We start from the raw sequence: 57,671 nt of genomic DNA, 5'->3' as shown, positions 1-57,671 counted from the left end.
ATCCGGCACCAAATCATCTCCCAAACCGTCGCGTTCGTTGATTGTCGCGTAGAGTTGATTGGTTTTTGGGTGAAAATCCAATCCCACCGGATTTCGCAAACCGGAAGCAAAAATTTGCGGGTTCTTGCCGTCCAAATTCATCACTTGAACAGACGCCCTCGGCAGCGGTTCGACATTTGCATTAGACTGCGATCCAACTGATACGAAAAGCTTGCTATTATCTGGGGAAACGACAACATTCCGCGTCCAGTGTTGGTTATAGCCGCCGCCCGGTAAATCGGCAATTTTTTGACCGCTACCTGTCAATTGTTCCTGCCCTTTTGTGTAGGGAAATCGGCGGACTTCATCGGTATTTCCGAGGAAAAAATAGCGATCGGCAAAAGCCATGCCAAAGGGAATATTTAACCCGTTTTGGGTACTTGCAAAAGTTTTGCGAACCTCAGCAACGCCGTCGCCGTTGCCATCCCGCAGCAGCGTAATCCGATTCTGCCGGGTTTCTGTTACCAAAACATCGCCTGTGGGCGTCAAAGCCAGCCATCGGGGAGCGTCTACATTCTCAGCAAAAACGTTGACGACAAAGCCAGGAGGCACTCGCAGCACTGGCGATGCGGGAATCGGTACTACTTGAGGGGATTTCGAGGCGCTTTCGCTGGCGAAAGGCTGCGGCAAAGAAGTTGCAACAATGCGGATTGGCTGTGGCGAAAGCGGTTTGGTCGGTACAATTTGACTTGTCCCAACCTTTGTCAGCGGTGCAGGGGAGGGAATTTGCGACAGGGGGCCGTTGCCGCTAACAGCAGGGGCGATCGCATCTGTAGCCCGATCGCACGCAATCAGCGGCAGCAGCAGAATTAGCAGCAAGAAACGCAGGTAATACATAGCAGCTATTTCTCAACAATTGCTGGACAATTCTATTATTCTAACTGTTATTAAACAGCGAAGCCACCGCGCACGCGGTGGCTTAATTTTGCGTACTCATACCAGTTGCAAAAAAGAATGCAACTGTAGGCCCGCGATCCAAACCTTGAGCTTCATCAGTCAATAGATTTTAGATTTTAGATTTTAGATTTTAGATTGAAGAAAGCGACCCCACTGATAAATCCGGTGGCTTGCGAATTGCTTTTGATCGTTCGCAATTCTCTAATCGAAAATCTAAAATGGTATAACCTAGCTCTACCAAAGTCCTCTCACAGGAGCCGGAGCCGGAGCCGGAATCGGACGGGGAGCCGGAATCGGAGCCGGAGCCGGACGCGGAATCGGAGCCGGACGCGGTACCGGTGCTGGGGCCGGACGCGGTGCCGGTGCTGGGGTTGGGGGACGAACAACCGTTGTGGCTACCACGTCATAATCGGGGATCACCGCGATATTTTGTATCTGAGATCCGGCGACGGTGGCTCTGACTTTCATTCCCGGTACGAGGCCAATAATTCTCAGGACGCATCTTTGAATCCTGAGAGTCCTGTACGGCGCGTTTTCTTCGCGAATTGTTACTACGTCGCCGACAATACTTTTGACAAAACCGATAATGGTTCGAGTGTTTGCTGTTGTGGTGGTCTGCGTTTGGGCTATTTCAGTTGCAGGGTTAGCCATCGCAGGATGCACGGAAACGGCCGAAATTAGCACGGACAGGGTTGCACCTGTCAATAATTTGATTTTCTGAAGACGCATTGAAACCTCACATTAACTGCTATTGAGGGTCGGGTTTGCTTCCGCTGCGCGAAAGTCCCAACCTCTAGACCTTATCTAGTTTAATCCCCAGAGTAGGAAATTTATGACAATCTCAAAAAAAGATTATCGAACAAGTATTAAAAGACTAAATTATACATTATAAGTTCCCGGTTTACAACAAGTTCAGCGGTTCGCAACTCTAGAGTGTTGGCGTGATATATTGAGTTTGTTCGATCGAGCGTTGCAGTTGTTTTAAGCCAACCTAACTGTTACTGCTGGGCGGGCAAATCTCCCAAAAGACAGATTGTGCTTCCTGGATGCAGCAGCCCCATAGTTTCAATTCTCGATCGCCAGCCGGCCATTGCTAAAAAATCAAATTAGTCGGAGGTAAAATTTGATCGTTTTCTTGCATAATTTACGCATAAACCGGGTTTTTTCACGAAAATCTCTCACAGATCTCCACTGATCCCCTTATATAAACCCAGTTTTTTTGGTATTATTGTCTAAGCTTTGTATTGAGTTACAAGTTATCAGTTGTGGAATATAAGCTAAAAAATGCGTAGCATTGGCAGTGAAAAAGCCATCTCAAAACTTTAGTGAGCGGGTGCAGTTTGCGGATAATTACATAGGAACTTTGTAGGAACTGCTGGTGAGGAGTGTAGCGAACAAAAAAATGGTGAACAGGAAATTTTTATTTAACCAGCTAATTGTGCTGAGCTTGAGTGCAGCGGCGCTGTCGGTCGCCCTACAGCAGCAGGCGACTGCCGAACTGATGCCTAATTCAAGTTATAGTGCGATCGCAGCGGAGTCGGTCAAGTCCGATCGCAAATTGCCGAATCTCGGAGCACCAGAATTGCCGCCATTGGGAGAACCATTTCGGCATATTCCACAGGAACCCAAACCTCCGGTAACTCCAATTGAAGAAGTGCGTTTAGTGCTGAAATTGCGAGAACGCCGCGTCTATCTTTACCGACAAGATAAGGTGCAAGCCAGTTTTCCGGTTGCTGTCGGAAAAGGCGGCTGGGAAACTCCTACAGGCAATTTTAAAGTTATCCAAATGATCAAAGATCCAGTTTGGCAAAATCCTTGGACAGGAGAACTTATTCCTGCTGGGCCGGACAATCCATTAGGGAGTAGGTGGATGGGGTTTTGGACGGATGGCAAGAATGTGATTGGTTTTCACGGTACTCCGAATCCAGAGTCGATCGGCGGGGCGGCTTCTCACGGCTGCGTCAGAATGTTTGATAAAGACGCACAGGCTTTATTTGAGAAAGTCGCAGTTGGAACGCCGGTGATAGTTGAGCATTAATTATTAGGAGGTTGGGGTGCATAAAAACATCATCTCACCATAAAAACACTAATTCCCGGGGATTGAAACCGCCGAGCGATTTTGATATTAGATAGATTGCTGGTATTTTTCCAGCAACTCCGGGATGTAATCGTAGCCGTCAACACCGATCGCCGGAATGATGTTTGCTCGACTTCTAGCCAAAGATTCTTTAAAAGATTCTGCCCCCATTTGACCCCGCAAAATCATCAGCAAACCAGCCGATTGGCGCCACTCCGCCGCCCCAATTTGCTCCAAAGTATACATCGCCAAACTCCCAGCGAATATCGCTTGTTCTAGTGCGTTGATTCTGTAATAAGCTTGAGCCAAGTAAGCCAAATTCAGACCTTGCAAATACAAGTCGCCCGAAAACTGGGCAGCTTGCCAACCTTTTAGCAAATATTCGATCGCACCTTCAGCATTTTCCAGGGCAATTTTAGCGATACCGAGACTGCTGGAACAAAAAGCTTGACTTTGCCTGTCTCCCAATTTTTCCGATAGCAACAAACCTTGTTCCAAATAACCGATCGCACTCTCATAAACCTCCGGTTCCACCTCCTCCAACTGCCGCGCTTGAAACACTTCGCTGTAACCCAAATTAGCCAGGGCATTTGCCTCGCCTTGTCGTTCTCCCGTTTGTCGTGCCATAATTAAAGCCCGCTGGCTGTAATTAATCGCTTCTTGATAATTTTTTTGAGCAACATAGTTGCGGCTGATGTGATTGAGATTGGCAACTTCGCAAGCTTTGTCTCCTTCCATGCGGGCAATTTCCAGCGCTTGCTTGTGCAGCAAGATCGATCGCTCGTAGGCCCCAGCCGCCTGCATCGAATAACCCAGAAGCGTCAGAATCCGAGCTTTCGCTTGAGTGCCTTCAACTCGCCGCAGCGGTTCGTCTAAATAATCCAAAGTATGGCGCAGAGCTTTACCATCAAAGGAAGCAAAAATTCCGCCGTAAAGCGGAAAATATTCTCGCTGAGAAAAAGCGCGCAAAATTTGCAAAGTTACTTGAAAACAAGCATTTGCCAACTGTTCCCCGCTCTTGGTAGAATTATTAAACCCACTAGCTAGCTGACTCCAAATTACAGCAAAAGTAATGTAAGTAGAAATTGAAGCTTTTGTTGACACTTTGGAATCGTAAACTTGCTTGTCAAACCATATCGCTAACGCCCGCTGCAAGCACTGCAATATAATCGCTAATTCCACCAATCCGCCTAACTCTAAATTCGATTGCTTGGCTGCGAATTGAACAACCGATTCACCCAGCGCAATAGTATTCAAAAGATCCTGGGGAAAGGGACTATTAACTTTTTTTGCCCAAAAAGCCCAAGGCCCATTTTGTTCGGGACTACCGGCAAATCCTAGCTGCTGCGGCTGATAAATCCAGCCGACGAGTTCCGGTTCCAACCGCTGCCAAGATTCTAAACCTTTGGCAATACCGGCGGTGATTTGCTGCAAATCTCGCTCGGTTTCGGGATTGGCAGTTTGCAGCATTTGTTGGTGCAGAGATTTTGCCAATTGCTGCAATTGAGCCAGAGTTAACGGATGTTCTTTATTGGGATCGATTACTTGCAACAATGCCAGGAGGCGGCCGCTAGATTCGGCGGTAAGGATTTGTTGGATTGAGGATGCAATTTCGCGATCTACCCGGTTATCTTTCTGCCAGCGTTCCCATTCTCCTTGGATGGTTTTGAGAGCTCGGAGGGTACGATTTGCCTTTGCTTGTTTGATTTCGTCTTTCTCATTTCTGAGTTGATTTTCTGCGGCATCAAGGCGTTCGCCGAAACAGCGTTCAAAGATTTCGCCGGTACCGGTGCCAATGTCTTGCACCAGCATTTGATAGACTTGTTCTTTAGAGCGAATTTGACCTTTGAGGGTCATTTCGACAATTTTGTCGATTAGGGCTAAGTAGCGATCGCGCAATGAGGTAGATTCTGGCATAATTTATTTTTAGTTAATAACTTTTTATGGACAGCGCTTGCAGCTTGCACCATTTCATGCTGCTATTTAATTTTACAGCTCCTCTGGATTAATGCCCATTGCTCTGAGGCGATCGGCTAATCGATTTGCTCGCTGACTTTCTAATTCTGCTCGCTGACTTTCTAATTCTGCTCGCTGCCTTTCAAACTCCTCTGGAGTCAGAACCCAATCGCCACTGACATCGTACCAACGCAGCCACAACCTCGAACAACCTTGATAACAACCTTCCCACAAACCTATACCTAATTCTAATTCCGGTATCCAGAAGCGCGGCTCGGTTAAAACTTGTTCGCGGTAACGATTGCCAATCAAACGAAATACTCTCAGTTGATTGTTGTACCGACTGAAAACAAAGTAGTAAGGAATCTGCAAAATCTCTTCGTAAACTCGCCACTTAGTAGGCGGTTTATTTGGTGTTTCTTCTGTGATTCCTAAATCCTCATCTTCAGTCCCAGGTGACACCAGTTCCACTACTACCAGAGGACTGACATTTTCTTGCCACATCACGTAGCTGAGGCGCAATTCGTCACCTCGATAAAATCTCGGAGCCCCCAATACGACAAACCAATCAGGTCTTTTGTACCAATTGAAATGGTTAGAATCGTAGTAGAGATTGAGGTCTGTCGCTATAAATATTTGTTCTGGCGGATGGTTGGCGGGGCGGCAGGTTAGACGCAGCAGTTCGGGTTGAAATTCGTGAAATTCGTCAGGCAAACCGGGTTCCTCCGGGTCTTCACTGGGTAAATCATACATCGTAGGGAGGACTTTTGTTTGCGAAGGCTGCGAATCCGGTACGTACATCGTCATAAGATTACCCGGGCTAGACGGCTTGAGGAGATTGAAGCGGTACGGCAATTGAAATATTATAGCGGTTTTCCGTTGAATCAGCTAGATGCCTGGTAATTAATAAGCGGTAATTGGTAATGAGTAATTGATTTGAGAGCGCGATGCTATTTATTTAAATCCCAATCTGAGGCATAATTAGATTGCCGATATTCTCTAGTTTTTTGTGATTTTAAACAGCAATCCCCTCTCAAAAAGCAATCCCATCTTAGAAGCACAAGGATTAACTCGTAGCTTTGGCGGTTTAATTGCTGTAAACGATGTATCTTTTACAGTTCAAAAACACGAAATTTTTGGATTAATCGGCCCTAACGGCGCTGGCAAGACCACTCTATTTAATGTAATGACTGGACTGATACCTGCCTCTAGTGGCACTCTGGTTTATCAAAATGAAAATATTTCCCAATTGAAGCCTTATCAAATTGCTAATAAAGGTATTGCCAGAACTTTTCAAAATATCCGGTTATTTGGGGAACTTTCTGCTGTGGAAAATGTGGCGATCGCCCGACACATCCACAGTCGATCGGGCAATCCAGTTTTGTCGGTGCTGGCGGGGATTTTCGGCTTGCCAGCCTCAAACGCAATGGAACGCAAAACCCAGCGGAAAGCCTTAGAATTGTTGGATTTAGTCGGATTGGGCGATCGCGCGGGCGAACAAGCCAAAAACTTACCCTACGGCGACCAGAGGCGCTTAGAAATTGCCCGCGCTTTAGCCCTAGAACCGCAAATACTCTTGTTAGATGAACCTGCTGCGGGGATGAATCCCAATGAAAAGCACAAATTAAGCGAATTTATCCGAGAAGTGCGCCAACAATTCAATTTAACTGTAATATTGATCGAGCATCATGTACCGCTAGTTATGGGATTGTGCGATCGCATTGCCGTCTTGCATTTCGGTCAGCTTATTGCCTTGGGCGAGCCTGCTGTTGTGAGAAATGACCCGGCGGTGATTGAGGCTTATTTGGGAGATGAAACTTAGATAAATTGAAATTATGTCATCTTGAGTCACCGCATAATTGGAAATCGTGTCTGCACACACAAAGTCCGGAGGGTGCGCGGACTAAGAATAATAGTTAGTCCTAAATGTATCTGCCCGCCTTCATAGGACTTCAGCTATGAACCTGGGGTTGAAACCCCTGGCGGAATCGCGGACTGACTGACTCACGAACTACTGGAAAAAAGACATTTTTTTATCAAGAATTAAGTCACACAAAATGCAACATACCCCACCCGAAGCAGCGCAAAATATCCTCTTGGAACTAAAGAATATTTGTGTAAATTACGGAGGGATTCAAGCCCTGCGAAATATTAATTTAACCGTGAATGCGGGGGAGGTTGTCAGTCTCATCGGCGCTAATGGTGCGGGAAAAAGTACCACACTCAGGGCTATTTCCAAAATAGTTAATATAAACCAAGGACAAATTATTTATACCGGGCGCGATATTACCCGCCGTCAAGCTCACGAAGTTGTGAAATTGGGAATCGCTCACAGTCCAGAAGGGAGGCGCGTTTTGGCGCAGCAAACGGTGTTGACTAACTTAGAATTAGGGGCATATATTCGATCGGACTCGGCGGCCGTAAAAGCCGATTTAGAGCGCCAATTTGAGATATTTCCGCGCTTAGCAGAAAGACGCCGCCAGCTAGCAGGAACCCTCAGCGGTGGGGAACAGCAAATGCTGGCGATCGCCCGTGCGCTGATGAGCCGCCCGAAACTGCTATTATTAGACGAGCCTAGTTTAGGCTTAGCACCCGCGATCGTCAAAGAGATTTTCGCAATCATTCAAAACCTCCGTTCCACAGGCGTTACAATCCTCTTAGTCGAACAAAACGCCAGTTTAGCACTGCAAATTGCCGATCGGGGTTACGTACTAGAAGCTGGTAATATTACCCTCACAGGTATTGGAACGGATTTGCTAAACGACGAGCGAGTCAGGAGCGCATATTTAGGTTGACTTGGTTAATTTTTGGAATCTTGACCGCTTTCTTTGAAGCCGTCAAAGACGTTTTTGGCAAACAAAACCTCAAAAAAAGTGACGAATATGTTGTAGCTTGGTCTCTCTCATTTTTTTCAGTCATCTTTTTGATTCCCTGGGTATTATATACAGGAATTCCGCCATTAAACTCTCAATTTTGGCTCGCCCTATTAATCGGAGGTAGTATCAACGCTGTCACAGCACTCCTCTACATCAAAGCCCTCAAATTATCAGATTTATCCCTGACAGTACCGCTGCTGGCTTTAACACCATTATTCATGTTGGTAACTTCACCGTTAATTGTCGGTGAATATCCCAAGTTTTTTGATTATATTGGAATTTTGCTAATCGTAGCAGGCTCTTATTTATTAAATATCAAAGAGAAATCTAAAGGATATTTAGCCCCATTCAAAGCACTGCTGGATGAACCAGGACCAAAATTGATGTTAATCGTCGCATTTCTCTGGAGTATTGCCGGAAATTTTGACAAAATAGGAGTTACAAATTCCTACCCTATTTTTTGGGTATTCTCTTTGTTTGGTACCATGAGTGTTTTGCTACTGCCAGTTTTATTGCACAAAACGCCAAATCCAGGGCACAAAATTCTCAAACAACTACCAATGCTAGCTGCTATGGGGTTTATCAATGCTACTGGAGTAATTTTCCAAATGCAAGCTTTGACATTAACTTTCGTAGTGCGAGTGATCGCGATTAAGCGTACTAGCGTGTTAATGGGTGTATTGTTAGGTCATTTCATTTTTAAGGAGAAAGATATTAAAGAAAGATTATTAGGGGCCGGAATCATGATTTTGGGAGTTTTATTTATCAGTTTATAGATTGAGATTTCCGGGACTTTGACGCTCGTTCTCTCCCCGAATGTAGGGGCGGTGCCCCCGTGCCCGCCCTCTCTCGGTTGGGCGGGAAGGTCGGGGTTGGGAAACACGCCCTAGCCTCTATTTATGTATAAGTCATGTTATAGTAAAGGCGATCGCATTTTCTCTCACTATTTATTAACATAAAAAAATTAATGCACAAAATCGCCGCCACACCCGGAGGTTGGAACCCTCAAGCAGAAGGAGTAATTTTTATTCAGCAAACTCCAGCACCAATAGTATTTATTAGTGCTGCTGACACCGACATTCAAACTCTCGCAGCCGCCGCATCCAAAATGCCGGCAAAATTTCCCAAAGTGCGCGCAGTAAACCTGCTTCAGTTGCAGCAACAACTAACAATTGACACCTATGCCGAGGAAGTTTTAGAACGCGCAGAGGTCATAATCTTAAGACTGTTAGGAGGGCGTTCTTATTGGTCTTACGGGTTAGAAATTCTGCGGGAAACTGTGCAGAAAACTAACGCATCACTGATTGTAATGCCGGGAGAAGACAGTCCCGACCCAGATTTAATCAGCCATTCAAATGTATCGCTATCAGCAGTCAATCAACTGTGGCGCTATTTCACAGAAGGCGGAGTCCAAAACTTTGTTAACGCACTAAAATTTGCCGCCGATACTTGCTTGAAAACTGCTTATAATCCGCCCGTCCCTCAAACAGTTTCCCGCGTCGGAATTTATGATTGGACAAATCTTGTGGGGCAGGCATCTTGCCTGCCCTTACAAGAAGATAGCAGGCAAGATGCCTGCTCCACAATACAAAATAAGTTACCCAATAATTTATTAAATTTACCAACTATAGCTAAGGTGGGAATTTTATTTTATCGCGCTCATTATTTATCAGGAAATTTAGCACCCATTGATGCACTTTGTCAAGCTCTATTAGAGCGAAACTTAGTACCAGTTCCCGTCTTTGTGTCTTCTCTGCGGGAACCCAATTTGCAAATAGAATTGCTGGAATATTTTCAACCAAAAGAATCAGAACCAATTCAATTATTGCTCAACACCACAAGTTTTGCAATCTCCGGTTTCAGCAGTCAAGAACCGGAACAAAATAGCTTAAAATCCTTAGACGTTCCCGTATTGCAAGCAATCTTCAGCGGCGGCGGTTTGCAACAGTGGGAAACGGAACTTCAGGGACTTTCGCCCCGCGATGTGGCGATGAATGTAGCATTGCCGGAAGTAGACGGAAAAATCATTACTAGGGCTGTTTCTTTTAAAGCCGTACAGACTTGGAACAGCGGATTAGAAACAGATGTAGTAGGCTATGTAGCAGCGGGCGATCGCATTCAATTTGTAGCAGATTTAACCGCTAATTGGGTGAAAATGAAACAAACCCCAGCCGCTAACAGACGCATCGCCATAATTCTAGCAAATTACCCCACTCGCAACGCCCGCTTAGCCAACGGCGTCGGCTTAGATACGCCCGCTAGCTGTGTCGAAATCCTCAAAGCTATGCAGCAAGCTGGCTATCAAATTGAAAGCATCCCTGCTAGCGGCAACGAGTTAATTGAACTGTTAACTTCTGGCGTAACAAATGACCCGGAAGGACGCGAATTGCGGCCTGTTCATCAATCTTTGGATTTGGCCGAATATGAAGAATATTTTGCTAGTTTGCCGCAGGAAGTACAGGATGGAATTTGTCAAAGATGGGGATCGGCGGAAGGTCATACACAAGGTAGGGACACGGCAATGCCGTGTCCCTACTTTCCGATTCCAGGGATTCAGTTCGGTAATGTATTTGTAGGAATTCAACCATCGCGCGGATATGAACTTGACCCCGCGTTAAATTATCACGCCCCAGACTTAGAACCAACTCATAATTATCTAGCTTACTATTACTGGCTGCGAGAAAAATTGGGAATTGACGCTATAATTCATGCTGGAAAACACGGCAATTTAGAATGGCTTCCCGGTAAAAGTATAGCATTGTCTAACAAATGTTATCCAGAAGTAGCATTAGGCGCGATGCCGAATTTTTATCCGTTCATTGTCAACGATCCGGGGGAAGGTTCCCAAGCAAAAAGACGATCGCAAGCTGTGATTATCGACCACTTGACACCGCCGATGACTCGCGCCGAACTCTACGGGCCTTTGCAGCAGTTGGAAACCTTAATCGACGAATATTGCGAAGCCCAAAGTTTAGATCCGTCCAGATTACCGATGATTCGCGATCGCATTCTCGCCCTCACCAACAAAGAAAACTTAGACAAAGACTTAGGAATACAACTAAATAAATCGGAATTTACCGAATTTATTACCCGCACAGACGGCTATCTTTGCGAACTCAAAGAATCCCAAATCCGCGACGGATTGCACATTTTCGGGCAGTGTCCCGAAGGTAGACAGTTGAGAGATTTGATAATTGCGATCGCCCGCCATCCCACCAACGGGCGATCGGGCATAACCCGCGCCCTAGCTAAGGATTTAGACCTAGACTTCGACCCGTTAACGGCCGATCCGACATCGATTATTCAGCACCGCACAGCGGGCGATTTAACAGCAGAACTCGAAGAAAAAGCCGCTGAATTAGTAGATAATTTAATCGAAAACATCCGCGTTTATCCGCGTTCATCTGGGGTTAAAACTAGCCAAATCGGAGAAGCAACAAAACAAGAATTAGACTGGATAAAGAACTATCTTTTACCTTCCCTCCTCCAAACCAACCAAGAAATTACCAACCTTTTGCGCGGACTAGATGGGCGGCACATACCAAGCGGTGCATCCGGCGCACCCACTCGCGGCAGACCAGATGTATTGCCCACAGGTCGCAATTTTTACTCAGTAGATATCCGCGCCATTCCCACAGAAACCGCCTGGAGAGTTGGCAGAGTTGCTGCTGAAACTTTAATCGAAAGATACACCCAAGAAAACGGCGAATATCCGAAAACTTTGGGTTTGTCAGTTTGGGGAACATCCACCATGCGAACGGGGGGAGACGATATCGCCGAAGCCTTGGCACTGATAGGAGTTCAACCAGTTTGGGATGGCCCTTCGCGCCGGGTTGTAGATTTTGAAATCTTGCCAGTTTCTGTTTTGGGACGGCCGCGCGTGGATGTTACTTTGCGAATTTCTGGCTTTTTCCGCGATGCTTTTTTTAATTTAATTGATTTGTTTGACAGTGCGGTAAAAGCGGTGGCAGATTTAGACGAATCGGCAGAAAACAACCCTTTAGCAGCACAAGTTAAAACAGAGATTCAGTATTGGGAATCTACAGGTTTGAGTCAGGAAGATGCGCAAGGGCGATCGCAATTTCGAGTGTTTGGCTCAAAACCCGGTGCTTACGGCGCAGGACTTCAAGGTATAATTGAAGCTCAAAACTGGACAGACGACAGCGATTTAGCAAAAGCTTACATTAATTGGAGCAGTTACGCCTATACCTCCTCTAGTTCCTCAAATTTGCCGGGAGATGTAGCAGGAGTTAAACAGAGTGAATGGGGATGTTCTGCACCCGAAGCATTTGAAAAACGCCTCGGCCAAATGCAAATAGTTCTGCAAAACCAAGACAACCGCGAACACGACATCCTCGATTCCGATGATTATTATCAATTCCAAGGCGGAATGGCTGCCGCAATTCGCAATTTGCAAGGCAAAAATCCTGAAACCTATTTCGGAGATAATTCAATTCCTGAAAATCCGAAAGTGCGGCAATTGAGAGAAGAAATTGCGCGGGTTTATCGCAGCAGGGCTGTGAATCCGAAATGGATAGAAGGTGCGATGCGCCACGGTTATAAAGGTGCTTTTGAAATTGCAGCAACTGTTGATTTTTTGTTTGCTTACGATGCTACGGCAAATTGTGTAGAGGATTTTATGTATGAAGGAATCGCAGAGGCTTACATTTTTGATGAGAAAGTACAGACATTTATTCAAGAAAACAATCCTTGGGCACTGCGAGATATGGCGGAAAGATTGCTAGAAGCTCGTCAGCGGGGGTTATGGCAGAGTGCGAACCAGGATACATTGGATAAATTGAGATCGATCGCCCTGCAAGCCGAAGCCGTCATCGAATCCCATACTGGTTTCTAGTCTGAACCGAGAAATGATAGAATATAGTTAATATGCGAGGAATCCATGTTGCGCGATCTCACCATCCAAAATTATCGCTGTTTTAAAGATTTTCATATCAACGATCAAGCTAGGGTTAATCTGATAGTGGGTCAGAACAATAGCGGTAAAACTACTTTTTTGGAAGCCATTTATTTATTAGTCCAACAACAGAATATTCAAGCTGTGTTTGATGTACTAAATAGTCGCGGCGAAATGAGCAACATAAAAACTAAACTTGCATCGGGTCAAGCAGTAAACCGGAGCAAGTATCAATTTGAACATATTTTTTACGGACATCAACTAACCCCAGATAGAAGTATTTATATTCAATCCCAGAAAGAAGAACAACTCTCACTCAAAATCCAAGCAACCCCTACAAACCAACAAGTGGTAATTCCGGTAGCTGAAGAACTAGAAACAAGCTTTTTAGCATGGGAATTAATTGCTTACTACAATCAAAATTCCCAAGTCAAAATTTCACTGCTGCGCGATGCGACTATTGCTAATATTAGTAGTTTACTTTCTGTTCAATCAACAGAGATAAATGATAACTCTTTGTCGCTTGTTGGAGCCAGCAAAGATAATTATAATTTAATCAAAACTACGGCAATAACTTTTAACAAAATGGCTGGGCTTTGGGATGCTATTACACTGACACCAAAAGAAGAAAGCGTAGTAGCAGCAATGCAACTCTTAGAACCAGATGTAGAACGTATTAGTTTTACCAGTAATCCCACTAATAACAGTGGTATTTTGATTAAAATTAGAGGACAGAATCACCCAATTCCTCTAGGCAGTATGGGAGATGGTATGCAACGAATTCTTAGTATAGCAATGGTAGCCGTCTCATCAGAGAATGGGTTTTTGTTGGTTGATGAAATTGATACAGGTCTTTACTATCAAACGCAAACTGATATGTGGCGATTGATATTTGAAACCGCACAGCGATTGAACGTTCAAGTCTTTGCAACTACCCACAGTTGGGATTGTATAGCCGCATTTCAAGAAGCCTTAGAACAGTCAGAAGATAGTTCTGTTGGCAAATTATTTCGCTTGAGTCGGCGCGGTGAGGATATTCGTGCAGTTGAATACACTCCCGATGAATTGTCCGTTGCAGTGCGCCAAAGTATCGAGGTGCGCTGATGCCAAAAGCACGAAAACCTCCTCAATCAAAACCTCAACAGTTATTGGTAGAAGGTAAGAATGACCGACACGTAATCTGGGCTTTGTGCCAGCAATATCAACTGCCAGAAACATTTTCCGTCGAAGTACCGCAAGAAGAAGGTAGAGAAGGAGGTACAGAAGGAGTTGAAGCGCTGCTAAAAGGCTTACCAGAAAGATTGAAAGCAGAGGATTTACGCACGTTGGGAATTGTGGTTGATGCCGATCGCAATTTAAGTGGGCGGTGGCAATCTATTAAAGATAAACTGAGTTCGATCGGCTATCGAGACATCCCGCAATCTTCCCCTCCCGAAGGCTGGGTTTGCGCGCCTTCAGATCCATACTTGCCTCGCGTCGGAGTTTGGTTGATGCCAAACAATCAACTTCCTGGAATGTTAGAAGATTTTGTCGCCTATCTCATCCCTCCTGGCGACACCCTGCATCCGAAAGCAGAAGCAATTTTACAAGAGATCGAACAAGCCGGACTTAACCGCTACACTTTAACTCATCATCCCAAAGCGCTAATCCACACTTGGCTGGCATGGCAGAAAACGCCTGCAATGCCGATGGGACAAGCAATAACAGCGCAGGTGCTCAGGTGCGATTGCCCGATCGCCTTAATTTTTATTGAATGGTTAAAACATCTGTTTTAGCTAATTGCTCGATCCGCCGGATCATTAGTAATATCTAGTAATGTTTCGCGATCGCTGAAAGCTTTATGATTCGCCGCTACATTGCTAGCATCCTCAAACGTACCTGCGCCGCAACCGCCTTGCTAGCCTTAACTTTGGGATGTTCGTCAACGAAGCCGCCCAACACCGCAGCGACATCGGGTTCGATCGAATCCCCAGTCCTAGCGCAGTCGCCAACGTCTCTGTTAGCTAAAAACGCCAATCTAACCCAAAAATCCCTCAGCGCTGCTTCATGCCCTCAAAACGATGCCTTCACGGAGTCAGTTAACTTCGCCACCCAAGCTTCTAATTTAGCTCAATCAGCCAATTCAAAACAAGACTGGGACGAAGTAGCCACCCTGTGGGTGCAAGCCGTTGCCTGGATGCAAGCGGTTCCCCCAGGCAGTCCCAAACGCGCGTTTGCGGAGAAAAAAGTAATCGAGTACATGAAAAACCTCGTTTATTCCCAACAGCAAGCGGGCGCAAACGGATCGCAAGCCAGTACAGTCAGCTTCAGCAGCGATTTGCTCGACGAAAAGCTAGAACTGTACTTATCCTACGTTGCTGCCGTCGGGCCGCCTGACGTTTTGATCGTCGGCAGTTCCCGCGCATTGCAGGGCGTCGATCCCAAACAGCTAAAACAATCTTTGGCCCAAAATGGCCGTCCGGGCTTAAAAGTATTTAACTTTTCAGTCAACGGCGCAACTGCACAAGTAGTTGACTTTCAACTGCGGCGGCTTTTGAAGCCGGATCATTTGCCTCAAATGATTGTCTGGGCGGATGGTGTGCGGGGGTTTAACAGCGGCCGGGACGATCGCACTTTTAATTCGATCGTCGATTCTGAAGGCAGCCAACTTTTAGCCGCAGGCGTTCGCCCCGAACTGGAGTTCGATGAACCGAATGTGATTCCCCAGTGTTACAGATTCCCGCAGCCCTGCCCTAACAACACTTTCCGCAGAGCACGGGCATCTGTCGATCGACCTTTCAGGGGCGGGCAAGATGCCCACCCCGCAATCAAATTCATGTCTCGTGGGGTGGGCATCTTGCCCGTTGCTGAGAATGCTGCAAGATATCAGTTAAAACCGATCGCAGCGAATGCAGCAACTCAAAAAGCAGAATTGATTCCAGTCTGGCAGCCGACAACAGTAGCAATGAGGCAAGTCAGCGAATTGGCAGATTCGATCGACTCCAACGGATTCATGCCTATATCTAGCCGTTACAATCCCAACACTTATTATCGAGAACGCGCTTACGTTTCAGGCCAGTACGATCGCGACTACGAAAACTTCAACCTCGGAGGCAAACAAGCAACAGCCTTTAATTCAGTTGTAGCATTTACCAAAGCTCGCAAAATTCCCCTGATTTTCGTCAATTTGCCCCTCACCGACGACTACTTAGATGGAACTCGTCTGCGGGCAGAACAGCAGTTCCGGCAGCGAATGAACCAACTCTCGCGGCAAAAAGGCTTCGCTTTCCGCGACTTATCGCAGCGGTGGCCTGGCCGCAACGACTATTTTTTTGACCCCAGCCACCTCAACCGCTTTGGGGCGATCGCAGTTTCTCGCCTACTCGCGGCAGATTCCAGCATTATCTGGCCGCGGCCCAAATCCAGGCGCAGCGACGGATGAAGGAAGTTCGGCAACGGATTATGTAACGGATGTAACTGATGTCAGGAACAAGGAAGAAGGAAGATGTGGAAATGCAGTCATAATAATATTTCTTATTCCCGGCTTTCTTTTTACCAGGCAAATCCTGGTAACGCAGATCCGCAGCCTCTGCCTCGCAATGCTCAAAAATAGTTTAAAATCTAACCTGATGTCCAAAACCAATTTGTGCGATCGAACATTTTAAGATCTTTCACTGAGCCTAAAATCTAAGAATCAAAAATCCAAAATCGATAGATTGTGAACTCACTCTAAAATCTAACAATCGAAAATCCAAAATCTAAAATCTAAAATCGATAGATTGTGAACTCACTCTAAAATCTAACAATCGAAAATCCAAAATCTAAAATCTAAAATCGATAGGTTGTGCAACTAAAACAAGTAATTATTGCCCACAAAGCCAGAGATACCCTCAGCCAGCGGTGGGCAGAACAGTGTGCCCGCCAATTAGAAAGTCGCGGGTGTGACGTTTTAATGGGCCCGAGCGGCCCGAAAGATAACCCGTATCCGGTGTTTTTAGCTTCTAGTAACAGCCCAATTGATTTAGCTGTGGTGCTGGGCGGCGACGGTACGGCCCTAGCTGCGGCCCGGAATTTAGCTGCTGACGGCATCCCGATTTTGGCAGCGAATGTGGGGGGACATCTGGGTTTTTTAACCGAGTCTTTTGAGGATTTCCAAAATACTGAGGAGATTTGGGACAGACTTTCGGAAGACAAGTATGCCGTGCAGAAGCGGATGATGTTGCAGGCGGCAGTTTTTGAAGGAAACAGAACTAATCTCGAACCGGAAAGCGAGCGATTTTTGGCACTCAATGAAATGTGTATCAAACCTGCTTCAGCCGATCGAATGCCGAGCTGTATTCTAGAAATGGAAGTTGACGGCGAAGTAGTCGATCAATATCAAGGCGACGGTTTAATTGTGGCAACTCCCACCGGTTCGACTTGCTACACCGCATCTGCCAACGGGCCGATTATGCACTCGGGAATGGACGCGATCGCAGTTACTCCGATTTGCCCTTTGAGTTTATCCAGTCGGGCGATCGTACTCCCGCCCGGTTCAGTCGTCAGCATTTGGCCTTTAGCAGATTACGAACTCAGTACCAAACTCTGGACAGACGGCGTTTTGGGGACTGCAATTTGGCCGGGACAGCGCGTAGACGTGCGCAGGGCAGACTGCGAAGCCAAGTTTATTATTTTGCGGGAAAACTATTCTTATTACGGCACTTTGAGGGAAAAACTTCACTGGGCAGGAGCCAGAATTCGGTACAGCAACAATCACCGCAATTAATCCGCATCATCCACCGTGAAACTGCATTAATCCGTGGGGCCCGCAAGCGTCAAAAAACCTCTGACATCACCAACAATCTAGATACAAAAACCGCACTCAGCCAACGCACAATTTCTGTACTCTGTTAAGATCGCTCAATATCTTGACAAACAGCCTGATCTATGCTGACTTTCAAAAAATCAACCCGACCTTTCAACCCTCAAGATACATATCCCTGTCCCGTGTGCCGCACCGGTCAAATTTCCACCATGCCGATGATGGACGCCCTAGCTTGCAACTTCTGCCAGCACATTTATACCGCAAGCGTTGAAAGACAATCGCTCCAAATGGCCGATCGCCAACCGCCCGTAACATGGCACTGGAACGGCAAACGGTGGATAGGAGCCCACCTCGAAGGCGTAGAATTCGGATGGCCCTATTTTGCAGCAGCGATCGGTCTAATTTTCCTTCCCACTACCTTGCTGGGACTTTCAAGTTACTATTTTCCCCCGGTTCCCGGCAGCCGGTTGTCGTGGCTGCCCGCAGCTTGGACAGGCTTAGCTTTTTTGTCCCATTTAGGCATTGTGCTGTGGTTGATCGGTGAATTTTATCAATTCCCGGTGGCAACTTACTTCAGAGCTTGGGGGCGCAGGATTGGCCGGCGCTAGCTTGATGCTCTCAAACAGCCGATCGGCCCAGGGTGGCGCACGGGGATCGATCCAGGTAAAATTAGAGGCGATCGGAAAACTCAATTCCCAATCAGCACTTAAGCAGCTATAATCGATAGCTATTCTAAATAGTCAGATACAAACGCATTGCGATTTGTGAGGAGACGAATGAACATACTTGGAATCTCGGCGTACTATCACGACAGCGCCGCAGCCTTAATTCGCGACGGAGAAATTATAGCCGCAGCGCAGGAAGAAAGATTTTCCCGCAAAAAGCACGACGCCAGATTTCCCAAGAATGCGATCGCTTATTGCTTGAAAGAAGCGAACATAGATTTGCGGGAACTCGATCGCATAGTCTTTTACGACAAACCTTTAGTCAAATTCGAGCGCCTTCTCGAAACTTATTTAGCCTACGCACCCCAAGGTTTTCGCTCTTTCGTAACCGCCATGCCGATATGGCTCAAAGAAAAGCTTTACCTCAAAACCATGCTCAAAAGAGATCTGGCAGCAATAGCAAACTGCAAAACGAATAAACTGCCATCTCTGCTATTTACCGAACACCACCAATCGCACGCAGCATCGGCATTTTTTCCCAGCCCGTTTCAAAAAGCAGCCGTTTTGTGCCTCGACGGCGTGGGCGAGTGGGCAACAACCTCGGTTTGGTTGGGAGACGGCAACGAACTTACACCTCAGTGGGAAATCGATTTTCCTCACTCCTTGGGTTTGCTTTATTCAGCTTTCACCTATTACACAGGCTTCAAAGTCAACTCTGGCGAATACAAACTCATGGGTTTAGCTCCTTACGGCGAACCCAAGTATGTAGACAAAATTCTCAACTATTTAATCGACCTCAAAGATGACGGAACTTTCCGTTTGAACATGGATTATTTCAACTATACAGTTGGCTTAACCATGACAAACAAGAAGTTTGACGAACTGTTTGAAGGGCCGCCGCGTCAAGCTGAAGGAAAATTGACTCAGCGAGAAATGGACATTGCAGCTTCCATTCAAGTTGTTACCGAAGAAGTTGTTTTGCGGCTTTGCAGAACAGTTAAAAAAGAATTGAATGTCGATTATCTTTGTCTTGCCGGCGGCGTTGCTCTCAACTGCGTTGCTAACGGCAGACTCTTGCGGGAAGGTATTTTCAAAGATATTTGGATTCAGCCGGCGGCGGGAGATGCTGGCGGTGCTTTGGGCGCGGCTTTGGCGATTTGGTACCAGTATTGCGAACAAACTCGCACTGTGAGCGCGAACTCGACAGCAAATAGTATAGAATCCCTCAAAACTGAACTTGTCACTACAAACGCAGCGGTTGAGGAGAGGACTGAAGTTCTCACTGCAAACCAAGCGGTGGCAACTGTGGCGAAGTCTGTTGCTCATTTAACTTGTCACGACCAAATGCGCGGCTCTTATTTGGGCCCGAGGTTTACAGACGCAGAAATTCTTGAATATTTGGATGCTGTCAAAGCCAGCTATCACCGATTGGACGATGCCGAATTAATGCCGCAGTTGGCTGAGATTTTGGAACAGGGAAATGTGGTGGGATGGTTCCAGGGGCGGATGGAATTTGGGCCGCGGGCTCTGGGCGGTCGATCGATCGTTGGCGATCCCCGCAGTGCTAAAATGCAGTCCGTGATGAACCTGAAAATTAAATATCGGGAATCATTTCGACCTTTTGCGCCGTCAATCTTAGCCGAACGAGTTGCGGATTATTTCGAGATTGACCATTCTAGCCCTTATATGCTATTGGTAGCACCTGTCAAGTCCAGTCTCCGCATTCCGATGACTCCGGAACAAGAGCAGTTGTTTGGCATTGAAAAGCTCAACATTCCGCGATCGGAAATTCCGGCTGTCACCCACGTCGATTACTCGGCTCGCATCCAAACTGTTCACAAAGAAACCAATCCTCGGTACTATGACTTAATCAGCCATTTTGAAGAGCGATCGGGCTGTTCAATTGTGGTAAATACGTCTTTCAACGTCCGAGGCGAACCCATTGTTTGCACTCCAGAAGATGCTTACCGCTGTTTCATGCGAACCGAAATGGACTATCTGGTTTTGGAAAATTACTTGCTTCCCAAGTCCGAACAAATTCCTTGGAAACAAGATGATGCTTGGAAAAATGAATTTGAACTAGATTAGTTATTAGTTAGTTGTTATTGGTTATTAGAAGAGTGCGAATAACCAATAACAACTAACTAATAACAAATAACGAATAACCCATTCCCCATTCCCCATTTCTAATGAGCGACGAAATTAAAAAACTCGATAAAAAAGGCCTGCGCGATTTCGGGCTGCTAATTGGCGGGCTGATTGCAGTGCTGTTTGGGTTAATACCTTTACTGAGGAGACATTCTATACCTTGGTTGCCCTTTTGGCTGCCCTGGGCAATCGGCGCAGTCCTAATCGTGCTAGCATTGGTTGCGCCGAAATCGCTGAATCCCATTTATCACGGGTGGATGCGGTTTGGACTTATCCTCCACAAAATCCAAACGCCGATCGTCCTAGGGATAGTTTTTTACCTGATAATTTGGCCGATGGGAGTGATCAAAAACATTTTCGGCGAAGATGCAATGCGGCGAAAACTCAATCCGAAAATGGATACTTACCGCATCCCAAGTAAAGCAAGAACAAAAGTTAGTATGGAGCGTCCTTTCTAAGTGTTTGAATCAACATTAGACTTTATCAAAGATTTGTGGGCGTTTATGAGAGAACGCCAAAAGTATTGGCTGTTGCCGTTAATTGTGACTTTAGTCTTTTTGGGAGCTTTGATTGTATTGAGTCACGGTTCTGTGATTGCTCCGTTTATTTACACCCTGTTTTGAAAGAATGAGCAAGTTGAAGAATTTGGGTGTCAATATAGGTTTGACACTCGGCGGTTTATTGATGGGGGTGATAATTGGTGAAGTTGGATTGCGAGTTGCGGGGATTGAAGGCTATCCAAAAATAGGAGATTTCGTAGACTCGGCGCCAACTCGTTTTCACACTTCCGATCCGAATTTGGGCTGGAAGCTGAAACCGGGTGCGTCGGGGGAATGGAATGGGGAAGGTGCGAGTTTTGTGCAGGTGAATAGCGAGGGCTTGCGCGATAGGGAACACACAAAAGCAAAGCCTCCAAATACTTTGCGTGTGGCGGTTTTGGGCGATTCTTTCACCGAGGCAATTCACGTACCTGTCGAACAAACTTTCTGGTCGAAACTGGAACGAAAGTTAGGCAACTGCCAGGCCGTTAAGGGACGCAAAAATGTTGAGGTAATCAATTTTGGCGTGCAGGGTTATGGTACTGCTCAAGAATTGATAATGCTGCGAAAAAAAGTGTGGGATTACAATCCTGATATTGTAATTCTTGCTTTTTTTATTGGCAATGATGTGATAAATAATTCTCCCAAACTGGAATACGATCGCTACCGACCATTTTTTGCTTATGATGCTAGCGGCAAGTTAGTAGCAGATATGTCTTTTCGCAATCTGGCGCCGATCGACCGCAACGAAAGAGCAGTTTCCTTTGTAGACCGAATGCCCAGTTTTATCGTCAACAATTCGCGAATTTTGCAAGTCATTAAAAAGGTAGACTTAGATAGGAAAAAACGGGAGTTATCCGGGGATTTTACCACATTAAGTACCCTGAACCTCAAGGAACCTCAGGATGCAGCTTGGCAAGAGGCTTGGAGGGTGACAGAGGGTTTGATTGTGACGATGCGGAATGAAGTCGTGCAGAAAAAGGCTGATTTCTTGGTTGTGACGATCGGCGATCCGATGCAAGTTAGACCGGAGGCGCAGAGGCGAAAAAATTTTATGAGAAAGAACAACATTCAGGATTTGTTTTATCCCGATAGGCGGCTGGAAAAATTGGGCGCGCGCGAGGGTTTTCGGGTACTGAATTTATCCGAACAGATCCAAGGCTACACTGAAAAATATCAAGTCTGCGCCCACGGTTTTGAGAATTCTGTACCCTGTGGGGGTCACTGGAATGAACTAGGACACCGGCTGGCTAGTATCTTGATTAACCGAAATTTGTGCCAAAATTTGAAGCAGTCTCAAGTCCCCAAAAAACAACCGTAATCAGTCAAATTTCATGAAAGATTCAACGCCACTCGAAAAAGGCAAAAATATATTAATTATAATCGCGGTTAATTTGGCGATCGCCTTTATCTGTCTGGAAGCTTTGTCGCTTGCTTTTTATTTTATTAACCAAAAGCAGTTTTTTTATACCAGAAATAAAACCAAAGAAAAAGTAGTAGAAGATATTGAAAGGATCGGAATTAGACTTGATGAATCTATCGTAGAAAGACTGCACCCGTTTTTTGGCTACGTGCTAAAACAAGGTGCTTTCACTAATGAAAAACTAAAGTTAAAAGTCAACAAACACGGCTTTTTTTCCCTGTACGAATATCCCTTTATTAAAACCAATAAGAATCAATTTATTATCGGAGTTTTTGGCGGTTCAGTTGCCAACAACTTTGCAGTAGATGAATATGTCAGTCAAAGATTGTCTAAAAAATTGCAGAGTTATCCAGAATTTGCCGATCGCGAAATTGTGGTTTTAAATTTTGGCAACGGCGGCTACAAACAGCCCCAACAGTTATTAATTTTAAATTATTTTCTGGCTTTGGGTCAAGAGTTAGATTTAGTCATCAATATTGACGGTTTTAACGAAGTAGCACTGTCAAATTTAAACAATAAAGCCCAAGTTGAAGTAGGAATGCCCAGCGTTCAACACATACAGCCTTTGACGGGTTTAGCCAACAACAACTTATCGCCGGAAGCGATGAGTTCGATCGTGCAAATTAACGAAAACAAAAAACAATTGAAAGCAGGTATTGACAAATTGCAAACTTGTCAGCTTGCTTTGTGTCACGCTGTTACCTCGCTACAGGTGAAACAATTAGTCAACAATTACCAGCAAGCAGTTGTCAAGTACGATCGGCAAGTCACACAATCCAACCTAAATACGGCAAATAGCGGTATAGTATACATTCCCAAAGCTGACTTTGTTTTGCAGGATGCCGCTGCTTTTGACAAAATGGCATCGATGTGGTACGAATCGTCGATCGGGATGAATCAAATTTTATCAAGTAGAAAGATTAAGTATTTTCACTTTATCCAGCCCAACCAGTATTATCCAACTAAGCGAGCATTTACCGCCAAGGAAAACGAAATCGCGATTGACAAGAAAAGTCCTTACATTGAAGGGGTGAAAAAAGGTTATCCGGTGCTGTTGTCCAAAGTCGATGATTTGCAAAAAGCTGGGGTTAATGTTTTTAACGCCGTGAATATTTTAGACAATACAAAAGAAACTGTTTACAAAGATGCCTGCTGCCACTATAATTCAGTTGGAGAGGACGTATTAGCCAACTATGTTTCCAGTTCCATTATTAAAGTAGTAAGAAAGTCGAAATAGATATTTATGAAAAATTTTAACTTTATTAACAAAAACCAAGAAATCCTAAAAATTGCTTTAATTAACTTAGCGCTTTTACTTTTTTTCGTGGAACTCGGTTCCTTGGGATGGTATTTTGTCAAGCACAAGCAATTTTTCTATACTAGACAAAAGACGCAAGATAAGTCGGCTTTAGGAATTAATTTAGAAGGAGTGCGGCTCAACGAGTCGATTGTCGAAAGGTTTCATCCTTTTTTTGGATTTATTCAAAAACCCAGCGCTGATTTTCGACCGGGTTTTAAGGTTAACAACTACGGATTTATCTCTCCTTATGATTACCCTTTAAAAAAGACAAATAAAAATCAATTTATTATCGGAGTATTTGGCGGCTCCGTGGCTTCAAATTATGGGATATTTGAAGTTCAAAATAAAATTTTACCTCGATATATAAAGCAGATTCCGGCTTTCAAAGATCGAGAATTTGTAATTTTGTCATTTGCTACCGGAGGCTACAAACAACCGCAGCAATTATTAATTTTAAACTACTTTTTGGCTTTAGGTCAAGAATTAGATATGGTCGTCAATATAGATGGCTTTAATGAAGTAGCACTTTCTAATTTAAACAATAAAACTCAAATCGATCTGGCGATGCCAAGCATTCAGCATATTTTGCCGCTGACTAACTTGGCGAATAATAGCCTTTCTACAAAAGCCATGAAAGCAACGATCGCAATTAAAGAAAATAAAGCTAGGATTAATCAGGGTTTGGAAAGTTTGCAACACTGTTCTTTAGCTGCGTGCGATGCTTTGACTTCTGTTTACGTTCAAAATTTAGTAAATAATTATAAAAGAGATGTCATTAAGTTTGAAAAAGCACGGACGAAACAACAAAAAGATGATAGTGGCAGCGTTATTTATATCAATACTAACAAGTCAGTTTTACAGGATTCAGTAGCTTTTCAAGAAATGGCGTTGAATTGGGCAAAAAGTTCAATTTTTATGCACAAAGTTCTCTCTGCTAGTAATGTGCCTTATTTTCATGTTCTTCAGCCTAATCAATATTATCAGACGAAAAGGGTGTTTGGTGAAGCTGAAAAGCAGATTGCTCTTAACAAGGATACTCCTTATGCTAGAGCTGTGCAAATTGGATATCCGGCTCTTTTCAAAAAGTTTCCTAATTTGGAAAAAAATAATATCAATATAGTGAATGCTGTCAATGTTTTTGACAAGACTAAAGAGGCTGTTTATGTAGATAGCTGCTGCCACTACAATCAAGCTGGAGAGGTGGTTTTCAGCAATTATGTGGGCCGTTCTATTTTGGAAGCTTTGCGGAAGGATGAAATACAAAAGAAGAAGTAGGGGTGGCTTCCACTAACCATCAACGACTCAAACAAACAGTCTCAAAAACCCGCCCCCGCCATGCTAAATTTGAATGTACATTTCGATTTACCGTGGGGTGGGGGCGGGTTTATTTATATTTTGAATTCTTGCTGAGATTGTTTGTCAAACCCGCCCATACAAAGGAAATGTACTTTTTATCTGGGCTGATGAGAACAATTGACTGTAGTGAATGGTTTTTAGGTTTTTGGTTCGGTTTTAGGTCGATCGCCCGCTGAGTCGATCGGCATTACCAATATCTTATCAACTCGGTTGCCGTCCATATCGACTACTTCCACGCGCAAACCGTTCCACTCAAAATGCTCGGCTGCTGTGGGAATTTTGCCCAAATGTGTAATCACAAAACCGCCCATTGTGTGGTAACTTCCTTTGTTTTCTGCTGATATTTCTTCGAGGCCAAACAGCTCAAAAAAATCTTCGACTGGTAGCATTCCGTCTAACAGCCAAGAACCGTCTTCGCGCTGCACGGCTTCCGGCTCGTCAGCATCTTCAATCGAGGGAAAGTCGCCAACGAGTTCGACTAAAATGTCGTTGACTGTAACCAATCCTTGAATCACGCCGTATTCGTCTACCACCAAGGCAATTTGATTGCTAGATTGCTTGAAAAGCTCTAATACTTTTAACCCCCGCGTGCTTTCAGGTACAAATAAAGGCCGCCGTAAAGAAGCGCTTAAATCGAGGGGTTGACCTGTTAAAGTCCTCGACAGCATATCTGTAACGTGTACTAAACCGAGCACGTTGTCGAGGCCTCCCTGACACACGGGAAACCGAGAATGACCGCTGCCGAGCATTTTTTGGCGGTTTTCTTCTACTGAGTCGTCGAGGTCGAGCCAAGTAAGATCGGGACGCGGGGTCATTAAGGCGCTGACTCGCCGATCGCCCAAACGAAACACTCTTTCTACCATGTCTTGTTCGGCTTCTTCAAAGGTTCCGGCTTCGGTTCCTTGCTCGATTAAAACTTTAATTTCCTCTTCTGTAACTTGCGGTTCTGTCGAGGGCGATATCCTCAGCAGTCGCATCACTAAGTCAGTGGAATAACTTAACAGATAAACCGCAGGAGCGCCAATTTTTGAGAGCATTCGCATGGGAATTGCTACGCTTGAGGCGATCGGCTCCGGGTTGTTGAGCGCTAGCCGCTTCGGCACGAGTTCGCCGATAATTAAGGTCAGATAAGTGATGGTTAAAACTGCTACTACTGAGGCGATCGTCTTAGAGTAGGGCGCGAGGCCAGGAATCAGGTTCAACAAAGGCTCTACTCTTCTAGAAATCGTCGTTTCTCCGAAAGCGCCCGACAGAATGGCCAGCATCGTAATCCCGATTTGAACTGTCGGTAAGAACTGATTGGGGGCATTAGCCAGATCCAAAGCTACGCGGGCATTGGTGGAACCTTGGTTGGCCATCTGTTGCAGTCTCACCTTCCGTACAGAGATGATGGCCATCTCTGACATCACAAACAAGCCATTGAGGAAAATTAGCAGGAGAACAATCAGAATATCGGTACTTGGGGACATTTCTAAAATTTTCGGTAGTAACGGCGAAGCGCTCTGCCCGGTTAGTCGATTTTAGATTTTAGATTTTAGATTTTAGATTGACTCCGCAGCCAGTATCTGGGGGATTTCCCTAATGTCTAAAATTTTTCGATCTTCACAACTTGAGTCGGGGGCTTGTATCCGTCTTTGGGTGCAGTCACAGGAGAGGTCTGGAAGCTGCGAATCTCGATCGCAAAATCGAAATTTTTTCTAAACCTGGCCCTATATTAACGGAACTGGCTCGATCGCGATCGCAGGATCGAGATATTAGAGCAAAAATCTATCGCCAGTTAAGTTCCAAGGCATCAACAGCACATCGGCACAATCACTGATGTTTGTCGTACAATCTCCTTAACAGGCAAAGGGAAAGAGCCTTCGCCGATCGGGGATTAAAATTAAAAGCGCATGACTTTCTCTTCAATAATTCGTACCCTCGGGCGATCGCCCCTAGCAACAGAACTCCTCAACAAGCTCAAGCGCCATCGCTACGTGCAACTCAACGGCTTAGCCCGCTTGCCCAAAGGTTTGGTAGCTTCCGCCCTCGCACAGCAAGAAGGGCGGAGTTTACTGGTAGTGACGGCAACTCTAGAAGAAGCGGGCCGCTGGGTGGCCGGGCTGGAGGCTATGGGGTGGCAGACTGTGCATTTTTACCCGACTTCGGAGGCTTCACCCTACGAGCTATCTTACTCGGATGAAAGCGAAATGACTTGGGGGCAAATGCAGGTGCTGGCGGATTTGGTCGAGAAACGAGAAACAAACGCTAATTCTAAGCCGATCGCGATTGTATCCACCGAAAGAGCTCTCCAGTCTCACTTGCCGCCGCCTGCTGCTTTTGAACCCTACTGTCTGACGCTGAAGCGAGGTATGGTTCAAGACTCGAAGATTTTAGACCGCCAACTTGCTTCAATGGGGTACGATCGGGTGGCTCTGGTGGAAATGGAGGGCCAGTGGAGCCGTCGGGGAGATATTGTCGATGTATTCCCGGTGGCGGCTGAGTTGCCGGTGCGGCTGGAGTGGTTTGGGGATGATTTGGAGCAAATTCGGGAGTTTGACCCGTCTTCGCAGCGATCGCTTGATAAGGTCGAGCGGTTGGTGTTAACTCCTACTAATTTCAACGCAATTATTAAAGCAGTTTTAGCTGAAAAAAAGGTTGACGAAATCAACCACCTAGGCTCTGTTGACACTGAAAATGAAACAGAAAAATTTGTCCGCCGGCTGTTGGGTTTAGCGTTTGAAAAACCCGCATCTTTGTTGGATTATTTGCCAGAAAATACTTTAGTTGTTGTTGACGAACCGCAAGGCTGCGAAGCTCACAGCGACCGCTGGTTTGAGAATGCAGAGCAACAGTGGAAAAATTGCGAGCGGGAATCTGTGGTTGCGGATGCGGGAACAGAAAAGTTGCCAATTTCTCATTTGAAAGTTCCGAAAATTCACCGCACTTTTGCTGAATCTATGGCAGATGTCGCAGGTTTCGACAGGCTAGAACTTTCAGAATTGGCAGAAGATTCTACGACTAAAAAATTTCAAAGCTCTGCGGAGGGCGACCAGCTACCGTCGGCGATTAATTTGGCTTCTCGGCCTGTGCCGGTGATGCCTCACCAATTTGCAAAGCTGTCTCAAATGCTCCGGGAAGATCGCGATCGGGGTTTTACTATTTTCCTGGTTTCTGCTCAACCGAGTCGATCGGTTTCTTTGCTCTCGGAGCACGACTGTCCGGCTCAGTTTGTGGTGAATCCGCGCGATTATTTGGCGATCGACAAGTTGCAATTGCAGCACGTTCCGGTTGCTTTGAAGTACAGCGGGTTGGCAGAATTGGAAGGTTTTATTCTGCCGACTTTTCGGATTGTTTTAATTACGGATCGGGAATTTTACGGTCAGCATTCTCTCGCTACTTTTAGCTACGTCCGCAAGCGCCGCCGCGCTGCTTCTAAGCAAGTAGACCCGAATAAATTAAGCCCGGGTGATTATGTGGTTCACCGCCAGCACGGAGTGGGCAAATTTATCAAGTTGGAACGCTTGACGATCGATCGCGAAACTCGCGAATATTTGCTGATTCAATACGCTGACGGTACCCTGAGAGTTGCTGCCGATCAATTGGGCGCTTTGTCGAGATTTCGGACTGTAGGCGAGAAAGTACCGGATCTAAACAAGCTGACAGGTCAAACTTGGGAAAAAACTAAAACAAAGGTTCGCAAAGCTGTTAAAAAATTGGCAGTGGATTTGCTGAATCTTTATGCTAAAAGAGCTAAACAAACAGGTTACGCTTTTCCTCCCGATATGCCTTGGCAACAAGAATTAGAGGATTCTTTTCCTTACCAACCAACCCCGGATCAGTTGAAGGCAACTCAAGATGTGAAACGCGACATGGAGGGCGATCGACCGATGGATCGCTTGGTCTGCGGCGATGTCGGTTTTGGCAAGACAGAAGTTGCTCTGAGAGCCATTTTTAAGGCGGTTACGGCGGGCAAGCAGGTGGCTTTGCTCGCGCCGACGACGATTTTGACCCAACAGCACTATCACACGCTCTCGGAGCGTTTTTCCCCTTATCCGATCGAAGTTGGTTTGCTCAATCGCTTTCGCACCGAAACCGAGCGCCGGGAGATTCACAAGCGTTTGGCGACTGGGGAATTAGATGTGATTGTCGGTACTCAAGCTGTTTTGAGCAAAGCCATTAAGTTTCGGGATTTGGGCTTGTTGGTGGTGGATGAAGAACAGCGGTTTGGTGTTAAGCAAAAGGAAGCGATTAAAGCTCTCAAAACAGAGGTAGATGTTCTGACTCTGACAGCAACGCCGATTCCCCGGACTTTGTATATGTCGCTTTCGGGGATTCGCGAGATGAGTTTGATTGCGACTCCGCCTCCCAGCAGGCGTCCGATTCAGACGCATTTGGCTCCCTATAACCCGGAAGTGGTGCGATCGGCAATTCGTCAAGAATTGGACAGGGGCGGTCAGGTTTTTTACGTGGTGCCGCGGATTGAGGGGATTGATGAGTTGGCCGCTCAGTTGCAGGAGATGGTACCGTCTGCCAGAATTGCGATCGCCCACGGTCAAATGGAGGCTTCGGAATTAGAATCGATTATGCTGACTTTCAGTGCGGCAGATTTCGATATTTTGGTGTGCACGACGATTATTGAGTCGGGTTTGGATATTCCGCGTGTCAATACCATTTTAATTGAAGACTCGCAGCGCTTTGGTTTGGGTCAGCTTTACCAGTTGCGGGGACGGGTGGGACGCGCGGGGATTCAAGCTCACGCTTGGCTGTTTTATCCGAAGCAGAACAAGCTGTCTGATGCTGCAAGGCAGAGGTTGCGGGCCATTCAAGAGTTCGCGCAGTTGGGTTCGGGCTATCAGTTGGCCGTCCGAGATATGGAAATTCGCGGTTCGGGTGATGTTTTGGGTACTGAACAGTCGGGTCAAATGGAGGCGATCGGTTTTGATTTGTATGCTGAAATGTTAGAGGAGGCTATTCGGGAAATTAAGGGTCAGGAAATTCCGAAAGTGGAGGACGCGCAAATCGACCTGACTTTGACGGCGTTTATTCCTGCTGATTACATCGCAGATTTGGATCAAAAGATGAGCGCTTACCGGTCTGTGGCGAATGCTAATACCTCAGAAGAGTTACAGCAGATTCAGGCTGATTGGTGCGATCGTTACGGGCCAATTCCTCTTCCAGCCCAGCAACTTATCCGTGTTGTCGAGCTCAAACAAATCGCTAAAAAAATCGGTTTTTCTCGGATCAAACCGGAGAATAAGCAGCACATAGTTTTAGAAACGGCTATGGAGGAGCCTGCTTGGAATTTGCTCAAGGCTAATTTGCCGGAACATTTGCGCTCTCGTTTTGTCTACAGCAAGGGGAAGGTTACTATTCGAGGTATGGCGGTTTTGACGGCCCAAAAGCAATTGGATAATTTGATTGATTGGCTGGGTAAAATGCAGGGCGCTTTGCCGGAAGCAAATCTTTAATTTTAATATATAATCCCCAAATCTCGCGCACCGCCTAAACCACAGAATAATTCCGATGGAACCAGAAAAAATATTACTGCTGTTTTCATGATTGTTTTAGCGACAGAAAGGATTAAAATCGTGAAAAAGTTAGTGAGTATTTTTTTGGCGATCGCGCTAGTGCAAGGAGTCCCAATGGCGGTTCAATCTCAACAAATAATTGACCCGATCGATCGGGTTGTGAATGCAGGATTGATGAATAAAGATGCCAGCGGCAATTTTAATGCTGAGGGCCTTGTCAGTCGCGCTGACTTGGCGGTGATTTTAGTGAAAACTTTTGGTTTGGAACGCCGGAAAACCGCTCAAAAACCGGATATTGAATTGCCGGACGTACCGAAGAGTTACTGGGCTTACAGTGCGATTCAAACTGCTTTGAAAACGGGAACGATGAGTGGATATCGCGACGGAATGTTTTTCCCAAATCAAAGGGTGAGTCGCGCGGAAGCTTTGGCGATTTTTGCTCAAGCTTACGGGGTTTTTCAGTTTCCCGATGCCAGCATTTCGGAGATTTTAGCTAAGTATCCAGATGCAGGGGAAATCCCTAATTGGGCTAGAAAGTCTATGGCTACTGCACTTTATGAAGGGTTTGTTAATGTTGAACTCGGAACTAATAAGATTAATCCTTTGAAGCCGATGAATCGCGGAGATATCGCTTACGCTTTGAGCAAGTATTTGGAGCGGCAAGTAAGGCCAACTTCTTTGCCTGTCCGAGACGAGGAGCCTCCTAATCGCGGCATGGGAAGGTGATAGTTGTTCTGCATTTAAATTAAATTTTTGGGGCGGGCAGGATGCCCACCCCACAAGAGTTTCAATAAACAGAATTGTGAAAATTAAATGCACACCAGCTTAGTTGTAAGTTGTGGGAACCGTCTTGACAGTTACGACGTTCTTAATTCCATCTTCCTTCTTCCATCTTCCTTCTTCCATCTTCCTTCTTCCATCTTCCTTCTTCCATCTTCCTTCTTCCATCTTCCCTCTTCCTTCTTCCCTCTTCCCTCTTCCTTCTTCCTTCTTCTAGAAAAAGTCGATCGCCCGCCATGCAAAATCCCGGAGATTTGGTGACTGTAAAAGCAGCCATCAAACCCCCAGGATTTAAATTTTTCCTCTTAAACGAGGCTCAAATTATTGCCAATGGGTGTTGGCTCAATCAGCAGTAGCCAATTCGGTACTGCCGCCGCCGCGCTTCCGCGTCAGGGTATTGAAAAGCATCTGACCGACTGCTTTAATCAAATTGCCTTCTAACTCCATGAACATCTTCATGTTCATGCCAAAAGCTGCATTAGCTTCGTCAACAATTCGCTCTGCTGTTGCTTCGTCAATCGGCAGTTCGTTCATTGCTTGACGGTAGTTAGCCTTGAATTCTTTTTCATCAGGAATATCCTGGAATTCATAGAACGCAGTGCCTTCTCCCTCGGTAAGATTCATCCCCCGCTGGGCAATTCCCTTCAGGATTTGTCCGCCGGATAAATCGCCAAGGTAGCGAGTGTAAGAGTGAGCTACTAACAGTTCCGGTGCGGTCGCCGAGATTTCGTGAATGCGCTGCACATAAGCTTTAGCTGCCGCTGACGGAGCTACTTGTTCGCGCCAATTCGCACCGTAGTAGTAAAATAAATCTTGCTCTAAGCTTTGTTTGCGATTCAACTCAGAAAAGTAAATTTTTGAAACAACCGGGTGCTGCTTTTGGCGTTCCATTTCCTCTTCCATTGCCGAGTAGACAAAGTAGAGGTTTCCTACTAACTTCCGGTAAGAAGTTTTTTCTACAACGCCTTTTAAAAAACACTTGACAAAACCGACGTTTTCTGCCATTGTGTGGGACTTTTTCGTTCCCTCACGCAATTTGGTAGCTAAATTGATGCTCATGCTATATTGTCCAACCTTCTATTTTTGTGGTAGTTGATGGATGCGCCAAAAATCTAAAATTTACCTAAGCATTTACCTTAGATCGATTTGATGAGAGATTGTATTAATTTTTATAACAAAACCTAGAGAGATTAAACGGCCCTAATGCCCGATCGCCCGAAAGGGCAGAAGGCATCAGGGCCGCAAAAGTTTAGTCATTAGCCCTCAGCCATTAGCTGTTAGCTAATGACAAATGACTAATGATTAATTTAGATGTCCAAGTCGAGGAGGTTGAGTTTGGGGCCGTAGGTTTCGATGAATTCGCGGCGGGGGGCGACACGATCGCCCATTAAGATCGTAAAGATGCGATCGGCCTCAGCAGCGTCTTCAATCTCCACCCGTTTCAGCGTCCGAGTTTCTGGGTTCATTGTCGTATCCCACAACTGTGTCGGCATCATTTCGCCCAAACCTTTGAACCGCTGGACGGTATAGTTAGCATTCGCCGGAAATTCATTGCGGATGAGAGCATTCCTTTCGCGTTCGCTGTAACAGTAGTAATGATTGCGTCCCCGTTCCACTTTATAGAGAGGAGGACAAGCAATATAGATGTAACCTTGTTCTACAAGTGCGCGCTGATAGCGGTAGAAGAAAGTCAGCAACAGCGTGCGGATGTGAGCACCATCTACGTCAGCGTCAGTCATAATTACGATGTGGTGATACCGCAATTGACCCGGATCGAATTCTTCGCCTTTGATGCCCAAACCCAGCGCTGTAATTAACGATTGAATTTCATTATTTTTGTAGATTTTGGCATCGTCTGTTTTCTCAATGTTGAGAATTTTACCGCGCAAAGGCAGGATTGCTTGGAATTGGCGATCGCGCCCTTGTTTTGCCGATCCGCCTGCCGAATCCCCCTCCACCAGGTATATCTCAGACAGGGCTGGGTCTCTGGAACTACAGTCCGCTAATTTTCCAGGCAAAGGAGACGATTCTAAGACGGATTTTCGGCGCACTAAATCGCGGGCACGGCGGGCGGCTTCAGCGGCCTTAAATGCCTGAATTGCTTTTTCCAAAATAGCGTCAGCTACCTGGGGGCGAAACTCCAAATATTCTGTCAATACTTCGCCTACCAAGGAATCAACAATTCCCCGAACTTCTGTATTTCCCAACTTAGTTTTAGTTTGGCCTTCAAATTCCGGGTCTGGGACTTTGACCGAAATCACTGCTGTCAAACCTTCGCGAACGTTTTCGCCGGCGAGGTTGGGTTCGTGTTCTTTGATTTTGTTGCGCTTGCGGGCGATCGAATTCATCGTCCGCGTCAAAACAGCTTTCAAACCTTCTAAGTGCGTGCCTCCGTCGATCGTCCGAATGTTGTTAGCAAAACCTAGAACGTTGTCGCTAAAAGCATCGACGCACCACTGCAAAGCCACTTCTATCTGCACGTTGTTGCGTTCTCCTTGCACGTAGATCACTTCTTCGTGCAGAGGCTGCTTTTCGCGGTTCATGTAGGCGATATATTCCTTGATTCCGCCCTCGTAACAGTATGTTTCGATGCGAGGTTCGCTACTTTTGAGCAGTTCCAAACGGTGGTCGCTAAACGTAATTCTCACGCCCGCATTCAAGTAACCCAATTCTCGCAAGCGCCCGGCGAGTGTAGTGTAATCAAATTCAATGCCAGTGGTAAATATTTGAGTATCTGGCAAGAAAGAAACTGAAGTGCCGGTGCGAGTGCCTTTGTGGGGCTTGACCTTAAGTTCAGTAACTGGATTGCCTCTTTCGTAGCGCTGTAAATGTTCTTTTTGGTCGAGCCAAACTGTCACTTCTACCCACTCAGACAGCGCGTTAACAACAGAAATACCTACACCGTGCAATCCTCCAGAAACCTTGTAGCCACCACCGCCAAATTTACCGCCGGCGTGAAGTACAGTCATTACTGTTTCTATTCCCGATTTGCCAGTCTTGGCAACGATGCCGGTCGGAATACCCCGGCCGTCGTCTGTCACGGTAACGGAACCGTCGGCGTTGATGTCAATCTCGATGTGAGTGCAGTGGCCAGCCAGCGCCTCATCTATGGAATTGTCCACAACCTCGTAAACTAGATGGTGGAGTCCTCGCGGGCCGGTGGTACCGATGTACATCCCCGGTCGTTTACGGACTGCTTCGAGACCTTCGAGAACTTGAATCTGGTCGGCGCTGTAGCTGCTGGTCATACAAAAATAGCTCCAATAATGAGGCCTAAAGCCCCGAAAGCTTATAAAATAGGAAAACTCCTAAAATTATAGCACAAAACCGTTAAAGGCGATGCTAGGGCATTCTGAAGGGAAATTTATCGGGGGGAGGGAGGGGAATAGTTTTGAGATTGCTTGAGGACTGCCCAGCCCGATCGCGGTGAATCAGTGTAGGAGAGAGGGGAAACCATTGATAGGAGAGGATTTGAGAGTTTTTATAGGGAAATGTGCGACAGCTTATGCCTAGATTAATTACGATTTGCGGGGCGACGGCGACTGGGAAGTCGGGAGTGGCTGTGGCTGTGGCTTCGCGACTGCAATCCTCGATCCTGAGTGCGGACTCCCGTCAAGTGTACCGCGAATTTGACATCGGAACCGCAAAACCGACGGCGGTCGATCGCACTTGTGTACCGCATCACTTAATTGACATCTGCGATCCGACAGAAACTCTGACATTAGCAGATTACCAACAGCAAGCTCAAAAATTAATTGCTGATGTCGATTTTGCTGTTTCTCCCCCGCTGTTGTTGGTGGGAGGGACGGGTTTGTATATTAAATCGATCGTGCGCGGTTTGAAAATTCCGAGGGTAGCACCGATGCCCGAATTGCGATCGCAACTAGCCGAACTCGGACAATCTCAATGTTACGCGATGTTGCAGCAAGTCGATCGCTGTGCCGCTGAGAAAATTCACCTCAATGATTCCGTCAGAACTTTAAGAGCACTGGAAGTATTTTATGTCACCGGTCGCTCTATTTCCGAGCAGCAGGGCGAAAATCCTCCCAATTATCCTATTTTACAAATTGGGTTGGATTGCGCGATCGATGTTTTGGTCGATCGTATCAAACAGCGCACCGAACAAATGCTAGAACGCGGTTGGATCGCTGAAGTAGAATATTTGTGTAAAAAATACGGCTGCGACTTGCCCTTGTTGAACACGCTGGGCTATCAGGAAATCAAACAATATTTGGCGGGCGACATTACCCTAAACGAAGCTAAAGAATTAACAATTTTGCACACGAGGCAATTTGCGAAGAGACAGCGCACCTGGTTTCGAGCTTATCCTGAAATTGAATGGTTTGATGTTAGCAGGCCAGATTTGCTAGAAAGTCTTTGGCAGAGAGTGCAGGAGTTTATCCATTAATTTTATATTAAAATTAAAGCTTTTTGAACCGCAGATGAACGCTGATTAACGCTAATGTATTTTAAATTGATTTGGTAGTTTTTAAACTACAGTAAGTCGGATTTTTCTGTTAACTTTGACTCGGCAAAATTTCTCTAATTCTTTCGCGAAACAAACGCACAGCCGCACGCTGTCCGACTGTTCTGCTTTGTTCGATGAAACCGGGAATTTCTGCAACAGGTAAAAAGGGAAAAGCTAAACTGCGATCGCACACTTCATATTTCCCTTCTACCAGTTGATAAACTTGCAGAGATTCCCGCCGATACCTCCAGATTTCGGGCACGCCAATTGCAGCATAAATTGTAAACTTATTCATAGAAGAATTCGTGTAATCTGACTCTATTGCTAAATCAGGCGGCGGGTCATTTGGTAAATTGATATTTCTGCCTCTAACTAAAGATTCATTTTGAATGTAGAAACAGGAATCAGGTTCTACAGCACGAGTTAAATCTTCTCGTTCAAGAGTCAGCGAACCGAGACTCCTAAGTTCAATTTCCAGCTCATCTACAATAGCTTCCACAAAGCTTTCTATCAGTCGTTTGGGTTCTTCGTGTTCTTCCAGCGGCATCCTGATTTCTAATACTCCTCCCTCGTAAGCAATTCTCCAAGCTCTATCGTCCCCAACATCTGCCAGCAATGCTTTAAAAGTTGACCAACTGACACCTTTTAAAATAACTCGGTTTTCTGGGGTAGTTTGCTGCTCGACGGGAGTTGATGTTGTTGTTACCATTTAACAATTCCTTGGTAGCTTCATCAATTTTTATTATAAAGGGTAATAGGATGTTTTTTCTCCTTCCCAGGCTCTGCCTTTTCTCGTTTCTAGGCTCTGCCTATAAATGCCTGAATCGGAGGCTCTGCCTCGCGGGAATAAGGAGGCAGAGCCTCCGGATATGCGTTCCTAGGCAGAGCCTAGAAACGAGGGGAAATCCGTCAATTAACTGTACAAACTCGCCACATATTCGCCGTAACCGTTATAGGGCAAAGTCGGGCGAGTTTCCCACGACCAACTGTTACCGGGGCCGACTATCCGTTCGCTGGCCTGCGACCATCTGGGGTGCGGCTTGTCGGGTTCGACATTTGCTTCAAAAGCGTATTCGTTGGGACCGATTGTATTCCAAAAAGTGGCGGGCTGTTTTTCGACAAATTCAATTTTGACGATCGACTTTGCGCCCTTAAAACCGTACTTCCAAGGAATCACTTGCCGCAGCGGCGCACCATTTTGCTTGGGTAGTTTTCTGCCGTACAAGCCTGTGGCAAAAAATGCTAAATCGTTGGCCATTTCTTCAATTCGCATTCCCTCGGTATAAGGCCAAGGATAAAATTGCGAAAATACGCTGGCACCTTTGGTAATTTTGGGGTCGTAAAATGATGTGAAACGAACAAATTTGGCATTTGATGTCGGTTCGACATCAGCCATCAGCAATTTCATGGGAAACCCGACCCAAGGAACTACCATCGCCCAGGCTTCTACGCAGCGAAATCGATAAACTCGTTCTTCGATGGGAAATTTTTTGTAGAGGTCGTCAATATCATAAGTGCGGGGATTTTTTACTAAACCGCCTACTTCTACTTTCCAGTTTTCTGTTGGCAAAGCTTGAGCGGCTTGCCAAATAGATTTTGTGCCGCCGTATTCGTAAAAATTGTTGTATTTTGTAGCTAAGGCTTCGTCGGTAATCGCTCGATCGACTTTGGCAAAGGCAGGATTCCGGCTCAATCCCGAATATGCTTGGGTTGAGCTTTGCTCCAAAGCAGTTTTTGAGCTAGCATTGCTTTGGCAGCCTGTCAGCGGTAGCAGCGAAGCAGTCACGCCGGCGCCAATTAAATTGGTCATGAAGCGGCGGCGGTTGAGAAAGGCTGTTTCTGGGGTAATTTGGGGATCGAGAATTTCCCAAGATTTGGGGACGCGAATTAACGGCATAAGTAATAGTTAAAAGTTAGTAGTTAGTTTGGCAAATTTTGCCTGAGTTTTAATCAGTCAATCAATCGATTTTAGATTTTAGATTGACTCGATAGAACAAAGGAGCAATGATATTTGGCAATGCCTGGCGATCGCAATGAAAGTATTCGCAATGACAGTATAACGTAATTCGGTCACAGCGAATCCCGCCGATCGCTCGATCGACCTATTAAACCTCGCTCGCAGGAAAGTCAGCAATTATTTACGCGCGATCGACCGAAGCAATTGTGGCGAAAATCTGGGAAACAATTATGATCAAGCAAAGATTCCAATTATTTAATTTGTCCACAGGAAGCGGCACGCACCGCCCCGCTTTCCTCCCCCACCAGCAATAATGTCGGACGGGGGGTCTCCAGCGGAAAGACAAATGAGTTACTGCACCAATCCCAATTGCCAGAATCCCCAAAATCTCGATCGCGCGACAGTCTGCAAAAGTTGCGAGTCGAATTTGCTGCTAAAAGGCCGCTACCGAGTCTTTCACACCCTCGGTCAAAGTCTCACTTGCCGCACCTTCTTAGCAGTCGATGAAGACCAACCTTCGCAACCCCGCTGCGTCATTCAACAGTTCTGCGCATCAGCAGCCGCGGACGGTCAAAACCAGCTAAACCGGACATTTCTCGGCTCAGCCTCAGTTCTCGACGAGTTGGGCAAACATCCCCAAATACCGAAACTACTGGCATCTTTTGAACTCGAAGGCTGCCAGTATTTAGTGCAAGAATACATCGAAGGCCGCAATTTAGCCGATCGGCTTTCAGAAAAAGGTGTTGTTAAAGAAATTCACATTTGGTATCTGCTGAGCGAATTGTTGCCAGTCCTGCAATTTGTTCACGAAAATCAACTGATTCACCGAGATATCAAACCGTCCAATATTATTCACCGCAAATCTCCCCAAGCATCCCCAGCTTTGGTAGGGAAAGAGCATCTGCATTCCCTGTCCGGGGAAGGTGGTTCAGGGCTAGTTTTAGTCGATTTCGGTGCGGCAATTCCGGCAAACAGCGGGCCGCTCAAAACAGAAACTGTGATAGGTTCTGCCGAATACGCGGCCCCGGAACAAATTAAAGGTCAAGCGATTAAGAGCAGCGACATCTACAGTTTGGGCGTCACTTGCGTTCACTTGTTAACGGGAATGTCGCCCTTTGATTTGTTTGACATCAAAGCGGACAGTTGGGCTTGGAGGCATTATTTGAAAGTACCAGTTTCGGCGCGACTCGGCCGCATTCTGGATAAAATGGTGCAGCGAGAACCATCAAAACGCTATCGATCGACCGAGGCAATTCTCAAAGACATGAAATACGGCCCGGCACCGGTAGACGTGATTCTCAGCAAACCCAAGTGGACTTTAGCAATGTGGGGAGGAGCCACGGTTGCTCTGCTATCGGTAGTGCTGGGTTCTCGCTTGCCATCTCCAGTACCGCAGGCTTTCACTTCTTCTGAGCCTGCTTCTAGCATTCCCGAAATTCGGTTCAATCCGCCCCCGATGCAAAATTTTCGCGGTGAGGCATCGCAGTCAGGGCCTGCTGTGCGCACTCTGGCGGATCAAGACAAAAACCCGGTTTGGGCGGTAGCAGTCGCTCCCAACGGCCGCGTGATAGTCAGCGGCAACAACGACGGCACAGTTCACCTGCTGCACAAGCGTCGCGGCAAGCTGCTCAAGGTTTTAACAGGACATTTGGGCCCCGTGTGGTCGGTGGCAGTCAGTCCCGACGGCAAGACGATCGCCAGCGGCGGCGTTGACGGTACGATTAAATTGTGGAATTTCTATTCTGGCAGGTTAATTCAGACTTTGGACGGACACCAAGACGGCGTGTTCTCGGTGGTTTTCAGTCCCGACAGCCAAACCGTAGCCAGTGTCGGTAAGGACAAAACTTTGAAGCTGTGGCAAGTCGAAAGCGGGGCCGAGTTGGAAACTCTCAAGCGGGTTTTTGACGAGGTGCAGTCGGTGGCTTTCAGTCCCGATCGACAAACTTTGGCGATCGGCAGCAGCGACGGTAAGATCAACCTGTGGAACTGGCACACTGGGGAATTGAAAGAAACTATTTGGGGTCATTCCGAGGGGGTTTGGTCTCTGGCCATCAGCCCGGACGGTCAAACTCTCGCCAGCGGCAGTTGGGACAAGACGGTGAAGTTGTGGGATATCAGCCCCAATAATCAGTCCGGGCAGCCCAACGGTTATCTGCTGCGGACTTTGATCGGCCATTCCGACAAGGTTAAGTCCTTGGCTTTCAGTCCCGACGGAGACAAGCTGGCCAGCGCCGATTTAAGCGGGACTATCAAGCTGTGGCGGATGGGTTCCGGCGAAATGACGGGCACGCTGAAGGGTCATTCTACTTGGGTGGAATTGGCTTTTAATCCTCAGGACAAAACTCTGATCAGCGGCAGTTTTGACGACACGATTAAGGTGTGGCGGCTGTCTCCTTAATTTGTTCGATTGTCCGCTATAAAATTATCAGAATCCCCAACCAGAATCTTTGATTTTGGTTGGGGATTCTGATAATCCGCGATTGAAATCGCTGCTGCTATACAAACTTTTATCCGCTCCAAGCTGACTAAAGTATATATTTAGGCAGTCCCGCCGTTAACGCGGATATTTTGTCCGGTAATCCACCGGGCTTGTTCGCTGCACAAAAAAGCCGTCACATCGGCAATATCTTCAACTTTTCCGAGTCTTCCCAAAGCAGCCATTTGAGTAAATCTTTGTATTTGTTCGGCGGTTTTGCCGACTGTAAAGAGTTCTGTCTCCGTTGGGCCCGGAGAAATCACATTAACTGTAATTTGGCGATCGCCCAATTCCTTCGCAAGCGATCGAGTTAGCTGTTCCACCGCGCCTTTTGTCGCCACGTAAGCCCCGTAAGTTGGCAGTAGCATCGCCGTTGTCGAACTGGAAAAATTGACAATTCTTCCTCCCTCTGCCATCCGTTTAGCAGCTTCTTGACAAGCAAAAAACGTGCCTTTAACGTTAATTGCAAAAAGATTATCAAACTCTGCTTCGGTAACTTCCGCTACAGGTTTGTAAAGAATTACTCCTGCATTATTGACTAAAATATCGACTTGTGAATAGGTTTCCTGAGTGCGATCGAACAAATTGCCAATTTCTGCGGTTTTGCTGACATCGGCTTGCACGGCTAATGCTTTGCCACCTGCTGCTTCAATCGCTGACACAACCTCTTTAGCCTGCTCAGCTCCTTTGGCGTAGTTGACGACAACCGATGCGCCTTCTTCGGATAATCGGAGGGCGATCGCGCGTCCAATTCCCCGCGATGCACCAGTCACAATTGCCACTTTTCCTGCTAGTGATGCCATGAGATTTCCTCTGCAATTAGCGTTGATACTGGTTCAAAATAATCATACTATTTTTTTCCGCATTTCGGTACAAAAACAAATTTAAAATCTCAAATAATCAGAATATCCCTCGAAATCGCGGTTGCTAACTAACACTTGTGGTAAAGTAGTGTCGGCTGTTAAAGTAAAATCTATGACCGTAAATTCCGAGTTAGGAGAGCAGTATTTGTCAGCGGGCGAGACCCTCCAGAAATCAGGAAAACTTGAGGAGGCGATCGCTCAATATCAAAAAATACTAGCGCTCAAAACGGATGAGGCTGTTGCGCTCAACAAGATAGCAGAAATTTATTACGCGCAACAGAAATATGTAGAGGCGATCGCCTCCTGTTACCAAGCACTTCGCCACCAACCGAATTTCGCCGCCGCCTACAAAACTATAGGGAATATCCTGCAAGGCCAAGGCAAAATAGACGCGGCAATTCGTGCATACTCCAAGGCGATCGAATTCGATCCTAATTTTGTCGAAGCATATGTTAATTTGGGCAGTATGTTTTACAAACAAGGTCGGCTCGATGACGCCATAACTTACTACCAAAAATCTATTGCTCTTCAACCAGATTTAGCTGTCGCTTATTGGAATTTAGGCAAAAGTTTGGAAGCTCAAGGTCGAATCAATGAAGGTTTATTTTATCAAAAAAAAGCTCTAAATTTACAGCCGGACTTAGAAGGTAGAAGCAATTTAGTAAAAAATAACACTTAATGAAGAGGAATGTTATAGTCGGAATAATTCAAACATTAACGATGCAAGCTGGATCGAAATGGAAATCAACCAGAATCCGCTGGAATTGCTAACGGCTAAAGTACGAGAAACTGTTGCCGATACCCAAAACTTAGCCAACGAAATCGCAGCTAAAGTTGAGGAAAGTGCAACTGTATTAACGGCGTGGGTACAATCAGCGCCAAGTTCAATGGTTAGTGCTGGGGCGATCGCCACTCAAGAAGCTTTTAAAATAGCACATAACATCCGTTTTGAAAACCTGCCAAGAAATCTGCAATTCAAATTTGCTAGGGCTGGGGTGCGTGACGGAATGCGAAATGTTCAAGAAGCAGCAAAAGTATTTGAATCCATACCCGCCCAAATTCGTGCCCAAGGCCCAGAAGCAATTCGCAACTTCTGTCAAGATAAAGATTGGAGTCACATCCAAGCACACGTCAATGGAGGCGGAAGCGAAGCTGCTAACGGGATTTTTGAATATTTTTGGGTGAATCGTGCTCGCGGTGGTGCAGACATGACTGCCGCAGAATTAGCAGTCGCTAAGCAAGTTTTAGCGGATGCAGCGTTTAAAGCAGCAGTTGCCGAAATCGTTGGGGCTGCAATGAAAGGGGCGATCGCCGCAGCAGTAATTGAGTTAATATTTTCGATATTAGAAAACTCTTTGTTGTGCGTTGAAGGCAAAATTACCCAGTCAGAGTTAGTCGAAAAAGTCGCCACCGCCACCGCCAAAGCTGGCATTGCTGGCGGTGTTATTACCGGCATTCTGTTAACACTCTGCATGATATTTCCTCCCATTGCCGCGCTTTTAGGTGCCGCAGCGATGCCTTTGGCGGTTGCAGGTATTGGTTTTATGGGAATTCGCGCCTGGGAAATTTTTTGTCACGGCGATCGACTATTTGGTATTACTGAACAAACACAAAAATTTCTGGGGATGACTGAACAGTTGACAGTTGACAGTTGACAGTTGACAGTTATGATACCCGAATCAAACCGTTTATGAAGCGCAGATTTAAGACTCTATTCATTAGGTTATTTACAGCGGTTCCCGCTGTAATTTGGTACAATAAATAATCACAAAATATCATTTTGTATTCAAAACTAATGAAAACATATTCCCTCGATCTCCGCAAAAAAATAGTGAGAGCACATTTGGTTCAAAAAATGTCAATTAGGAAAGTATCCATCACGTTTGGTGTCAGCAAAAGTCTTGTCCAAAAACTGGTAAAACAACAACAAATCGAGGGAAACTTACAACCTAAACAGAGGGGTAAACCACAATTCAGTCACCTAGCAAATGCGGAAGCAATGATCAGAATGCTGGTGGCTGAGCATCAAGATGCTACTTTGGTAGAGCTATGTGAATTATTTGCTCTTAAGACGGGAAATTGGGTGAGTCGGACGGCAATGTGTCGCTACCTACAGAAATTAGGACTCAATCGTAAAAAAAAACATGGCGCAGTAGCCAAGCCGGGACTGAAAGAGTCCAAAAATTGAGAGTGGAGTATTGGGAAAAGATCAAAGATATCGAGCCAGAAAATTTAGTATTTTTGGATGAAACTGGTATCCTGCTAGGACTGAGCAGAACTCATGCACGTTCACAACGCGGGACAAGAGCATACCAAAAAAAAGCATTTTATCGGGGTGGTAAAGTCACAGCTATTGGCGCAATTAGTATGAATAAAGTGTTAGCATTGATCACAATGAATGATTCAATGGATGGACAGGCATTTGCTATATTTATTCAGCATTTTTTATGTCCTAAATTATGGGAAGGAGCGGTAGTAGTGATGGATAATTTACCCGCCCATAAATTAGCATCAATCAAGCCAATGATTGAATCTGTAGGAGCGAGTATTATTTGTTTATCTCCATACTCTCCCGATTTTAACCCAATAGAGCTTTGGTGGTCGCAACTCAAATCTTTTTTGCGTATGTTCACTCCAACTACCACGTCCATGATCGATCAAATAATTGCAGTTGCCCTCAACTTAATCAATCCTCAACATTTAAGAAATTGGTTTGCTAATTGTTGCTATTGTACTTCATAACAGCGGGAACCGCTGTATGTCCGCGCTTTTGGGTGGCGGTTGCTTGTAGCAACATTTTCAGATGATTGGGAAATATAAATAGTATGGATTCAGTAGCAAAAACTCAAGATCAGCAGCATCCGCAATACAAGCGCGATCGAGCCAGTGTCGATAGTTTATTAGCAGGAGAAGCAACAGACTACAATTTATCGGAATTAGCAAGATTAATAATTCGCTACCGAGGCTTTCCCGGCGCTAGAGATATTCAATCCGACTTAAAAGAAGTCCTGCAAAAATGGAATCATACCGAAGAAACTCTTTACGAACAAACCCGTAAAATTCACACTAAAGGAGAAGTTTACAGGAAACAAAAAAGCGATCAAGAAGATTGGCTTTAATCTCAAATCTACCTTAAATACCTCCTTTATCTTTTACGTGAGAAAGGCTATATTACGAAAGCTTAGAAGTGAACTAGCGATCGAAATTAATGAGTAATTTTAGGCCTCGGAGCAGGTGCACCTCGCAGCATTCCTTCTGTACTGAGGTCTTCATCAATTTCTTCCCAGTGAATGCCATAGCCTCCTCCACATACTTCCCATTTTTCCCTTTGATCGGGCGTTGCATGAAACAATCTTGGATACCAAATTAAAGGCACGGTAATGATTCGTCCATCCATCAAATCAACACTAATGGTTTCTTCTGTAAAATGAATGTGCTTAACTCTCTCGTCCGCTCGAATCGCCAAAATACCCATACCAAGCCTCCAATAGCGTTTGTTTATTTTCTTGTACTACCGACTCTATTTTACGAAGTTCTTTAGCACTAAAACCAAGGTTATTTCCTAAACAGACTGGCTCCAACCAAAATTTAACCGATGATTTATCTCTGTCAATATGAACATGAGGTGGTTCATTTGGTTCATGGCTGTAAAAGTAAAGTCGGTAAGGACCTATTCGTAAAATAGTTGGCATAATTGCAGGTTATACAATATTTCAATGCGAATATCTGTATTTGGTCTTCTTTTATTCTTCTTCCATGACACGGGCGGTGTAAAATCAACTGGTTCCTAGGAAGAGCCTGGGAACCAGCAACAGTCAACAGTCAACAGTCAACAGTTAACTATTTTTAAACCATCTCTGGCGAAACTTGCATTGCCGGCTGCGGCTGGAACTGGAACAGCGAATAAACCACATTGCGGCGGATATCCGTCATCATGTCCAAAAACAGCTCGTAACCTTCAGTTTTATACTCGATTAACGGGTCTTTCTGCCCGTAACCGCGCAGCCCTACAGACTCGCGCAAAGCATCCATTTGTTGCAAGTGTTCCCGCCACAAAGTATCAATTTGCTGCAAAATAAAGAACCGTTCCGCATCTCGCATCAATTCAGCTCGGATTGCATTAACTTCGGCTTCTTTAATGTCGTAAGCATTGCGGACTTGTTCGTGCAGGAATGTTTTAATTTCCTCAACGGACAAATCTTCTAGCTGATCCGGTGTCATGTCAGCCAGCAGATAAACAAATTCCTTCACCTTGCTGACAAGTTTGTCGAGTTCCCATTCTTCCGAAGGTAAATCGGGATTAATGTATGCTCCCACGATGTCGTCCATCGTCTGTTCGGCATACTTAATTACCTGTTCTTTGGAGTCCAAACCTTCCAATACTCGGCGGCGTTCCGCATAGATTGCTCGACGCTGATTGTTCATCACTTCGTCGTATTCAAATACCTGCTTGCGGATATCGTAATAGTAGGTTTCGACTTTTTTCTGAGCGCCTTCGAGGGAACGAGTCAGCATTCCAGATTCGATCGGCATATCTTCCTCAACACCGAAAGCCTTCATCAAACCGGCCACCCGTTCGCCGCCGAAAATCCTGAGCAAATTGTCTTCCAAACTCAAGAAAAACCGCGTAGAACCAGGGTCTCCTTGGCGTCCCGCCCGGCCGCGCAACTGATTGTCGATCCGGCGCGATTCGTGGCGTTCGGTACCGATGACGTGCAAGCCTCCCAACTGCACGACTTCATCGTGTTCGGTGCTGGTAAAAGCATCGTATTCCTTGCGGGTTAAATTGTAAGCTTCCCGCAATTTTTGAATTACCGGGTCTTTTGTCGGCGCTTTTTCCGAAGCTATAGCCACGATATCATCGGCTTGCAATTCCGTGAGCGATCGCGCGCCGTACTCCTTCACCGCCAATTCCACCGCCGCCACGAGCATTTGTTCGGCATTTTTCGATAGCTGCGTCGGGAAAATCTGCGCCGAAGCTTTCCAAGACTTTACCTTTTTCTTAGTCGGATCAAAACCTTGAGGTGCGGGGCGGCCGCTAATACCAGGCACTTGCACTACCGAAAACCCTTCGTCATCCTCGGGTTGCACAATTCGGGGCATCAGATATTCCCGCAACTTCAGGCGGCCCATGTACTCAGAATTACCGCCCAAAATGATGTCTGTACCGCGCCCGGCCATGTTTGTGGCGATCGTCACAGCACCCTTGCGTCCGGCTTGAGCGATAATTTCCGATTCCCGCTCCACATTTTCCGGTTTAGCATTGAGCAAATTGTGAGGAATTTTGCGTTCCAGCAGCAGCCGCGACAGCAACTCCGACTTTTCCACGCTCGTAGTACCCACCAGCACCGGCCGACCGATTTCGTGCATTTCCGCGCAGTCTTGGGCGATCGCATTCCACTTGCCGGCCTCTGCCTTGTAAACCATATCCGAAAGGTCAGTGCGGCTCGTAATCCGGTTAGTGGGAATCAGCGTCACTTCCAGATTGTAAATCTTCTCAAACTCCGTCTCTTCAGTCTTTGCCGTCCCAGTCATCCCCGACAGCTTCGGATAAAGCAAAAAGAAATTCTGATAGGTAATCGTCGCCAGCGTCTGAGTTTCCGGCTGAATTTCCGCCCGTTCCTTGGCTTCGATCGCCTGGTGCAAACCGTCGCTCCAGCGCCGTCCCGGCATCACCCGGCCCGTAAACTCATCCACAATCACGACTTCGCGATCGGGAGTGACGATGTAGTTAATATCCTTAATAAACAATTCCTTCGCCTTAATCGCATTAAAAATGTAATGCGCCCAAGGGTCAGCCGGGTCGTACAAATCCGTAACACCCAACAACCGCTCAGCTTCACCAAACCCTTCATCGGTCAACAGCACATTCCGAGCCTTTTCGTCAACCTCGTAATGTTCTTCATTTTCCTTTCTCAGAGCAGCAGCTACCTCAGCCGCCCGCATATACTTCTCGCTGGGGCGTTCCACCTGGCCGGAAATAATCAGAGGCGTCCGTGCTTCATCAATCAGCACCGAGTCAACCTCGTCAATCACGCAGAAATTAAAAGGACGCTGCACTACATCTTCCATGACAGTAGCCATGTTGTCGCGCAAATAATCAAAGCCGACTTCGCTGTTAGTCGCGTAGGTAATATCGCAGTTATAATTTTTCTTTCGTTCCACCTGATCCATGCCCTGCTGAATCAGTCCCACAGTCAGTCCCAGGAAGCGGTGCACCTGTCCCATCCATTCCGCATCCCGCCTTGCGAGATAATCGTTGACGGTGATGATGTGTACGCCTTTACCGTTGAGGGCGTTGAGGTATGCCGGCAGCGTCGCCACCAGAGTTTTGCCCTCACCAGTTTTCATTTCGGCAATTTGGCCTTTGTGGAGGATGATGCCGCCGAGGAGTTGGACATCAAAGTGGCGCAGTCCCAAAACCCGCTGTCCCGCTTCCCGCACCACTGCAAAAGCTTCTGGCAAAATTTCGTCTAGTATCTCTTTCTCCTCGTTGAGAGATTTAGCTTTTGCCAGACGTTCTTGAAACTCCGCCGTTTTCCCTCTGAGGCCGTCGTCTGAGAGTGCGCGGAAGTCTTCTTCCAGGATATTGATATCAGCTACCCAAGGCTGAAATTTTCTAAGTTTGCGCGCGTTGGGATCGCCTAGCAGATTTTTAAACATGGCAGGAGAGGCAGATTTTTAATAATTTAGCTATTAGCTTTCAGGGTTACGGGCTGTAGTGTTAGCCACAACATATACCCTCCCCGATTGTAGCAACCATTGGCTCTCCTGGGCCGTCGCTGGGGGCGAGCGACCGATTTTGGATTTTAGATTTTAGATTTTAGATTGAATAATCGATCGATTTTGGATTTGGGATTTTGGATTTTCGATTGAATAGTTGACCTCTGTTCCGGGTTATTAAGGGGATGGAGGGCCCTAATACTCAAACAGCAGGCTGACCGCATTTTTGGTGAAAGTTCGGGAAGTGCGATCGGGTTTTACTCGCCCAAAAGCTACATACTTCTAAAAACCCACGGGCGATCGATTTCCCTCACCCGCCACCAAATCCCACAACAGATCAATACATGAGCCGAGATATGTTGCATCCTGATGACGATCGATCCATTGCACGACAGCAGGCAAAACCTCGCTTGATTTCAGACCCAACTTACTCAAGGCTTCTGCTGCGTAACGCACCCCGTCCTCCCCATCTTCCAGACGTAACAGCAGAGCACTGATTACGGCTTCTGAAGCATTTCCCAAGTTGCCCAAGGCAGATGCTGCCCAGGCACGCACCGAGTTATCGTCATCTTGGAGACGTAACAACAGGGCACTGATCACGGCTTCTGAACCATTTCCCAAGTTGCCCAAGGTCTGTGCTGCCGAGCTACGCACTAAGTTATCCCCATCTTCGAGACGTAACAGCAAGGTACTGATGACGGCTTCTGCAGCATTTCTTAACTTACCCACGGCTTCTGCTGCAAAGTAACATACGAACTCATCACCATCTTCGACACGTAACAGCAGAGCACTGATGACGGCTTCTGAACCATTTCCCAAGTTGCCCAAGGCAGATGCTGCCCAGGCACGCACCGAGTTATCGTCATCTTCGAGACGTAACACCAAGGCACTGATCACTGCTTCTGAAGCATTTCCCAAACTGCCCAAGGCTTGTGCTGCCGAGCTACGCACTGAGTTACCGCCATCTTCGAGACGTAGCAGCAGAGCATTGATGACAATTTCTGAAGCATTTCCCAAACTGCCCAAGGCTGATGCTGCCGAGCTACGCACCCAGTTATCCCCGTCTTCGAGACGTAACACCAAGGCACTGATCACTGCTTCTGAAGAATTTCCCAACTTGCCCAAGGCTTGTGCTGCGGAGCTACGCACTGAGTTATCACCATCTTCGAGACGTAACAGCAAGGTACTGATGACGGCTTCTGAAGCATTTCCCAAATCGCCCAAGGCTTGTGCTGCCGAGCTACGCACCAAGTTACCGCCATCTTTGAGACGTAGCAGCAGAGCATTTAGAGCATTTCCGAACTTACCCAAGGCTCGTGCTGCCCATAAACGTACCGAGTAATCCCCGTCTTCGAGACGTAACAGCAGAGCACTAATGACGGTTTCAGAAGCATTTCTCAACCCGCCCAAGGCTTGTGCTGCCTCACGACGGACATCCTCATTCCCATCTTCGAGGCGTCGTAGCATGGCAGTGATGACAGCTTCTTTTTCTCCTAATGCTGCTTGATATCTCCACAATCGATTTTCATCAACACCCCTTGCTTTCAAAAGTTGCAAAGTTTGCGCCTCAAAATCTGTCTCATTCATACTGCAAAGGATTTGAAAAACCTGATAGCGAACTCTGTCACCAACCAGTACCCTATCCCTTACCTCCAACTCAACCAACTTCTCCAAAATCTCCCCAGTTAGACTGGAATCTGCCACCTTTAACTCTTTAATATTTTCAGCAAGGCAACTGCCTGCAAAAAATAAATCGCGGTGCAACCATTCCTCATGCTTGCTATTCGCTGCCAAAATTGCCCGCATCGCTTTCGCCGCTTTCTTCGGTTTTTGTTGAGCAATCAACAACAGCAACACTTCCTGCCAGTGCGGGTCGTGCAAATGCTTGCGAATCTGCTCGATAACAAACTCAAAATCATCGTCATCATCTGCCTGATAGCCGATTTGCTGAGCGCAAAAATATTCTTGAAAAGTCTTGTGTACAAAAGCGTACAAATCTTGTCCTTGTTCGTTGAGCAATCCCGTCCGCTGTTGAATAAAATCAACAAATCGTTTAGCTTCCTCTTTTGCCTGGAACCGTTCAACCTGTTTTTTGGTTTTAATATTCTGAGTTAACTGGTCTAACAATTCATCCTTAGCAATCAGCGTCCCGCCTTCAGCCTTATCCGTACTACCCTGAGTGTGAATCCAATAGGCGAGAATTTCCATCTGCCGCCGTAAATCATCTGCATCTAAATATTTGAATACCGACTTCTCTGTCATGTTTTTGTGGGCATCCCAATTCTTTAACAGTGTCTCCACAGCTTTTTCATAAAGCTTGTGGCGTGCCCTCGGCAGTACAGATTGATAGCGGTGAATCAAAGCAATGATTGTCAGCAATAGCGGATTTCTCGCCAACAATTTAATTCGATCGTTTTCAGTGAGAGCTTTTTTAATGCTATCTTTGCGACGTTGAGCTTCCGCCGCATCTCGAACGCGGCTGTCGTACCAGCGATTAATAAACTCATCAATCTTAGGATCGTCAAACAGTTGTAACTGATAGTGTTCAAACTCCGAAGTATTAAAAAAATCGCGTTTGTAACCAGCAGGGCGAGAAGTAATAATTGCCAGATTTTGATGATACTGCCCCAAAAAACTCTCAATGTGTTCCACCACCTCATAGCGCTTGGATTCTTCCACAACCTCATCCAATCCATCCAACAAAATCATCGCCCTACCGTCTGCCAGCCAATACTCAAAAAAGCCTTCGGGCAGCGGTTTCACGCACATAGTTTTCTCGGCAAACTGGCGGGCATAGTCGAGGATATTGATATCTGAAAGCCTAGCAAAATCCCGAATTTTAATCAAAATCGGCAAGCAATCTCTCCCAGAATCCCAGCCGAGTTTTTCTGGATTATCCTGAGCCAACATCACCGCAAAAAAGCTCAGTAAAGTTGTTTTTCCAGAACCAGGAGCGCCCAGCAACACAAATTTATTTGATTGATTTTGATTCAATAATTGTGATGCTAAAAACTTTCTCCCAGAGCTAGTTTCTCTCTCCCATAGTTGCAGCCCTTTGCCTTTCAATCCTGGGAAATCCAATTTGAAATAAATATTTACCTCTTCCAAGACATCGGGCATCACAAAAATATGAGCCAATTTTTCCGATTTTTCGATTTCCTGACCTTCGACAGCAATGCCAGCAAACTTAACATCATCAAACCAGTTAGCTAGTTGTTTAAAATAGTCAGCTTTCGCAACTTTAAATTTTAAATAACTACTTGTTTTCTGGAAATAGTTTTCAGCAAAAACATCTAACCAATCATGCAGTCTTGCGGGATCGAATCGGCCTTGAATCTTCTTGTGTTCTAGCACTGTCGCATTAAATGCTTCAACTAACAATTTAACTTGAGGCTTTTCTTGGTCTTGGAAAGGTTTTAGGAGTTCTGGAAGTGCTTTGCCCGTCAAGAAACTTTTAAGGAAATCTTCTACTACACCCTGTTCGCAAGCAGCCGAGAATAATTCATGAGTGTTCTGGGCAGCTTCGATGCCACAAATACAAGCTTTGTCAAAATCGCTAGGATTAATTTTTTTCATAGCTTCTTTGAATCCTGTTTGTGCAAGCGGCGCGAGTGCTTGTGCTGCTAGTTTTAAGGCGAATGCTCCGATTTCAAATGTCATGGTAATTTTAAATATTTGTGGTTAATATTTTAGTGTTAAAGGCAGATACGGAACATCAGCTAAAACACCCATTCCATCTCGTTTAGGTTGAAAAGGATATCGCCTACTATTAAACATTTTGAGTTTGTTTATGCTCTGTTTCTAGTAACTGCGTCAATTGCTCTGCCGCACTATTAGAAGTATGCACTGAATATATAATTTCAGCAGATTCATTACCCATTACAATTCCTTCTTCTTTCGCCAATTCTGCTATTAAAAACAGCATCATTTGAAACTTTTCAGCCCGAGACAATTGCCGAAGTTGGGCTAATAATTCAAGATTTGACATAAAACACCATCGAATAAATTTTTACATTTTACTATGACCTTGAGATTTCAACCACTCCAAAACAGCACAGCCAATGCGTAAGTTTTGAACGGGCCCTCCTAGCCCGCCCCGATCGCCCTTATTGAAAAAGCTGTCACATCTCAGGTCAGATAAACCCTAGTTTTAAACAGGTCTGGGCACTTCGTAAGTCAAAAAGTCATAGGCCATTTTCGTATTCGGAAAAATAGCCTGCGCTTCCTTGAGCAAATCATCCAGGACGATCGCATTCCCCGGAGCGTAACGCGGGCTAAAATGCGTCATAATTAGCTGTTTCGCCCCAGCGATCGAAGCCACTTGAGCCGCCATAGTCGAAGTTGAATGGAGGCGATCGAAAGCCATTTGAGCATCTTGATGAGCAAAAGTAGCTTCATGCACCAACAAATCAGCATCCTTCGCCAATTCCACCGCCCCGTCACAAAAAACCGTGTCAGTACAATACACAAACTTGCGCCCGATTTGATCCGGGCCGCAAAAATCCGTACCTTTAAACTGTCGCCCGTCCGATAACTTTACCGTCTTTCCTTGTTTTAATTGACCGTAAAGCGGCCCCGAAGGAATACCCACAGCCTTCGCTTTTTCTACATCAAAATGTCCCGGACGGTCTTTCTCAGTTACTCGATAACCAAAAGCAGTAACTCGGTGCTTCAAAGGGCCGCAGCTAACAATATATTCGTCATCTTCATAGATGACTCCCTCGTGAATTTTGTGTACCTTAACCGGATAAGAAAAATGAGTTTGAGAATAGCGAACGCCAGCTTGCAAATATTCTTCAAGTCCCGGAGGCCCGTAAAGATCGATGCGCTTGACATTCCCCGCCAAACCGCAGCTAGCCAGCAAACCCATTAAGCCGAAAATATGGTCGCCGTGCAGGTGAGTGATGAAAATGCGGCTTAGTTGGCTGACTTTTAGGTCGCTGCGGAGAAACTGGTGCTGAGTTCCTTCGCCGCAGTCAAACAGCCACAGTTCCGCTCGCTGGGGCAACCGGAGGGCGATGCTGGAAACGTTGCGCGATCGCGTGGGGACGCCGGAGCTAGTTCCGAGAAATGTAATCTGCAAGAGTCAAATCACCTCAATTAAGTCTTTAAAAATATGTTACATATATCCAGAGTGCGGCAAATCCGACATACAGGAAATAGTCGCAGCCAGGAACCGGGATAAATCGCTGTTCCTGCGAACATCTAGTTGCTAAAATCATTTTCGACAACGGCACAGAGTGCCAAACCCAATTCTAACGTTTTCTTTCTTTCGTTCCTCTTCCTTTTTCCCGAACCCCAGCTTCCCCTTAAAACTTGTCAAACATATACAGCATAAAAGGAAAATTTTCAAATGCAGTCAGGAGTATTTTTTGCTTCCGTTCTTTCGACATTAAAAAAACGCTACTTTTGGATTTCGTTGTTGTTTTGGCTGGTAATGGTGGCCCCAGCCCAGGCCGCGCTGATTTTGCGAGTTGCGGTACAAGACGGGGCAAGTCAGATAAAAGTCGGGAGTTCTACTAAGGCTGCAATCCGCGACGGCAGCGGGCGCAATTTGGGCGAACTGTCGGGAAACAGTTCTCAGTCGGCTCAATTTCGATCGGGAAAAGTGGCGATCGGTCGCTGGGCCGCCAACCAAGTTTGGATCGAGCCGAGCGGGAACGGTTATGTCTGGATTGGCGATCGTTGGTATCGGGGACGCACGCTTCTAGTTCCCGAAAAAGGAGGCTTGACTGCCGTCAACTACGTCGATATCGAACAGTATCTCTACAGTGTTCTCGGTGCTGAAATGAGTGGCAATTGGCCTATTGAAGCTTTGAAAGCCCAAGCTGTCGCCGCCCGTTCCTACGCTATCCACCAGCGCCTCAAAAGCGACACCGAGCTTTACGACGTGGACAATACTCAGTCTTCGCAGGTTTACAAAGGACTGCAAACAGAATCTTCTGGGACTTATTCCGCAGTCGATGCAACCGCCGGTCAAGTTCTGGCCTACAACGGTCAGATTATTTTAGCCGTTTTCCACTCTGCCTCTGGGGGACATACTGAAAATGTCGAGGATGTTTGGACGGAACCGCTGCCTTACCTGCGTGCTGTTCCTGACTTCGACCAAGGGGCGCCGGTTTACCAGTGGAAAGAAAATTTTTCTCGCGCCCAAATCAGCAGCAAGATTTCTGGCGTGGGCAATGTGATCTCGATAAAGCCAGAACGGACTACGGCTTACGGGAGCGTTTTGAGGATGAAAGTAGTTGGAGATGGCGGTTCTAGGGTCATGACCGGCGCAGATTTACGCCGGGTTTTAAGTTTGAGGAGTACCCGCTTTACCGTGATTCCTCAGTATGCCGGCGGTGGGAAACCAAGGAATAGCAACCAAGCTCCTACTGGTTTTCAAGTTGCTGGCAAAGGTTTCGGTCACGCTGTAGGAATGAGTCAGTGGGGGGCCTATAATTTGGCCAGGCAGGGATACGGCTACCAGCAGATTTTGTTGCACTATTACCGGGGTGCTACTTTGGCTAGAATTGCAGTGCAGTAACTGCTGGGAATGGGCAAGGAAGAAGGCAGATGGAAAAAGCGGGAAGAAAGAAGGGAAAAACAGCTATTTCTGTATCCGTGACTTCCGTGTCGTGAATACAGGGAATTGGGAAGGGGGAATTGGGAAGGGGGAATTGGGAATCACTAATGACTCATGACCCCGCCCAAACACGGATACAAGCCCCCAACTCCTGTCCTGGATAGATGCAAATTTTAGACTCTTGTTCAACCTCCCAGATTCATCTGTGGAGTAAATCTCAAATTTTTCGACGGAGCGATCGCACCGAAGTCTAAAATCTAAAATCTAAAATCTAAAATCGACTGACTGATGGCTAACTACATTAAGGATTGCTATGCAAAAGTGGGAGTATTTATTTGTGGATGCGAATATGTATCCTTTTGGAAACAAGCTTATTAGTTTATATGTAAACGGTGAAGAACAGCGAGATTGGAAACAAGGCTCGCTGCATCTATTTGTCAACCAGTTGGGGGAGGAGGGGTGGGAACTTGTGAGTTTGTATCACGACTCGAAGTATGACCAAAATTGTTTAATTTTTAAACGCCCTAAGATTATTTAAAAAAAATCGGAGTATAAAAAATTATGACATCAATAAAGCTTGACATTTTCCACCCTTCTTAGCAACGACCTAAAAGCCCGTTCCCCAACCAATATATTTTATTGTGGAACAGGCTTTCTGTCTATTATTGAAAAATCTGCCAGATTTGAGTTCAACCTAACTTAACAACAAACAACGGTTTTTTGTCATTAGTATTACAAGTTTTCCGAGCGTTCGATTCTGCGCTGCCATTCGGCATCTATTTTTGCTGACTGTTCTAGTTCTTGTTGGGTTAACTCGGTTTCTGTTGTATAAGCTAAGTCTTCTTCAGTCAGAAGGTTTTCTCCTGCAAATTCCCGAGCGTAAGCCAGTTTTTGGAGCAAATTGGCATCGGGTTCGTTTAATAACCTCGCTCGCTGCTGACGCTTTTGATTGCGGGCTTCTATCCGGCTATTTTTCCACTGAATCCAGAAGTAGCGAATTAAAGGAATTGCGAGAAATCCGACGCCGTAAATCAGGAGCATTGGATAAACAGCGCTGACGAAACCGATAAATCCACCTGCGATCGCACTTTTAGCTAATAAATTTCCTAAAACTAACGCACCGACAAGATTGACGGCTCCTAACCCTGCTGCGAGCATGACTTGTCCTGAACTGGCGTGACTGAAACGCCACAGCATTTCTCGCAAATAAGCTGCTACTGGTTCAGAATTTCTCTCGGTGGCTGTTGTTTGCAATTGCGGAAAATGGTAGACTATTTGCCCTTCGGGACTGACTTCGGGACGACCGTCAAAACGAGCGAGAGCCGGTAGCATATATTCTTCGTATTCTTGGGCGTATCCCTGTCCGAGATTGTCGAGATGCGGGGCAATTTGTTCGGCGGCGACTGCGCCTCGGTTGTTGCGAATTGTGGTGGCAATATCGCTCCACTTGCGCTCTTCTAGATTGTTATTGGGATTGCCGTCTCCAAATATAAAGGAGAAAACTGCTTCCAGAAAACTCATCTGGGGTTTTGGGTCATCATTTAAGCGCGATCGCTGCTGGTGGTATCGTTGGTCGTGGTTCCAGTAAAATATCCCGCTTAAGTCGTTCCAGAAGTAGGGAAAAAACGAAAAGCCGCCGCCGCTGTCGCCCCCGCCGCCACCGTCTCCTCCTCCCCCGTTATTGCTGTCGCTGCTGGAGAGTAAACTGGAGATTAAAATAGTGATAGCAACAAAAATTAAGAGGATAGAAGCTACCAGCACTATGCCGAAAGATATCCGAATTAGATAAAATAAAATGCGCCAGATTTTTTGCCACCATTCCTGCAACTGCAAGCGCAAGAATTTGTTTCGCAAAATATCTCGAAAGTTCTTGGGAAATAGGTAGGCAATGTCGCCGGATTCTGCTACTTGCAGGTTGCCGCCTGCTTCGGAGGCGAGGGTTAACAGTTCTCGCTGCGCAAAATTGACATCTAATCCAGCTTTTGCCGCCACGTCTCCAACCGTAACGCGGTAGCCAAGTTGTTCGACGGCTTGCATAATGGTGGGATTCGGAGCCATAGGTTTCTCTCTGTGAAAATTACCCGGTTATTTTTATTATATATTGCGGGAATTCGAGCTGGTTTTGGTGTCCTGGTTTCTGATTTTTTTTGAGGCTGCCCTTGACTTTGGGGCAAAATCTTGCTAGTGTTTTGCCGAATAACTTTTAAGTGTTGGCTAAACCCGGATAGCTTAATAAAACTTTGCGATCGAGTTTCTCCTCGGCAGGCTATTTGCTGGTTTCCCAAAAGGGGCAACGGCGGGGGATTGTGGGTACAGTTAGTAGGGTTCGGTGCGCGATCGCCCGTTGGCGTTAGCGAAGCGAGCCGAAGGAAAGCCCTCGAACAGGATCGCCCCTGCACTATAAAGCAGAACTTTTGCCTTCGGCGCGGGTTTTTGTAAGTTTTGTGTAGAGTGCCAGAGATATGTTAAAGAAATCTAGTTTTTTTGCAAGTCTTGCAAGAGTTCTATAAAATAGATAGAGCTTGTGCGAGTGTTAAACCCAAGGGCGTGTTTTAATGTTCGCACTTGCGATCGAGTAGGCTTTTTAGCGCTCTCAACACAACTGCCAACTACAACAGTTGCGCAATTATTAATAGGAAAACTTTACAGGCTAATTTTTCTGATTAGCCGCTAACCAAAGAATCGCATATGCCAAGAACTCAACGCAACGATAACTTTATTGACAAAAGTTTCACGGTAATGGCTGATATCATCCTGAAGATTATGCCGGCGAAAAAGCAGGCGAAGGAAGCTTTTGCTTATTATCGAGATGGTATGTCAGCTCAAGCAGATGGCGAATATGCTGAAGCGCTGGACAATTATCATGAGGCGCTGAAGCTGGAGGAAGATCCTTACGATCGCAGTTATGTCTTGTACAATATGGGCCTGATCCATACTAGCAACGGCGAACACGATAAAGCTTTGGAGTATTACGACGAGGCCCTAGAGCTCAATCCGAGAATGCCGCAAGCGCTGAATAATATTGCTGTGATTTACCACTATCAAGGGGAAAAGGAAAAGGAAGCTGGCAATTTTGAAGTTGCGGAAGGGCTGTTTGATAAAGCTGCGGATTATTGGAAGGAGGCTATTCGCTTGGCCCCGAACAATTACATTGAGGTGCAAAATTGGCTGAAGACGAGTGGCCGATCGCAGATTGATGTGTATTTTTAAGGCGAGTTTTTAGTAACAATATGCTCTCACGGGTTATTGGTTATTAGTTATTATAACCAACAAGTAACAAATAACCAATAACAACTAACAACCAACCAATTCCCAATTCCAAATTTTTATGATTGACAGAGAAGAAGTTCGG

At 46.0% G+C, this 57,671-nt stretch carries 47 protein-coding genes (2 of these 47 cut by a window edge); 29 read left to right on the top strand and 18 right to left on the bottom strand.

Translation table 11 applies throughout. The annotated features are described in order from the left end of the window. A protein-coding gene (locus QUA54_RS07445) for a sorbosone dehydrogenase family protein (RefSeq protein WP_333414026.1) crosses the window boundary here: on the bottom strand, positions 1-876 show its 5' portion. 471 nt of this gene lie to the left of the window's left edge; only the first 876 of its 1,347 coding nucleotides appear in the window; the start codon lies at positions 874-876; the stop codon falls past the left edge of the window. Positions 877-1,170: 294 nt separating this feature from the next. Further along, a complete protein-coding gene (locus QUA54_RS07440) occupies positions 1,171-1,665 on the bottom strand; it encodes an autotransporter (RefSeq protein WP_333414025.1) in 495 nt (164 codons plus the stop codon). A gap of 673 nt (positions 1,666-2,338) precedes the next feature. On the opposite strand from QUA54_RS07440, the gene QUA54_RS07435 reads away from it, so the two are divergent. Next, positions 2,339-2,974, top strand: coding sequence for a L,D-transpeptidase (locus tag QUA54_RS07435; protein ID WP_333414024.1), 636 nt, complete (start codon positions 2,339-2,341; stop codon positions 2,972-2,974). An 87-nt stretch (positions 2,975-3,061) separates the two neighbouring features. On the opposite strand, the gene QUA54_RS07430 is transcribed toward QUA54_RS07435, so the two are convergent. Together QUA54_RS07430 and QUA54_RS07425 are read right to left on the bottom strand one after the other, a co-directional pair. Continuing rightward, complete coding sequence (locus tag QUA54_RS07430) at positions 3,062-4,930, bottom strand: tetratricopeptide repeat protein (RefSeq protein ID WP_333414023.1); 1,869 nt, start codon at positions 4,928-4,930, stop codon at positions 3,062-3,064. Positions 4,931-5,002: 72 nt separating this feature from the next. Then, complete coding sequence (locus QUA54_RS07425) at positions 5,003-5,776, bottom strand: Uma2 family endonuclease (protein WP_333414022.1); 774 nt, start codon at positions 5,774-5,776, stop codon at positions 5,003-5,005. A 202-nt stretch (positions 5,777-5,978) separates the two neighbouring features. Here QUA54_RS07425 and QUA54_RS07420 point away from each other — a divergent pair, with 202 nt between their 5' ends. The 15 genes from QUA54_RS07420 to QUA54_RS07350 all read left to right on the top strand — a co-directional run bounded on the left by QUA54_RS07420 (position 5,979) and on the right by QUA54_RS07350 (position 24,893). Further along, a complete protein-coding gene (locus tag QUA54_RS07420; RefSeq protein WP_333414021.1) occupies positions 5,979-6,791 on the top strand; it encodes an ABC transporter ATP-binding protein in 813 nt (270 codons plus the stop codon). Between the two features lie 235 nt (positions 6,792-7,026). Then, positions 7,027-7,764 carry an ABC transporter ATP-binding protein gene (locus QUA54_RS07415; RefSeq protein ID WP_333414020.1) on the top strand — a complete coding sequence of 246 codons (738 nt, stop codon included), beginning with the start codon at positions 7,027-7,029 and terminating at the stop codon, positions 7,762-7,764. Further along, on the top strand, positions 7,761-8,621 hold the full coding sequence (locus tag QUA54_RS07410) for an EamA family transporter (protein WP_333414019.1): 861 nt from the start codon (positions 7,761-7,763) through the stop codon (positions 8,619-8,621). Before QUA54_RS07415 ends, QUA54_RS07410 begins: the two co-directional genes overlap by 4 nt. A 191-nt stretch (positions 8,622-8,812) precedes the next feature. Next, positions 8,813-12,700 (top strand): cobaltochelatase subunit CobN, encoded by a 3,888-nt coding sequence (cobN, locus tag QUA54_RS07405; RefSeq protein WP_333414018.1) that lies wholly within the window; start codon positions 8,813-8,815, stop codon positions 12,698-12,700. Between the two features lie 45 nt (positions 12,701-12,745). Beyond that, positions 12,746-13,864 carry an AAA family ATPase gene (locus QUA54_RS07400; RefSeq protein ID WP_333414017.1) on the top strand — a complete coding sequence of 373 codons (1,119 nt, stop codon included), beginning with the start codon at positions 12,746-12,748 and terminating at the stop codon, positions 13,862-13,864. Beyond that, positions 13,864-14,535 (top strand): DUF3226 domain-containing protein, encoded by a 672-nt coding sequence (locus QUA54_RS07395; RefSeq protein WP_333414016.1) that lies wholly within the window; start codon positions 13,864-13,866, stop codon positions 14,533-14,535. The genes QUA54_RS07400 and QUA54_RS07395 overlap by 1 nt, the downstream gene beginning before the upstream one ends. A 65-nt stretch (positions 14,536-14,600) precedes the next feature. Then, entirely contained in the window at positions 14,601-16,181 is a 1,581-nt protein-coding gene (locus QUA54_RS07390; protein ID WP_333414015.1) for a hypothetical protein, read from the top strand. Between the two features lie 402 nt (positions 16,182-16,583). Beyond that, a complete protein-coding gene (locus tag QUA54_RS07385) occupies positions 16,584-17,504 on the top strand; it encodes an NAD(+) kinase (protein ID WP_333414014.1) in 921 nt (306 codons plus the stop codon). Between the two features lie 161 nt (positions 17,505-17,665). Next, positions 17,666-18,151, top strand: coding sequence for a hypothetical protein (locus QUA54_RS07380; protein ID WP_333414013.1), 486 nt, complete (start codon positions 17,666-17,668; stop codon positions 18,149-18,151). A gap of 168 nt (positions 18,152-18,319) precedes the next feature. After that, positions 18,320-20,296: a carbamoyltransferase gene (locus QUA54_RS07375; RefSeq protein ID WP_333414012.1), complete on the top strand. Its 1,977-nt coding sequence runs from the start codon at positions 18,320-18,322 to the stop codon at positions 20,294-20,296. Positions 20,297-20,397: 101 nt separating this feature from the next. Then, positions 20,398-20,814: an SxtJ family membrane protein gene (locus tag QUA54_RS07370; protein WP_333414011.1), complete on the top strand. Its 417-nt coding sequence runs from the start codon at positions 20,398-20,400 to the stop codon at positions 20,812-20,814. Further along, positions 20,815-20,979, top strand: a complete 165-nt coding sequence (locus tag QUA54_RS07365) for a DUF5989 family protein (protein WP_333044816.1) — start codon at positions 20,815-20,817, stop codon at positions 20,977-20,979. It begins immediately after the preceding gene. A gap of 4 nt (positions 20,980-20,983) precedes the next feature. Then, positions 20,984-22,216: an SGNH/GDSL hydrolase family protein gene (locus QUA54_RS07360; RefSeq protein ID WP_333414010.1), complete on the top strand. Its 1,233-nt coding sequence runs from the start codon at positions 20,984-20,986 to the stop codon at positions 22,214-22,216. Positions 22,217-22,229: 13 nt separating this feature from the next. Continuing rightward, positions 22,230-23,555 (top strand): hypothetical protein, encoded by a 1,326-nt coding sequence (locus QUA54_RS07355; protein ID WP_333414009.1) that lies wholly within the window; start codon positions 22,230-22,232, stop codon positions 23,553-23,555. A gap of 6 nt (positions 23,556-23,561) precedes the next feature. Beyond that, positions 23,562-24,893, top strand: coding sequence for a hypothetical protein (locus QUA54_RS07350; protein ID WP_333414008.1), 1,332 nt, complete (start codon positions 23,562-23,564; stop codon positions 24,891-24,893). 218 nt (positions 24,894-25,111) lie between these two features. Here the strand turns inward: QUA54_RS07350 and QUA54_RS07345 are convergent, their stop codons facing one another. Then, entirely contained in the window at positions 25,112-26,443 is a 1,332-nt protein-coding gene (locus QUA54_RS07345) for a hemolysin family protein (protein WP_333414007.1), read from the bottom strand. 423 nt (positions 26,444-26,866) lie between these two features. Here QUA54_RS07345 and mfd point away from each other — a divergent pair, with 423 nt between their 5' ends. Together mfd and QUA54_RS07335 are read left to right on the top strand one after the other, a co-directional pair. Further along, positions 26,867-30,424, top strand: coding sequence for a transcription-repair coupling factor (gene mfd, locus QUA54_RS07340; protein ID WP_333414006.1), 3,558 nt, complete (start codon positions 26,867-26,869; stop codon positions 30,422-30,424). A gap of 120 nt (positions 30,425-30,544) precedes the next feature. Further along, positions 30,545-31,210, top strand: a complete 666-nt coding sequence (locus tag QUA54_RS07335) for an S-layer homology domain-containing protein (RefSeq protein ID WP_333200906.1) — start codon at positions 30,545-30,547, stop codon at positions 31,208-31,210. Positions 31,211-31,352: 142 nt separating this feature from the next. Here QUA54_RS07335 and QUA54_RS07330 read toward each other — a convergent pair whose 3' ends face one another. From QUA54_RS07330 to gyrB, 3 genes are all read right to left on the bottom strand, one after another. After that, positions 31,353-31,541 carry a hypothetical protein gene (locus QUA54_RS07330; RefSeq protein ID WP_333414005.1) on the bottom strand — a complete coding sequence of 63 codons (189 nt, stop codon included), beginning with the start codon at positions 31,539-31,541 and terminating at the stop codon, positions 31,353-31,355. Positions 31,542-31,606: 65 nt separating this feature from the next. Beyond that, positions 31,607-32,323 carry a heme oxygenase (biliverdin-producing) gene (locus QUA54_RS07325; RefSeq protein WP_333186555.1) on the bottom strand — a complete coding sequence of 239 codons (717 nt, stop codon included), beginning with the start codon at positions 32,321-32,323 and terminating at the stop codon, positions 31,607-31,609. A gap of 248 nt (positions 32,324-32,571) precedes the next feature. Beyond that, positions 32,572-34,512, bottom strand: a complete 1,941-nt coding sequence (gyrB, locus tag QUA54_RS07320) for a DNA topoisomerase (ATP-hydrolyzing) subunit B (protein WP_333414004.1) — start codon at positions 34,510-34,512, stop codon at positions 32,572-32,574. A gap of 257 nt (positions 34,513-34,769) precedes the next feature. Here gyrB and miaA point away from each other — a divergent pair, with 257 nt between their 5' ends. After that, positions 34,770-35,672: a tRNA (adenosine(37)-N6)-dimethylallyltransferase MiaA gene (gene miaA / locus QUA54_RS07315; RefSeq protein ID WP_333414003.1), complete on the top strand. Its 903-nt coding sequence runs from the start codon at positions 34,770-34,772 to the stop codon at positions 35,670-35,672. A 109-nt stretch (positions 35,673-35,781) separates the two neighbouring features. On the opposite strand, the gene QUA54_RS07310 is transcribed toward miaA, so the two are convergent. Both QUA54_RS07310 and msrP read right to left on the bottom strand, forming a co-directional pair. Next, complete coding sequence (locus QUA54_RS07310; RefSeq protein WP_333414002.1) at positions 35,782-36,441, bottom strand: Uma2 family endonuclease; 660 nt, start codon at positions 36,439-36,441, stop codon at positions 35,782-35,784. A gap of 204 nt (positions 36,442-36,645) precedes the next feature. Further along, positions 36,646-37,629 carry a protein-methionine-sulfoxide reductase catalytic subunit MsrP gene (gene msrP / locus QUA54_RS07305; protein ID WP_333414001.1) on the bottom strand — a complete coding sequence of 328 codons (984 nt, stop codon included), beginning with the start codon at positions 37,627-37,629 and terminating at the stop codon, positions 36,646-36,648. Between the two features lie 406 nt (positions 37,630-38,035). On the opposite strand from msrP, the gene QUA54_RS07300 reads away from it, so the two are divergent. After that, positions 38,036-40,087, top strand: a complete 2,052-nt coding sequence (locus QUA54_RS07300) for a serine/threonine-protein kinase (RefSeq protein ID WP_333414000.1) — start codon at positions 38,036-38,038, stop codon at positions 40,085-40,087. 140 nt (positions 40,088-40,227) lie between these two features. Here QUA54_RS07300 and QUA54_RS07295 read toward each other — a convergent pair whose 3' ends face one another. Then, complete coding sequence (locus QUA54_RS07295; protein WP_333413999.1) at positions 40,228-40,968, bottom strand: SDR family oxidoreductase; 741 nt, start codon at positions 40,966-40,968, stop codon at positions 40,228-40,230. 172 nt (positions 40,969-41,140) lie between these two features. Between QUA54_RS07295 and QUA54_RS07290 the strand changes: the two genes are divergently transcribed. The 5 genes from QUA54_RS07290 to QUA54_RS07270 all read left to right on the top strand — a co-directional run bounded on the left by QUA54_RS07290 (position 41,141) and on the right by QUA54_RS07270 (position 44,147). Continuing rightward, positions 41,141-41,707, top strand: a complete 567-nt coding sequence (locus QUA54_RS07290) for a tetratricopeptide repeat protein (protein ID WP_333413998.1) — start codon at positions 41,141-41,143, stop codon at positions 41,705-41,707. Positions 41,708-41,765: 58 nt separating this feature from the next. Continuing rightward, positions 41,766-42,683 (top strand): hypothetical protein, encoded by a 918-nt coding sequence (locus tag QUA54_RS07285; protein WP_333413997.1) that lies wholly within the window; start codon positions 41,766-41,768, stop codon positions 42,681-42,683. A 140-nt stretch (positions 42,684-42,823) separates the two neighbouring features. Next, a complete protein-coding gene (locus QUA54_RS07280; protein ID WP_333413996.1) occupies positions 42,824-43,216 on the top strand; it encodes a transposase in 393 nt (130 codons plus the stop codon). 2 nt (positions 43,217-43,218) lie between these two features. Further along, positions 43,219-43,770 carry an IS630 family transposase gene (locus QUA54_RS07275; protein ID WP_333413995.1) on the top strand — a complete coding sequence of 184 codons (552 nt, stop codon included), beginning with the start codon at positions 43,219-43,221 and terminating at the stop codon, positions 43,768-43,770. An 83-nt stretch (positions 43,771-43,853) separates the two neighbouring features. Further along, positions 43,854-44,147, top strand: coding sequence for a DUF3288 family protein (locus QUA54_RS07270; protein ID WP_333413994.1), 294 nt, complete (start codon positions 43,854-43,856; stop codon positions 44,145-44,147). 86 nt (positions 44,148-44,233) lie between these two features. Here QUA54_RS07270 and QUA54_RS07265 read toward each other — a convergent pair whose 3' ends face one another. From QUA54_RS07265 to QUA54_RS07240, 6 genes are all read right to left on the bottom strand, one after another. Then, on the bottom strand, positions 44,234-44,503 hold the full coding sequence (locus QUA54_RS07265; RefSeq protein WP_333108088.1) for a DUF2442 domain-containing protein: 270 nt from the start codon (positions 44,501-44,503) through the stop codon (positions 44,234-44,236). Next, the gene (locus QUA54_RS07260; protein WP_333413993.1) at positions 44,466-44,720 is read right to left on the bottom strand and encodes a DUF4160 domain-containing protein; all 255 of its coding nucleotides are present in this window, start codon (positions 44,718-44,720) and stop codon (positions 44,466-44,468) included. The genes QUA54_RS07265 and QUA54_RS07260 overlap by 38 nt, the downstream gene beginning before the upstream one ends. A 154-nt stretch (positions 44,721-44,874) precedes the next feature. Next, entirely contained in the window at positions 44,875-47,691 is a 2,817-nt protein-coding gene (secA, locus tag QUA54_RS07255) for a preprotein translocase subunit SecA (RefSeq protein ID WP_333413992.1), read from the bottom strand. 342 nt (positions 47,692-48,033) lie between these two features. Further along, the gene (locus tag QUA54_RS07250) at positions 48,034-51,411 is read right to left on the bottom strand and encodes a HEAT repeat domain-containing protein (RefSeq protein WP_333413991.1); all 3,378 of its coding nucleotides are present in this window, start codon (positions 51,409-51,411) and stop codon (positions 48,034-48,036) included. 109 nt (positions 51,412-51,520) lie between these two features. After that, complete coding sequence (locus QUA54_RS07245) at positions 51,521-51,739, bottom strand: hypothetical protein (RefSeq protein ID WP_333413990.1); 219 nt, start codon at positions 51,737-51,739, stop codon at positions 51,521-51,523. A gap of 162 nt (positions 51,740-51,901) precedes the next feature. Then, complete coding sequence (locus QUA54_RS07240; RefSeq protein WP_333186513.1) at positions 51,902-52,834, bottom strand: ribonuclease Z; 933 nt, start codon at positions 52,832-52,834, stop codon at positions 51,902-51,904. A 270-nt stretch (positions 52,835-53,104) separates the two neighbouring features. Between QUA54_RS07240 and QUA54_RS07235 the strand changes: the two genes are divergently transcribed. Both QUA54_RS07235 and QUA54_RS07230 read left to right on the top strand, forming a co-directional pair. Next, on the top strand, positions 53,105-54,280 hold the full coding sequence (locus QUA54_RS07235) for a SpoIID/LytB domain-containing protein (RefSeq protein ID WP_333413989.1): 1,176 nt from the start codon (positions 53,105-53,107) through the stop codon (positions 54,278-54,280). Between the two features lie 352 nt (positions 54,281-54,632). Continuing rightward, the gene (locus tag QUA54_RS07230) at positions 54,633-54,857 is read left to right on the top strand and encodes a hypothetical protein (RefSeq protein ID WP_172186920.1); all 225 of its coding nucleotides are present in this window, start codon (positions 54,633-54,635) and stop codon (positions 54,855-54,857) included. A 194-nt stretch (positions 54,858-55,051) separates the two neighbouring features. Here QUA54_RS07230 and QUA54_RS07225 read toward each other — a convergent pair whose 3' ends face one another. Continuing rightward, positions 55,052-56,377 (bottom strand): hypothetical protein, encoded by a 1,326-nt coding sequence (locus QUA54_RS07225; protein WP_333413988.1) that lies wholly within the window; start codon positions 56,375-56,377, stop codon positions 55,052-55,054. 630 nt (positions 56,378-57,007) lie between these two features. On the opposite strand from QUA54_RS07225, the gene QUA54_RS07220 reads away from it, so the two are divergent. Both QUA54_RS07220 and gatC read left to right on the top strand, forming a co-directional pair. Next, positions 57,008-57,529 (top strand): photosystem I assembly protein Ycf3, encoded by a 522-nt coding sequence (locus QUA54_RS07220; RefSeq protein WP_172186918.1) that lies wholly within the window; start codon positions 57,008-57,010, stop codon positions 57,527-57,529. Between the two features lie 118 nt (positions 57,530-57,647). Further along, positions 57,648-57,671, top strand: partial view of an Asp-tRNA(Asn)/Glu-tRNA(Gln) amidotransferase subunit GatC gene (gene gatC / locus QUA54_RS07215; protein ID WP_332978921.1) — the 5' end (the start) only. Its footprint extends 258 nt past the window's final position; only the first 24 of its 282 coding nucleotides appear in the window; its start codon is at positions 57,648-57,650; its stop codon lies off the right edge, out of view.

The sequence above is a fragment of the Microcoleus sp. MOSTC5 genome (assembly GCF_036701825.1).
Classification (GTDB): domain Bacteria; phylum Cyanobacteriota; class Cyanobacteriia; order Cyanobacteriales; family Microcoleaceae; genus Microcoleus; species Microcoleus asticus.
This window is presented reverse-complemented; position numbering and strand designations above follow the sequence as displayed.

What these genes read in the sequence shown, in the direction of transcription:
- miaA (WP_333414003.1), top strand. Translation starts at nt 34,770, where the DNA reads ATGCCTAGATTAATTACGATTTGCGGGGCGACGGCGACTGGGAAGTCG.
- QUA54_RS07330 (WP_333414005.1), bottom strand. Translation starts at nt 31,541, where the DNA reads ATGGCTGCTTTTACAGTCACCAAATCTCCGGGATTTTGCATGGCGGGC.
- QUA54_RS07325 (WP_333186555.1), bottom strand. Translation starts at nt 32,323, where the DNA reads ATGAGCATCAATTTAGCTACCAAATTGCGTGAGGGAACGAAAAAGTCC.
- QUA54_RS07370 (WP_333414011.1), top strand. Translation starts at nt 20,398, where the DNA reads ATGAGCGACGAAATTAAAAAACTCGATAAAAAAGGCCTGCGCGATTTC.
- QUA54_RS07345 (WP_333414007.1), bottom strand. Translation starts at nt 26,443, where the DNA reads ATGTCCCCAAGTACCGATATTCTGATTGTTCTCCTGCTAATTTTCCTC.
- QUA54_RS07270 (WP_333413994.1), top strand. Translation starts at nt 43,854, where the DNA reads ATGGATTCAGTAGCAAAAACTCAAGATCAGCAGCATCCGCAATACAAG.
- QUA54_RS07300 (WP_333414000.1), top strand. Translation starts at nt 38,036, where the DNA reads ATGAGTTACTGCACCAATCCCAATTGCCAGAATCCCCAAAATCTCGAT.
- QUA54_RS07220 (WP_172186918.1), top strand. Translation starts at nt 57,008, where the DNA reads ATGCCAAGAACTCAACGCAACGATAACTTTATTGACAAAAGTTTCACG.
- QUA54_RS07390 (WP_333414015.1), top strand. Translation starts at nt 14,601, where the DNA reads ATGATTCGCCGCTACATTGCTAGCATCCTCAAACGTACCTGCGCCGCA.
- QUA54_RS07230 (WP_172186920.1), top strand. Translation starts at nt 54,633, where the DNA reads ATGCAAAAGTGGGAGTATTTATTTGTGGATGCGAATATGTATCCTTTT.
- QUA54_RS07295 (WP_333413999.1), bottom strand. Translation starts at nt 40,968, where the DNA reads ATGGCATCACTAGCAGGAAAAGTGGCAATTGTGACTGGTGCATCGCGG.
- cobN (WP_333414018.1), top strand. Translation starts at nt 8,813, where the DNA reads ATGCACAAAATCGCCGCCACACCCGGAGGTTGGAACCCTCAAGCAGAA.
- QUA54_RS07360 (WP_333414010.1), top strand. Translation starts at nt 20,984, where the DNA reads ATGAGCAAGTTGAAGAATTTGGGTGTCAATATAGGTTTGACACTCGGC.
- QUA54_RS07440 (WP_333414025.1), bottom strand. Translation starts at nt 1,665, where the DNA reads ATGCGTCTTCAGAAAATCAAATTATTGACAGGTGCAACCCTGTCCGTG.
- QUA54_RS07380 (WP_333414013.1), top strand. Translation starts at nt 17,666, where the DNA reads ATGCTGACTTTCAAAAAATCAACCCGACCTTTCAACCCTCAAGATACA.
- QUA54_RS07280 (WP_333413996.1), top strand. Translation starts at nt 42,824, where the DNA reads ATGAAAACATATTCCCTCGATCTCCGCAAAAAAATAGTGAGAGCACAT.
- mfd (WP_333414006.1), top strand. Translation starts at nt 26,867, where the DNA reads ATGACTTTCTCTTCAATAATTCGTACCCTCGGGCGATCGCCCCTAGCA.
- QUA54_RS07265 (WP_333108088.1), bottom strand. Translation starts at nt 44,503, where the DNA reads ATGGGTATTTTGGCGATTCGAGCGGACGAGAGAGTTAAGCACATTCAT.
- QUA54_RS07290 (WP_333413998.1), top strand. Translation starts at nt 41,141, where the DNA reads ATGACCGTAAATTCCGAGTTAGGAGAGCAGTATTTGTCAGCGGGCGAG.
- QUA54_RS07375 (WP_333414012.1), top strand. Translation starts at nt 18,320, where the DNA reads ATGAACATACTTGGAATCTCGGCGTACTATCACGACAGCGCCGCAGCC.
- gyrB (WP_333414004.1), bottom strand. Translation starts at nt 34,512, where the DNA reads ATGACCAGCAGCTACAGCGCCGACCAGATTCAAGTTCTCGAAGGTCTC.
- QUA54_RS07425 (WP_333414022.1), bottom strand. Translation starts at nt 5,776, where the DNA reads ATGACGATGTACGTACCGGATTCGCAGCCTTCGCAAACAAAAGTCCTC.
- QUA54_RS07250 (WP_333413991.1), bottom strand. Translation starts at nt 51,411, where the DNA reads ATGACATTTGAAATCGGAGCATTCGCCTTAAAACTAGCAGCACAAGCA.
- QUA54_RS07415 (WP_333414020.1), top strand. Translation starts at nt 7,027, where the DNA reads ATGCAACATACCCCACCCGAAGCAGCGCAAAATATCCTCTTGGAACTA.
- QUA54_RS07285 (WP_333413997.1), top strand. Translation starts at nt 41,766, where the DNA reads ATGGAAATCAACCAGAATCCGCTGGAATTGCTAACGGCTAAAGTACGA.
- QUA54_RS07245 (WP_333413990.1), bottom strand. Translation starts at nt 51,739, where the DNA reads ATGTCAAATCTTGAATTATTAGCCCAACTTCGGCAATTGTCTCGGGCT.
- QUA54_RS07350 (WP_333414008.1), top strand. Translation starts at nt 23,562, where the DNA reads ATGAAAAATTTTAACTTTATTAACAAAAACCAAGAAATCCTAAAAATT.
- QUA54_RS07400 (WP_333414017.1), top strand. Translation starts at nt 12,746, where the DNA reads ATGTTGCGCGATCTCACCATCCAAAATTATCGCTGTTTTAAAGATTTT.
- QUA54_RS07395 (WP_333414016.1), top strand. Translation starts at nt 13,864, where the DNA reads ATGCCAAAAGCACGAAAACCTCCTCAATCAAAACCTCAACAGTTATTG.
- QUA54_RS07260 (WP_333413993.1), bottom strand. Translation starts at nt 44,720, where the DNA reads ATGCCAACTATTTTACGAATAGGTCCTTACCGACTTTACTTTTACAGC.
- QUA54_RS07430 (WP_333414023.1), bottom strand. Translation starts at nt 4,930, where the DNA reads ATGCCAGAATCTACCTCATTGCGCGATCGCTACTTAGCCCTAATCGAC.
- secA (WP_333413992.1), bottom strand. Translation starts at nt 47,691, where the DNA reads ATGTTTAAAAATCTGCTAGGCGATCCCAACGCGCGCAAACTTAGAAAA.
- QUA54_RS07435 (WP_333414024.1), top strand. Translation starts at nt 2,339, where the DNA reads ATGGTGAACAGGAAATTTTTATTTAACCAGCTAATTGTGCTGAGCTTG.
- QUA54_RS07310 (WP_333414002.1), bottom strand. Translation starts at nt 36,441, where the DNA reads ATGGTAACAACAACATCAACTCCCGTCGAGCAGCAAACTACCCCAGAA.
- QUA54_RS07355 (WP_333414009.1), top strand. Translation starts at nt 22,230, where the DNA reads ATGAAAGATTCAACGCCACTCGAAAAAGGCAAAAATATATTAATTATA.
- QUA54_RS07225 (WP_333413988.1), bottom strand. Translation starts at nt 56,377, where the DNA reads ATGGCTCCGAATCCCACCATTATGCAAGCCGTCGAACAACTTGGCTAC.
- QUA54_RS07235 (WP_333413989.1), top strand. Translation starts at nt 53,105, where the DNA reads ATGCAGTCAGGAGTATTTTTTGCTTCCGTTCTTTCGACATTAAAAAAA.
- msrP (WP_333414001.1), bottom strand. Translation starts at nt 37,629, where the DNA reads ATGCCGTTAATTCGCGTCCCCAAATCTTGGGAAATTCTCGATCCCCAA.